Source organism: Variovorax sp. FW301-JW7 (assembly GCF_058788795.1).
This window is the reverse complement of the sequence record NZ_JBYTBC010000001.1, coordinates 1,021,976-1,078,220: the sequence shown is the minus strand read 5'-3', so window position 1 is coordinate 1,078,220 and position 56,245 is coordinate 1,021,976. Positions and strand designations below refer to the sequence as shown.

At 70.3% G+C, this 56,245-nt stretch carries 48 protein-coding genes (2 of these 48 cut by a window edge); 16 read left to right on the top strand and 32 right to left on the bottom strand.

What is annotated here, in order from left to right:
• The 8 genes in view from AC3WQM_RS04820 to AC3WQM_RS04785 are tightly spaced (at most 26 nt apart) and all read right to left on the bottom strand, a layout consistent with a single transcriptional unit that may run on beyond the window.
• On the bottom strand, positions 1–489 hold the beginning of the coding sequence (locus AC3WQM_RS04820; RefSeq protein WP_492677149.1) for an acyl-CoA dehydrogenase family protein. The gene continues 495 nt to the left of window position 1, outside the view; the window shows 489 of its 984 coding nt (coding positions 1–489); the start codon lies at positions 487–489; its stop codon lies beyond the left edge, outside the window.
• A 25-nt stretch (positions 490–514) separates the two neighbouring features.
• Positions 515–1,678, bottom strand: a complete 1,164-nt coding sequence (locus AC3WQM_RS04815) for an acyl-CoA dehydrogenase family protein (RefSeq protein ID WP_492677148.1) — start codon at positions 1,676–1,678, stop codon at positions 515–517.
• Between the two features lies 1 nt (position 1,679).
• The gene (locus AC3WQM_RS04810; RefSeq protein ID WP_492677147.1) at positions 1,680–2,618 is read right to left on the bottom strand and encodes an SDR family oxidoreductase; all 939 of its coding nucleotides are present in this window, start codon (positions 2,616–2,618) and stop codon (positions 1,680–1,682) included.
• Between the two features lie 13 nt (positions 2,619–2,631).
• A complete protein-coding gene (locus AC3WQM_RS04805; protein WP_492677146.1) occupies positions 2,632–3,618 on the bottom strand; it encodes a Bug family tripartite tricarboxylate transporter substrate binding protein in 987 nt (328 codons plus the stop codon).
• 26 nt (positions 3,619–3,644) lie between these two features.
• Entirely contained in the window at positions 3,645–4,769 is a 1,125-nt protein-coding gene (locus tag AC3WQM_RS04800; protein WP_492677145.1) for an acyl-CoA dehydrogenase family protein, read from the bottom strand.
• 6 nt (positions 4,770–4,775) lie between these two features.
• Positions 4,776–5,951, bottom strand: a complete 1,176-nt coding sequence (locus AC3WQM_RS04795) for an acyl-CoA dehydrogenase family protein (RefSeq protein ID WP_492677144.1) — start codon at positions 5,949–5,951, stop codon at positions 4,776–4,778.
• Between the two features lies 1 nt (position 5,952).
• Positions 5,953–7,140, bottom strand: coding sequence for a lipid-transfer protein (locus tag AC3WQM_RS04790; protein ID WP_492677143.1), 1,188 nt, complete (start codon positions 7,138–7,140; stop codon positions 5,953–5,955).
• Between the two features lie 26 nt (positions 7,141–7,166).
• The gene (locus AC3WQM_RS04785; RefSeq protein WP_492677142.1) at positions 7,167–8,306 is read right to left on the bottom strand and encodes an acyl-CoA dehydrogenase family protein; all 1,140 of its coding nucleotides are present in this window, start codon (positions 8,304–8,306) and stop codon (positions 7,167–7,169) included.
• A 97-nt stretch (positions 8,307–8,403) separates the two neighbouring features.
• Between AC3WQM_RS04785 and AC3WQM_RS04780 the strand changes: the two genes are divergently transcribed.
• Both AC3WQM_RS04780 and AC3WQM_RS04775 read left to right on the top strand, forming a co-directional pair.
• On the top strand, positions 8,404–11,205 hold the full coding sequence (locus tag AC3WQM_RS04780) for a winged helix-turn-helix domain-containing protein (RefSeq protein ID WP_492677141.1): 2,802 nt from the start codon (positions 8,404–8,406) through the stop codon (positions 11,203–11,205).
• A gap of 560 nt (positions 11,206–11,765) precedes the next feature.
• Complete coding sequence (locus AC3WQM_RS04775; RefSeq protein WP_492677140.1) at positions 11,766–13,343, top strand: AMP-binding protein; 1,578 nt, start codon at positions 11,766–11,768, stop codon at positions 13,341–13,343.
• A gap of 56 nt (positions 13,344–13,399) precedes the next feature.
• On the opposite strand, the gene AC3WQM_RS04770 is transcribed toward AC3WQM_RS04775, so the two are convergent.
• The 8 genes from AC3WQM_RS04770 to AC3WQM_RS04735 form a co-directional block, all read right to left on the bottom strand.
• A complete protein-coding gene (locus tag AC3WQM_RS04770) occupies positions 13,400–14,383 on the bottom strand; it encodes a Bug family tripartite tricarboxylate transporter substrate binding protein (RefSeq protein WP_492677139.1) in 984 nt (327 codons plus the stop codon).
• A gap of 41 nt (positions 14,384–14,424) precedes the next feature.
• Positions 14,425–16,311: a feruloyl-CoA synthase gene (locus tag AC3WQM_RS04765; RefSeq protein WP_492677138.1), complete on the bottom strand. Its 1,887-nt coding sequence runs from the start codon at positions 16,309–16,311 to the stop codon at positions 14,425–14,427.
• Between the two features lie 87 nt (positions 16,312–16,398).
• Entirely contained in the window at positions 16,399–17,223 is an 825-nt protein-coding gene (locus AC3WQM_RS04760) for an SDR family NAD(P)-dependent oxidoreductase (protein WP_492677137.1), read from the bottom strand.
• Positions 17,224–17,263: 40 nt separating this feature from the next.
• Positions 17,264–17,680, bottom strand: a complete 417-nt coding sequence (locus tag AC3WQM_RS04755; RefSeq protein WP_492677136.1) for a MaoC family dehydratase — start codon at positions 17,678–17,680, stop codon at positions 17,264–17,266.
• An 11-nt stretch (positions 17,681–17,691) separates the two neighbouring features.
• The gene (locus AC3WQM_RS04750; protein ID WP_492677135.1) at positions 17,692–18,132 is read right to left on the bottom strand and encodes a MaoC family dehydratase N-terminal domain-containing protein; all 441 of its coding nucleotides are present in this window, start codon (positions 18,130–18,132) and stop codon (positions 17,692–17,694) included.
• Between the two features lie 2 nt (positions 18,133–18,134).
• Positions 18,135–19,319, bottom strand: coding sequence for a lipid-transfer protein (locus tag AC3WQM_RS04745; RefSeq protein WP_492677134.1), 1,185 nt, complete (start codon positions 19,317–19,319; stop codon positions 18,135–18,137).
• Between the two features lie 22 nt (positions 19,320–19,341).
• Positions 19,342–20,481 (bottom strand): acyl-CoA dehydrogenase family protein, encoded by a 1,140-nt coding sequence (locus tag AC3WQM_RS04740; protein ID WP_492677133.1) that lies wholly within the window; start codon positions 20,479–20,481, stop codon positions 19,342–19,344.
• A gap of 108 nt (positions 20,482–20,589) precedes the next feature.
• Positions 20,590–23,388 carry a LuxR C-terminal-related transcriptional regulator gene (locus AC3WQM_RS04735; protein ID WP_492677132.1) on the bottom strand — a complete coding sequence of 933 codons (2,799 nt, stop codon included), beginning with the start codon at positions 23,386–23,388 and terminating at the stop codon, positions 20,590–20,592.
• Between the two features lie 83 nt (positions 23,389–23,471).
• On the opposite strand from AC3WQM_RS04735, the gene AC3WQM_RS04730 reads away from it, so the two are divergent.
• The 5 genes from AC3WQM_RS04730 to AC3WQM_RS04710 all read left to right on the top strand — a co-directional run bounded on the left by AC3WQM_RS04730 (position 23,472) and on the right by AC3WQM_RS04710 (position 31,837).
• Positions 23,472–26,252 (top strand): winged helix-turn-helix domain-containing protein, encoded by a 2,781-nt coding sequence (locus tag AC3WQM_RS04730; RefSeq protein ID WP_492677131.1) that lies wholly within the window; start codon positions 23,472–23,474, stop codon positions 26,250–26,252.
• A gap of 127 nt (positions 26,253–26,379) precedes the next feature.
• On the top strand, positions 26,380–27,375 hold the full coding sequence (locus tag AC3WQM_RS04725) for a Bug family tripartite tricarboxylate transporter substrate binding protein (RefSeq protein WP_492677130.1): 996 nt from the start codon (positions 26,380–26,382) through the stop codon (positions 27,373–27,375).
• 14 nt (positions 27,376–27,389) lie between these two features.
• Positions 27,390–28,244, top strand: coding sequence for an enoyl-CoA hydratase/isomerase family protein (locus tag AC3WQM_RS04720; protein WP_492677129.1), 855 nt, complete (start codon positions 27,390–27,392; stop codon positions 28,242–28,244).
• A gap of 21 nt (positions 28,245–28,265) precedes the next feature.
• Entirely contained in the window at positions 28,266–30,617 is a 2,352-nt protein-coding gene (locus AC3WQM_RS04715) for an acyl-CoA dehydrogenase family protein (RefSeq protein WP_492677128.1), read from the top strand.
• A complete protein-coding gene (locus AC3WQM_RS04710) occupies positions 30,614–31,837 on the top strand; it encodes a CaiB/BaiF CoA transferase family protein (protein WP_492677127.1) in 1,224 nt (407 codons plus the stop codon). Before AC3WQM_RS04715 ends, AC3WQM_RS04710 begins: the two co-directional genes overlap by 4 nt.
• Before the next feature lie 43 nt (positions 31,838–31,880).
• Here AC3WQM_RS04710 and AC3WQM_RS04705 read toward each other — a convergent pair whose 3' ends face one another.
• Positions 31,881–32,855 (bottom strand): NAD(P)H-dependent flavin oxidoreductase, encoded by a 975-nt coding sequence (locus AC3WQM_RS04705; RefSeq protein ID WP_492677126.1) that lies wholly within the window; start codon positions 32,853–32,855, stop codon positions 31,881–31,883.
• 164 nt (positions 32,856–33,019) lie between these two features.
• Here AC3WQM_RS04705 and AC3WQM_RS04700 point away from each other — a divergent pair, with 164 nt between their 5' ends.
• Complete coding sequence (locus tag AC3WQM_RS04700; RefSeq protein WP_492677125.1) at positions 33,020–34,069, top strand: CaiB/BaiF CoA transferase family protein; 1,050 nt, start codon at positions 33,020–33,022, stop codon at positions 34,067–34,069.
• 148 nt (positions 34,070–34,217) lie between these two features.
• Here the strand turns inward: AC3WQM_RS04700 and AC3WQM_RS04695 are convergent, their stop codons facing one another.
• The 6 genes from AC3WQM_RS04695 to mltG form a co-directional block, all read right to left on the bottom strand.
• A complete protein-coding gene (locus tag AC3WQM_RS04695; RefSeq protein WP_492677124.1) occupies positions 34,218–34,898 on the bottom strand; it encodes an ankyrin repeat domain-containing protein in 681 nt (226 codons plus the stop codon).
• A complete protein-coding gene (locus AC3WQM_RS04690) occupies positions 34,895–35,701 on the bottom strand; it encodes a TatD family hydrolase (RefSeq protein WP_492677123.1) in 807 nt (268 codons plus the stop codon). Before AC3WQM_RS04690 ends, AC3WQM_RS04695 begins: the two co-directional genes overlap by 4 nt.
• A gap of 85 nt (positions 35,702–35,786) precedes the next feature.
• Positions 35,787–36,170, bottom strand: a complete 384-nt coding sequence (locus AC3WQM_RS04685) for a PilZ domain-containing protein (RefSeq protein ID WP_062472893.1) — start codon at positions 36,168–36,170, stop codon at positions 35,787–35,789.
• Positions 36,167–37,189 (bottom strand): DNA polymerase III delta subunit-related protein, encoded by a 1,023-nt coding sequence (locus AC3WQM_RS04680; protein WP_307693644.1) that lies wholly within the window; start codon positions 37,187–37,189, stop codon positions 36,167–36,169. The genes AC3WQM_RS04685 and AC3WQM_RS04680 overlap by 4 nt, the downstream gene beginning before the upstream one ends.
• Positions 37,186–37,857 carry a dTMP kinase gene (tmk, locus tag AC3WQM_RS04675; RefSeq protein ID WP_492677194.1) on the bottom strand — a complete coding sequence of 224 codons (672 nt, stop codon included), beginning with the start codon at positions 37,855–37,857 and terminating at the stop codon, positions 37,186–37,188. The genes AC3WQM_RS04680 and tmk overlap by 4 nt, the downstream gene beginning before the upstream one ends.
• Before the next feature lie 5 nt (positions 37,858–37,862).
• Positions 37,863–38,888: an endolytic transglycosylase MltG gene (gene mltG, locus AC3WQM_RS04670; RefSeq protein ID WP_492677122.1), complete on the bottom strand. Its 1,026-nt coding sequence runs from the start codon at positions 38,886–38,888 to the stop codon at positions 37,863–37,865.
• A gap of 138 nt (positions 38,889–39,026) precedes the next feature.
• Between mltG and ygfZ the strand changes: the two genes are divergently transcribed.
• Both ygfZ and AC3WQM_RS04660 read left to right on the top strand, forming a co-directional pair.
• Positions 39,027–39,953 carry a CAF17-like 4Fe-4S cluster assembly/insertion protein YgfZ gene (gene ygfZ / locus AC3WQM_RS04665; protein WP_492677121.1) on the top strand — a complete coding sequence of 309 codons (927 nt, stop codon included), beginning with the start codon at positions 39,027–39,029 and terminating at the stop codon, positions 39,951–39,953.
• 147 nt (positions 39,954–40,100) lie between these two features.
• Entirely contained in the window at positions 40,101–41,012 is a 912-nt protein-coding gene (locus tag AC3WQM_RS04660; RefSeq protein WP_492677120.1) for a hypothetical protein, read from the top strand.
• A gap of 15 nt (positions 41,013–41,027) precedes the next feature.
• On the opposite strand, the gene AC3WQM_RS04655 is transcribed toward AC3WQM_RS04660, so the two are convergent.
• Genes AC3WQM_RS04655 through AC3WQM_RS04645 form a run of 3 tightly spaced genes read right to left on the bottom strand, consistent with a single transcriptional unit; the run spans position 41,028 to position 43,740 of the window.
• Complete coding sequence (locus tag AC3WQM_RS04655; protein WP_369647067.1) at positions 41,028–41,912, bottom strand: YbgC/FadM family acyl-CoA thioesterase; 885 nt, start codon at positions 41,910–41,912, stop codon at positions 41,028–41,030.
• A complete protein-coding gene (locus AC3WQM_RS04650; protein WP_492677193.1) occupies positions 41,909–42,823 on the bottom strand; it encodes an alpha/beta hydrolase in 915 nt (304 codons plus the stop codon). Before AC3WQM_RS04650 ends, AC3WQM_RS04655 begins: the two co-directional genes overlap by 4 nt.
• Before the next feature lie 47 nt (positions 42,824–42,870).
• A complete protein-coding gene (locus tag AC3WQM_RS04645) occupies positions 42,871–43,740 on the bottom strand; it encodes a 2-keto-4-pentenoate hydratase (RefSeq protein ID WP_492677119.1) in 870 nt (289 codons plus the stop codon).
• A gap of 63 nt (positions 43,741–43,803) precedes the next feature.
• Here AC3WQM_RS04645 and gbd point away from each other — a divergent pair, with 63 nt between their 5' ends.
• Positions 43,804–44,940, top strand: a complete 1,137-nt coding sequence (gbd, locus tag AC3WQM_RS04640; protein WP_492677118.1) for a 4-hydroxybutyrate dehydrogenase — start codon at positions 43,804–43,806, stop codon at positions 44,938–44,940.
• A gap of 46 nt (positions 44,941–44,986) precedes the next feature.
• Here the strand turns inward: gbd and AC3WQM_RS04635 are convergent, their stop codons facing one another.
• From AC3WQM_RS04635 to AC3WQM_RS04610, 6 genes are all read right to left on the bottom strand, one after another.
• The gene (locus AC3WQM_RS04635) at positions 44,987–46,411 is read right to left on the bottom strand and encodes a lysozyme inhibitor LprI family protein (RefSeq protein WP_492677117.1); all 1,425 of its coding nucleotides are present in this window, start codon (positions 46,409–46,411) and stop codon (positions 44,987–44,989) included.
• Positions 46,412–46,454: 43 nt separating this feature from the next.
• Positions 46,455–47,441, bottom strand: a complete 987-nt coding sequence (locus AC3WQM_RS04630) for a tripartite tricarboxylate transporter substrate binding protein (RefSeq protein ID WP_492677192.1) — start codon at positions 47,439–47,441, stop codon at positions 46,455–46,457.
• 104 nt (positions 47,442–47,545) lie between these two features.
• Positions 47,546–48,622 carry a phospholipase gene (locus tag AC3WQM_RS04625; protein WP_489056817.1) on the bottom strand — a complete coding sequence of 359 codons (1,077 nt, stop codon included), beginning with the start codon at positions 48,620–48,622 and terminating at the stop codon, positions 47,546–47,548.
• A 40-nt stretch (positions 48,623–48,662) separates the two neighbouring features.
• Entirely contained in the window at positions 48,663–51,038 is a 2,376-nt protein-coding gene (locus tag AC3WQM_RS04620; protein WP_492677116.1) for a Tex family protein, read from the bottom strand.
• Between the two features lie 79 nt (positions 51,039–51,117).
• Positions 51,118–52,032 carry a sensor histidine kinase gene (locus AC3WQM_RS04615; RefSeq protein WP_492677115.1) on the bottom strand — a complete coding sequence of 305 codons (915 nt, stop codon included), beginning with the start codon at positions 52,030–52,032 and terminating at the stop codon, positions 51,118–51,120.
• A 91-nt stretch (positions 52,033–52,123) separates the two neighbouring features.
• The gene (locus tag AC3WQM_RS04610; protein ID WP_489056814.1) at positions 52,124–52,918 is read right to left on the bottom strand and encodes a LuxR C-terminal-related transcriptional regulator; all 795 of its coding nucleotides are present in this window, start codon (positions 52,916–52,918) and stop codon (positions 52,124–52,126) included.
• A 380-nt stretch (positions 52,919–53,298) separates the two neighbouring features.
• Between AC3WQM_RS04610 and AC3WQM_RS04605 the strand changes: the two genes are divergently transcribed.
• From AC3WQM_RS04605 to AC3WQM_RS04585, 5 genes are all read left to right on the top strand, one after another.
• Positions 53,299–53,991, top strand: coding sequence for a hypothetical protein (locus AC3WQM_RS04605; protein WP_489056813.1), 693 nt, complete (start codon positions 53,299–53,301; stop codon positions 53,989–53,991).
• Positions 53,992–54,069: 78 nt separating this feature from the next.
• Complete coding sequence (locus AC3WQM_RS04600) at positions 54,070–55,116, top strand: hypothetical protein (protein WP_492677114.1); 1,047 nt, start codon at positions 54,070–54,072, stop codon at positions 55,114–55,116.
• Positions 55,117–55,135: 19 nt separating this feature from the next.
• Positions 55,136–55,474 carry a hypothetical protein gene (locus AC3WQM_RS04595; protein ID WP_492677113.1) on the top strand — a complete coding sequence of 113 codons (339 nt, stop codon included), beginning with the start codon at positions 55,136–55,138 and terminating at the stop codon, positions 55,472–55,474.
• Between the two features lie 85 nt (positions 55,475–55,559).
• Positions 55,560–56,069: a hypothetical protein gene (locus AC3WQM_RS04590; protein WP_492677112.1), complete on the top strand. Its 510-nt coding sequence runs from the start codon at positions 55,560–55,562 to the stop codon at positions 56,067–56,069.
• 56 nt (positions 56,070–56,125) lie between these two features.
• On the top strand, positions 56,126–56,245 hold the beginning of the coding sequence (locus tag AC3WQM_RS04585; protein ID WP_492677111.1) for a GIY-YIG nuclease family protein. The gene runs 243 nt beyond the window's last position; 120 of the gene's 363 nt are visible here — the first part of the coding sequence; it begins with the start codon at positions 56,126–56,128; the stop codon falls past the right edge of the window.

The window sequence follows — 56,245 nt, the reverse complement described above, 5'->3', positions numbered from 1 at the left end:
TGCACCGACAGCATCTGCGGTCCAGCGCAGCGATGCGCCGAGGCTGCCGCGAACGCCGGTGGTCGTGCGCTGCGCGCGGGCGGCGTCGAGCAGCACGAGCTGCCCGTCGACGTTGGCGAGCACGTGCTCGGCGATGGCGCCGAACGCGACGTGGGCCGCGCTCACCGACCCGTCGGCCGCGCGCCGCGCATGGCCCACGAGCGTGAGCAGGCCGGGCGGCGGTGCCACGTCGCCCAGCAAGGCGCGCGCTGCGATGCGCTGCGCCGCGGGCACCGGCACCGCGTGCCGGCCGAAAGCGACAAAGATCGGAAAGACCGCGTCCAGGTCGAGCCCGGCGCCGCCGGCGTCTTCGCTGGCCATCAGTTCGAGGAACCCGCTCTCGGCCAGCGCGCCCCACAGCGCTGCGGCCGATCCGCCGTTCTCGATCGCGCGGATGGCACCCGGCGTGCAGTGGTCGACGAGGATCGCCTCGATGGCTTCGGTGAACATGTGCATGTCTCCTTGAGGGGCGTGCTCAGCGCAGGCCCAGGCCGCGCGCGATCATGCCGCGCAGGATCTCGCGCGTGCCGCCGCGCAGCGAGAAGGTGGGCGAGATCTGGCTCAGGTAGGCGATCGTGCGGTGCAGGTCGGCATCGACCTCGGCGGCGCGCGCCGGGTCGGCCGCCACGGCCGCTTCGATGGCGGCGGGAATCGCCTGCTCGAACTCGGTGCCGATGTCCTTGACCAGCGCCGCCTCGACCACGGGGCTCTCGCCGCGCGCCAGCTTGGTGGTCACGGCGATCGACAGGCTGCGCAAGGTGGCGAGCTGGGTCGTGAAGCCGCCGAGCAGCACGGCGTCGGCCGGCGTGAAGCCGCTCGTGCGCAGGCTCCGCAGCCAGGTGTCGAGCAGCACCACGCTCGAATACAGCCGCTCGGGCCCGCTGCGCTCGAAGGCCAGCTCGGCGTTCACCTGCATCCAGCCGCTGCCTTCGTCGCCGATCAACGCGTCGTCCTTCAGGAACACGTCGTCGAAGGTGACTTCGGAGAAATGCGCGTCGCCCGTGAGGTCGACGATGGGCCGCACCTGGATGCCGGGCAGCGAGAGGTCGACGATCAGCTGCGACAGCCCGGCGTGCCGGTCTTCCGGCGCGCCCGAGGTGCGCACCAGCGCGATCATGTAGTGCGAGCGCTGCGCGTTGGTCGTCCAGATCTTGCGGCCCGTCAGGCGCCAGCCGCCGTCCACGCGGGTGGCGCGCGTGCGCACGCTGGCCAGGTCGGAGCCGGCATTGGGCTCGCTCATGCCGATGCAGAAGAAGGCCTCGCCGCGGCAGATGCGCGGCAGGTAGAAATCCTTCTGCGCCGCGGTGCCGAATTTGTTGATCAGCGGGCCGCTTTGCCGGTCGGCGATCCAGTGCGCGGCCACGGGCGCGCCGGCCGAGAGCAGTTCCTCGACCAGCACGAAGCGGCGAAAGGCATCCAGGCCCGCGCCGCCATACGCGGCGGGCAGGGTGATGCCGACCCAGCCGCGCTGCGCGAGCCGCCGGCTGAAGGCCGCGTCGAAGCCCATCCAGGTGCGCGCGCGCACGGCGGGCGCGGCCGGCGCCAGGTTCGTCGCGAGGAACTCGCGCACCTGCGCGCGGAAGGCCTCGGCCTCGGCGGGCAGTTGGGCGAGGCGGAAGGACTCGAGCAGTGGGCTCATGCTAGTGCTCCGTGGGAATCTCACCGGTGGTGAGCGCGTTGGGCGCGGCCTGCTTCACCAGCCCGGGGATCAGATCACCCAGTTCCTCGACCGTCCAGCGCCCTTGCTTCTCGATGCGCGGGCCGGCGTGCCAGCCCTCGGCCACCGTGATGCGTCCGCCGCGCGCGCCGAACACGCGCCCCGTGATGCCGCTCGATGCGCTGCTGCCCAGCCAGGCCACCAGCGGCGCCACGTTCGACGGGTCCAGCGGATCGAAGTCGGGCGTCTCGTTGCGGATCGCCTGCCACTTGGGGCTGGCGAAGATGTCCTCGGTCAGCCGGCTCATGGCGGTGGGGTAGATGGCGTTCACCGTCACGCCGTAGCGGTCGAGCTCGCGCGAGGCGATCACCGACAGGGCGGCGATGCCGGCCTTGGCCGCGCCGTAGTTCGATTGGCCGGCGTTGCAGTACAGGCCCGAGGACGAGCTGGTGTTGATGATGCGCGCGTCGCGCTGGCGGCCCGCCTTCGACTCGTTGCGCCAGTAGGCGGCGGCGTGGCGCGAGGGCGCGAAGGTGCCGCGCATGTGCACGCGGATCACGGCATCCCAGTCTTCCTCGTCCATGTTGACCAGCGTGCGGTCGCGCAGGATGCCGGCGTTGTTGACCAGCACGTCGAGGCCGCCGAAGGTGGTCACGGCCGCGTCGATCATGCGCTGGGCGCCGGCCCAGTCGGCCACGTCGTCGCCGTTGGCGATGGCCTGTCCGCCCATCGCTTCGATCTCGGCCACGACCTCCAGCGCCGGGCCGCTGGCCGCGCCGGGGCTGCCGTCGCCGCGCCCGCCCAGGTCGTTCACCACGACCCTGGCGCCCTGGCGTGCGAATTCGAGGGCGTACTCGCGGCCCAGGCCACGGCCCGCGCCGGTGATCACGACCACGCGGTCCTTGCAGAGTTGCTGATTCATGTCGATGCGCTCCTTACTTTTGCGAGAGGTCGACCTGCTTCGACAAGGCGCGGTAGCGCGCGCGTTCCGACGCGATCATCTCGCCCATCTCCTTGCTGCCGACGGTGAACACTTCGGCGCCCGCCGTCTCCGTCACGTAGGTGGCGAACTCCGGCTGCTTCATGGCCTTGAGCAGCGCCGCCTCCAGCGTCTTCACGGCGGGCTCGGGGGTCTTGGCGGCCACGCCCAGGCCGATCCATACGTACAGGTCGTAGGTCGGCTGGCCGCTCTCGCGCACCGTGGGCACGCTGGCCAGCTTGGGGTGGCGTTCCTTGCCGGTCACGGCCAGCGGTCGCACCTTGCCCGAGGCGATCAGCGGCAGCGCGCCGCCGACGTCCAGCAGCGCCAGGTCGACCTGGCCGCCCATCAGGTCCGTCTGCACCTGGCCGGGCGACTTGTAGGGGATGTAGTTGAACTCGACGCCCGCGCCCTGCTGCAGCATCAGCGCGCCGATGCGGTAGTGGTTGCTGTAGCTGGCCATGCTCACGGTCTTCGGGCTCTTCTTCGCCGCGGCCATCGCTTCGGCGTAGGTCTTGTAGGGCGAGTTGGCGCCGGTCACCAGCACCGCCGCACTGCGCAGCATGGTGGCGAGCGGGCGCAGGTCTTTCTGCGCGTCGTAGGGCAGGCTGTCGTTGATCAGCGGGTTGATCACCATCGACGAGGGCGAGAGCATGAGCACGCTGTAGCCGTCGGCCGGCGAGGCCAGCACGCTCTGCACCGCCAGCACGGCGTCGCCGCCCGGCTTGTTCTCGATGAAGGTCGACTGGCCGCCCAGCTCCGGCGTGACGAGCCGGGCCACCAGGCGCGTGACCGTGTCCGAGCCGCTGCCCGGCCCGAGCGGCACGATGAAGCGCACGGGGCGCGAGGGAAAAGCGTCGGCGGCCTGCGCGGGCGCCGTCGCGACGGCGCAGAGCGAGGCCAGTGCGGCGCCCAGCAGGCGAAAGGTGTGGCGGCGGTTCATGTCGTGTCTCCATTCGGTTTCTTGAATCAAAGGCGCGCGAGTCGCGCGGCCTGTGCGTCCACGTCGCCGAACAGCTGGTCGAGCACGTGGACGCGGCGCAGGCAGTGGCCCACGGCGTATTCCTCGGTCATGCCGATGCCGCCGTGCGACTGGATCGCCTGCTGGCACAGCGCCCGCGCATGGCGGCCGATGGCCAGCTTGGCGCGCGGCAGGTCGGTGGCGGCCTGGTCCGAGGCCGGGTCGTCGACGGCCACCGCGGCGGCGATCGCCATGCTGCGCGCCATCTCGAGCGCGACGGCCATCTCGGCCACGCGATGGCGCAGCGCCTGGTACTCGCCGATGAGGCGGCCGAACTGCTTGCGCGTGGTGACGTAGGCGGTGGTGAGCGCAAAGGCCGCCTCCATGGCGCCGACCATGTCGGCGCAGACGGCGGCGGTGCCGGCGGCCACGGTGGCGTGGAGGGCGGCCGTGGCCTGTGCGTGATCGGCCACGTCGCCCAAAGGCTCTGCGACCGTGCCTTCGAGCCGCAGTTCGCCGGCGGGTGTGTCGTCGATCAGGCGGAAGGGGCGCAGCTTGGCATCGGCGGCCTCCACGAGGAAGAGCGCCAGGCCGTCTTCGTCGCCGGGTTGGCCGCTCAGGCGCGCGCTCACCACGAAGCGATGGGCCGCGCCGGCATGCAGCACGAGCGACTTGGCGCCGTCGAGGTACCAGCGCTCGCCGTCGCGCCGCGCACGGGTCTCGACCCACAGCGGCGCGTGGCGCCCCGGCGCTTCGTCGTGCGCCCAGGCCATGCGCAGGCTGCCGTCGGCCAGGGCCGGCAGCAGGCGGTCTTTCTGCGCGTTGCTGCCCGCCGACAGCACGGCCGTCGTGGCGAGCACGCTGGAGGCCAGGTAGGGTTCGAGCAGCAGCGCGCGGCCGAAGGCCCGCATCACCGGCAGCCGGTCGCCCGCGCCGCCGCCCAGGCCGCCGAAGGCCTCGGGAATGCCCAGGGCCGTGACGCCCAGCGCGGCCAGCCGGTCCCAGGCCGCTTCGCTCCAGCCGGCCGGCGAACGGGCGATGGCGCGGCGCTGCTCGAAACCGCAGTGGTCGTCCAGCAGCCGCGACAGGCTGTGCGCCAGCGCCTGCTGGTCTTCGTTCAGGTCGAATTGCATGGCTTCTTATCCCAGGAGCGTCTTGGCCAGGATGTCCTTTTGGACCTCGCTGGAGCCGCCGTAGATGGTGGTCGCGCGGTAGAAGAAGTAGCGCGGGGCGGTGGCGGCCAGCGCAGGCAACTGTCCGGCATCGCCTTCGATGTCGTGGCGCTCCAGGCCGGCCGGGCCGGCCAGGCGCGCGACCAGCGTGGTCAACGCCTGCATCAGCTCCGAGCCCTTGAGCTTGAGCACCGAGGCGAAGCCGGGGTTCTTGCGCCCGATCTCGGGGTCGAGCAGGAAGCGCCAGTTGGTCAGCTCCAGCGCGCGGATCTCCGCGCCCAGCTCGGCCAGTTCGGCGCCCAGCTTCGGGTCGTCGAGCAGCCGCGTGCCGCCCTGGCGGATGCCGGCCGCGAGTTCGCGGGCGGCGTCCAGGCGCTCCCAACACAGGCCCACGTTGGCGATGTTGGTGCGCTCGCTGGCCAGCAGGTACTTGGCGCAGTCCCAGCCGCGGCCTTCCTCGCCGACGAGGTTGGCGACCGGCACGCGCGCCTTGTCGAAGAAGACCTCGTTGAGGTGGTGCTGCCCGTCGATGGAGACGATGGGGCGCACCGACACGCCCGGCGTCTTCATGTCGATCAGCAAAAAGGAGATGCCGTCCTGCTTGCGCGCCGTCTGTTCGGTGCGCACCAGCGCGAAGATCCAGTCGGCCTGGTGGGCCGAGGTGGTCCAGATCTTCTGGCCGTCGACGACGTAGTGGTCGCCGTCGCGCACGGCGCGCGTGCGCAGCGAGGCCAGGTCGGAGCCGGCATCGGGCTCCGAGAAGCCCTGGCAGAACCACAGGTCGAGCCGCGCGAGCTGGGGCAGGAAGAAGCGCTTCTGCGCCTCGGTGCCGAAGCGCAGCAGCACCGGGCCGAGCATCGCGATGTTGAAGGGCAGGGGCAGCGGCGCGCCGGCGCGCTGCAGTTCTTCGAACAGCACCAGCCGCTCGGTGGTGCCCAGGCCGGCGCCGCCGTATTCGGCGGGCCAGTGCGGCGCGGCCCAGCCGCGCTCGTGCAGGATGCGCTGCCAGGCCACGGTGTCCTGCTTGCGCGGCGCATGGCCGCGACGCAGGCGCGCGCGGATGTCGGCGGGCAGGCGCTCGGCGATGAAGGCGCGCACCTCGTCGCGGAAGGCGAGGGCGTCGGCGGGCAGCTGCAGGTCCATGTCAGTTCCTGCCGTAGAGGGTCACGACGCAGGCGCCGCCCAGGCCCACGTTGTGCTGCAGGCCCAGGCGCGCGCCCTCGACCTGGCGCTTGTCGGCGCTGCCGCGCAGCTGGTGCGTGAGCTCGTAGCACTGCGCCAGGCCGGTGGCGCCCAGCGGGTGGCCCTTGGACAGCAGGCCGCCCGAGGGGTTGATGACGACCTTGCCGCCGTAGGTGTTGTCGCCGTCGTTGACGAACTGCTCCGCGCCGCCCTCGGGGCAGAAGCCCAGCGTCTCGTAGCTGATGACCTCGTTCTGCGCAAAGCAGTCGTGCAGCTCGCACACGTCGATGTCCTCGGGGCCGACGCCGGCCGCCTCGTACACGCGGGTGACGGCGGTGTGCGTCATGTGCGTGCCGATCCAGCTGAGCATCGACGGCGGCTCGAAGGACTGCACCGGGTCGGTGGCCATGGCCTGCGCCAGGATCTGCACGTCGGTGCGCAGCCCGTGCTTCTTCGCGAAGCGCTCCGACACCAGCAGCGCCGCAGCGCCGCCGCAGGTGGGCGGGCAGGCCATCAGGCGGGTCATCACGCCGGGCAGCAGCACGGTGTCGTTCATGACCTCTTCGGTCGTCACGACCTTGCGGAACAGCGCCAGCGGGTTGTTGGCCGCATGGCGGCTGGCCTTGGCGCGCACGGCGGCGAAGGTTTCCATGCGGCAGCCGTAGCGCTCCATGTATTCACGGCCCGCGCCGCCGAAGGTGCGCAGGGCCTGCGGCATGCCGTCCATGTCGGCCGTGAGGCCGCGCAGCACCGGCAGGAAGCGCTCGCGCGTGGGTGGGCGGTCGTCCCAGTGCGACTTGAGGGCGCCGGCCTGCATCTGCTCGAAGCCCAGCGCCAGCACGCAATCGGCGTCGCCCGAGGCGATCGCCTTGCGCGCCAGGTACAGCGCGGTCGAGCCGGTGGAGCAGTTGTTGTTGACGTTGACCACGGGGATGCCCGTCATGCCGACTTCATACAGCGCCGTCTGGCCGCAGGTGGAGTCGCCGTACACGTAGCCCACGTAGGCTTCCTGCACCGCGTCGTAGCCGATGCCCGCATCGGCCAGCGCGCGGCGCACGGCCTCGGCTCCCATCTCGGTGTAGCTCAGGCTCTGGCCCGGCTTGGCGAAGGGGATCATGCCGACGCCGGCGACGATTACTTTTTCGGTCATGTGTGTGGTCCTGCGAGGAAGTGGAGTCAGAGTTTTCGAGAAATAAGGTCGCGCTGCGTTTCGTTGCTGCCGCCGAACACGCGCGTGATGCGGTAGTCGGTGAAGGCGCGCGCAATCGGGTACTCCAGCATGTAGCCGTAGCCGCCGTGCAGCTGCACCATGTCGTCGATGCACTTCCACAGCGTCTCGGTGGCGAAGAGCTTGGCGATGGCCGCCTCCTGCACGCTGATGCGCCGGCGCATGTGTTCGCCGATGTAGTAGTCGACCAGCGTGCGAGCTGCCACCGCCTGCGCCTTGATGTCGGCCAGCTTGAACTTGGTGTTCTGGAAGTCCCACACCGTGCCGTCGAAGGCCTTGCGTTCCTTCACGTACTCGAGCGTCTGCTCCAGCAAGCGCTCCAGCTTGGCGGCGCTGTACACCGCGATGATCAGGCGCTCCTGTGCCAGCTCCTGCATGAGGCAGACGAAGCCCTTGTTCTCTTCGCCCAGCAGGTTGTCGACCGGTACGCGCACGTTGTCGAAGAACAGCTCGGTGGTGTCGGCGGCCGGCTGGCCCACCTTGTTGAGCTTGCGCCCGCGCCGGAAGCCCGCGCGGTCGGCCTCGACCATGATCAGGCTCACGCCCTTGCTGCCCGCGCTCGGGTCGGTCTTACAGGCCACCAGCACCATGTCGCAGTTCAGGCCGTTGCTGATGAAGGTCTTGCTGCCGTTGATGACGTACTCGTCGCCGTCGCGCACCGCGCTCGTGCGGATCGACTTGAGGTCGGAGCCCGTGCCCGGCTCGGTCATGGCGATGGCCATGATGGTCTCGCCACGGCAGATCTTGGGCAGCCAGCGCTGCTTCTGCTCCTCGGTGCCGAAGCGCACGATGTACGGGGCGGTGATGTCCGAATGCACCGACAGGCTGAAGCCCGAGACACCCGAGCGGTGCAGCTCTTCGGCCAGCACGCACGAGTGGCCGAAATCGCCGCCGCCGCCGCCGTATTCGGCCGGCACGGTGACGCACAGCAGGCCCTCGCGGCCGGCCTTGAGCCAGGTCTCGCGGTCGGTGCGGCCGGCGGCGTCCCAGGCGGCCTGGCGCGGCAGGCATTCGCGCTCGAAAAATCGCCGTGCGGTGTCGCGCAGCATCTCATGGTCTTCGCGGTACACGGTGCGGTGGATGTTCATGCAGGTCTCCTTGTCTTGCAGCGATTCTGGGCGCCGCACCCCCTTAACCCCACTACCCCGATCGGGTGGCGGGCAGGCCACAATGCCGGCCAGAGACATGCAGAACAAGCCACTTTTCCCCTCGCGTTCGCCCGACGCCTCCGGGCTCAAGGCCCTGGTCGCCACCAAGATGGTTCCCCCCCGCAGCGCCGGGCGCGCCGTGGCCCGTGAGGCGTTGCTGGCGCGGCTGATGGAAGGGCGCCGCCGCCGCTGTGTCGTGCTGCAGGGCCCCGCCGGCTGCGGCAAGACCACCACCCTGGTCGCGTGGCGCCAGGCATTGCTGCCGCTGGGCTTCGACGTGGCCTGGCTCAGCCTCACCCCCGAGGACAACGAGCCCACGCGCCTGCTCGACTACCTGCTGGCCAGCGTGGCGCAGGTGGCGCCGGTCGCCACGCAGGAGGCCGCCGACTACGCCGGCCGCGGCGTCGACAGCGAAGCCGTGGAACGCGCCCTGATCGCGCTGGTGCGCGGCATTGCCGCCCATCCGCGCGAACTGGTGCTGGTGCTCGACGACCTGCAGCACCTCATGGATGCGCGCCTGCACGAGGCGCTGCAATGGCTGCTCGACTACGCGCCGGGCAACCTGCACCTGGCCATCGCCTCGCGCGGGGCGCTGCCGCTGTCGCTCGACCGCCTGCGCGCCGAGGGCCAGGTGCTGGAGATCGACGTGCGCGACCTGCGCTTTTCGCCGGCCGAGTCCGAGCGCTTCCTGCAGTCGCAACTGGGCAGCATCGCGCCGCGCGACGCGCTGGCGCTGCACGAACTGTGCGACGGCTGGGCGGCCGGGCTGCAGCTGCTGGCCATCAACTGGAAGAAGCGCCGCCAGGAGCTGGGCGTGGGCGCGGGCCAGGTGCCGGGCGACTTCGTGCGCGCCCACGTGCAAGACCCGCAGGCCTTTGCCGCGTACTTCGAGAAGGAGGTGCTGTCGCACCTGGCGCCGGCCGACCTCGACCTGCTGATCAGCGTGTCGGCCTGCAGCCGCTTCTGCGCGCCGCTGTGCGCGGCCTTGCTCGGCCGCCCTGCGGACGACCCCGCCACGGCGCCGCTGCTGGCGCGGCTGGAGGGCGAGAACCTGTTCATCGTGCCGATCGAGAGCAGCGCCGAGCGCGAGACCTGGTACCGCCTGCACCCGCTGCTGCGCGAGACGCTGCGCGGGCGCCTGCGCCAGCGCAGCGAGGCCGCGCAGCGCGCGGTGCACCGCATCGCGTGGCAGTGGTTCCGCGACCACGGCCTCATCGACGAGGCCGTGCGGCAGGCCGTGGCGGCGGGCGAGGGCGCCGCCGCTGCCGCGCTGGTCGAGAAGTCGGCCCACGGCCTGGCCGTGCGCGGCGAGCTGCGCAAGCTGATCGGCCTGGTGCGCCAGCTGCCGCCGGCCGAGGTGCAGGCACGCATCGGACTGCGGCTGTGGATGATCCGCATCGAGCTGTTCGCGCGCGAGCTGGACGCCTTTTCGGCCCACATCGCGCGCCTGCGGCCCGACATTCCGCCGGACGACGCCATCAGCCACTACTGGCTCACGTTGCTCGAGGCCTCGCTGGCCCTGCAGCGCGACGACACCGACGCCGCCCAGGCGCTGCTGCCGCGCCTGCAGGCCGCGCCCGAGGGTGCGGACGCGCTGGCCACGGGCGCGCGCGACAACATCCTGTCGTGGCTGTACATGCACCGCGGCGACTACGAGCGCGCGCGGCGCGTGCAGCAGGACAACCCGATCCGCCTGATCGACGGCGAGCCGCTGCGCGGCAGCTCGTCGGGCACGCTACAGGGCCGCAGCCTGGCCGGCCTGAGCTACGCCATGGAAGGGCGCATGACCCAGGCCGAGCGCGTCTACCGCGAGGTGCTGCGCGAGGCCAACGAGGGTGGCAGCGCCTGCGTCGACGCCACCTACCTGTCGACCGCGCTGCTGGGCGAGGTGCTGTACGAGCACGGCGAGATCGACGCGGCGCTGGCGCTGCTCGAAGACCGCGTGGACGCGCTGGAGCGCGTGTCCATTCCCGACTCGGTGCTGCGCGTGCACCGCTCGCTGGCTTCCGCGCACTGGGCGGCCGGGCGGCGGATGGAAGCCATGGCCTGCCTGGAGCGGCTGGAGGACTACAGCGCCGCGCTGGGCCTGGACCGGCTGCTGGTGCACAGCCTGACGATGCAGGTGCACTACCGCCTGCAGATGGGCGATGCGGCCGCCGCCGAAGCGGCGCTGTCGCGCGCCAACGAGATCGACGCGCGGCATGCCGACGCCGCGCACAGCGCACTCGGCGAGATCGCCGTGGTGGCCGAGCGCGCGCGCATCCGCTGGGCGCTGGCCCGCGGCGACACCGACGACGCCGCGCGCCGGATCGAAGCACTCATCGCGAACATCGAACTGCGCGGACGGCAGCGGCTGATCGCGCAGATGAAGCTGCTGCAGGCCCTGATCGAGCAGCGCAGGGGCAGGGCGCAGGCCTCGCGGGAATGCACGCTCGCGGCCTTGCGCAGCGGCCACCGGCTGGGCCTGGTGCGCAGCCTGCTCGACGCCGACCCGGCCGTGATGACGCTGGTGGCAGAAGTGGCCAAGGACGCATCGCTGGACCCGGTGCTCGGGTTCTATGCGGAGCGCCTGGGTCGCGTGGGACTCGTGCCTGTCGCTGCCGATGCGACGGTCTCCGTGGGTGTGGCCCCCGAGGCGGGCAGGCGCCCGGTCGAGCCGTTGAGCGAACGCGAGCGCGACGTGCTGGGCTTGCTCGCTCAGGCCATGCCCAACAAGAAGATCGCGTTGGCACTGGGCTTGTCCATCGACACCGTGAAGTGGCACCTGAAGAACATCTACGGGAAGCTGGGCGTGGCAGGGCGGGATGAAGCGGTGGCGTGGATGCAAGGGGGCGGATGAACGGAGGGCATATCCTCTCTCCACCGAAGGTGCGCGCAGCGAAACGACCCGAGAGCTACGCACTGTCTTCGGAGTCAATCTCGTCACATCTCTGGAATCATTTTCATGACGTCAACTGCAGCGGCCGTAGAAGAGATTTCCCGGGTAGTTTGCGAACAGCCACATCGGAAGGAACCTCATCCTGCCAACGACCAAGGCGCGGGGCGGCGCCTGTCGATTCTTTGGCGCATGCAATGCGCCTTTCGCTGAACAGAAATCGGACAGCTGCAAACAAGTTCCTTGGGAGTCGTTTTCGCCAGATGCCGACGCTGGTTGCTGGTATGCGACCGGCGTCGCTCATTCGCGAGCGCAAGCCGATTTGCCGTAAGAAGCCTGGGCGCCACCGTCGAAGCAAGGCGCTGGGGCCCGTGTGGAAGGCCGCAGCGACCGTTGGCGCACGACCGCTGGAGAACGGCGCCTGCCCCCCAACGCGGGTGGCCGCCCCGGCCGGTTCAGACGGCCTACTCAAGCCCACGGGTCGAAATCCGCCCGCAGCCCCGAGAAACGAAAGCCCGGCCGCCATGCACCCACTTCCCAGTCCAACCCTGCACCAAGGCGCCACCTTCGCCGAGCTCTACCGCGGCGCCTTCAAGGCCTTCGCCATGCGCGAAGCGCTCGTGGGCGATGGCGTGCGCATGAGTTACAGCGAACTCGAGCAAGGCTGCCATCGCATGGTGCGCTGCCTGCAGGCGATGGGCCTGCAGCGGCAGGACGGCATCGCCGTGCTGGCCGCCAACCGGCCCGAATCGGTGATGGTCATCATCGCGGCGCACCTCATGGGGCTGGTCTACACGCCGCTGCACCCGCTGGGGTCGGAAGAAGACCAGGCCTTCATCCTGAGCGACGTGAAGGCCAGGGCGCTGGTGATCGGCGTGCCGCACCATGCCGGGCGCGGGGCGGCGCTGGCGCAGCGGCAGCTGGTGCCGCATGTGCTGACGCTGGGGCCGGCCGCCTTCGGCATCGACCTGCTGGCGGCGTCGCGCGGCCTGGACGGCAGCGACACCACGCTCGACGCGCGGCCCGACGACATCCTCAAGATCGCCTACAGCGGCGGCACCACGGGCCGCTCCAAGGGCATCGTGCATCACCACCGCACGGTGGTGACGTCGGCGCTGCAGCAGCTCGCCGGCTGGGAGTGGCCGCAGGAGGTGCGTTTCCTGGCGGCCACGCCGGTGTCGCATGCAGCCGGTGCGATGCTTCTGACGACCTTCCTGCAGGGCGGCACGGTGCATCTGCTGGAGCGCTTCAGCGTCGATGGCTTTCTGCACACAGTCGCGACCGAGCGCATCACCACGACCTTCCTCGTGCCCACGCAGATCTACAGCCTGCTCGACGCTTCCGAGGCGCTGGACGCGCACGACGTGTCGAGTCTGCAACTCGTGCTGTACGGCGCCGCGCCGATGGCGCCGGCACGCCTGCGGCAGGCGCTGGGCCGCTTCGGCCCGGTGTTCGCGCAGGTTTACGGCCAGGCCGAGGCGCCCATGACCATCAGCTACCTGCGCCGCGACGAGCACGACCTCGATCGCCCCGAGCGGCTGGGCAGTTGCGGTCGCAGCCTGCCGGGCAACCAGGTGCGCCTGCTCGACGCCCACCACGCCGAAGTGCCGGTGGGCGAGATCGGCGAGCTGTGCGTGCGCGGCCCGCTGGTGATGTCGGGCTACCTCGACCGGCCCGAGGAAACCGCCAGGGCCTTCGCCGGCGACTGGCTGCACACGGGTGACATGGCACGCCGCGATGCCGACGGGTTCCTCTACTTGGTCGACCGCGCGAAGGACATGATCATCAGCGGCGGCTTCAACGTGTACTCCAGCGAAGTGGAGAGCTGCCTGGCGCAGCACCCGGGCGTGGCGCTGTCGGCGGTCATCGGCGTGCCGCACGCGAAGTGGGGCGAGGCGGTGATGGCGGTGGTGGTGCGCAAGGAGGGCGCGCGGGTGGAGGCCGACGAGCTGATCGCCTTCGTCACCGAGCGCAAGGGCGTGGTGCAGGCGCCCAAGGTGGTGAGCTTCGTCGACACGCTGCCGCTGACCGCGCTCGACAAGGTGGACAAGAAGGCGCTGCGCGCCAGGCACTGGGTGGGGCAGGACAGGCAGGTCGGATAGCCGTCATGCCAAACGGCCGCACGCGGCGGCCGTTTGGCAGTCGAGCCGGTGCCGTCTCAGTCCACCCTTGCGCCCGACACCTGCACCAGCTTCTGGATCACCGGCCCGCTGGCCTCGAAGTTCTTCCTGAACTCGGCCGAGCTGTTGCCCATGCCCACGAGGCCGAAGGCCTGGAAGCGTGCCTTCATGGCGGCGGTCTGCACGACGGCGCGGGCTTCCTTCTCCAGCCGCGCGAGGATCGGCGCGGGGGTCTTGGCGGGGGCGGTCAGCATCACGCCGCCGATCGGCTTGAACTCGTCGTCCGGAAAACCGGCCTCGACCATGGTGGGCACGTTCGGCAGCTCGGGCAGGCGCTTGTCGCCGACGATGGCCAGGGCCTTCAGGCGGCCGCTGGCGATGTGCGGGGCCATGGTGCCCAGGGTGCCGATGCCCATCGGGATCTGACCGCCGAGGATGTCCTGGATCATCGGCGCTTCGCCCTTGTAGGCGGCATGCGCCATGTCGAGGTGGCGCGATTCGCTCAGGTGCGCCATCAGCAGGTGGCTGGAAGAGCCGACGCCGAACGAGCCGTAGTTGACCTTGCCCTTGTTGGCGGTGGCCCAGCTCACCAGCTCCTTCATGTTCTGCACGGGCACGTCCTTGCCGACCGCGAACACCAGGCTGGCCGAGCAGATCTCGGTGATGAAGGCGAAGTCGCGCCGCACGTCGTAGGGCACCTTCGAGAACATGTAGGGCGCGTAGTAGATCGGCGTGGCATGCGAGAAGAACAGCGTGTAGCCGTCGGGCGCGGCGCGCGCCACCGCCGAAGCGCCGAGCAGGCCGGAGGCGCCGGGCTTGTTGTCCACGATGACGGTCTGGCCCAGGCGCTTGCCGAGTTCGTCGGCCATCACGCGCGCGAGCACGTCGGTGGCGCCGCCCGGTGGCGCCGGCAGCACGAGCGTGATGGTGCGCGTCGGGTAGTCCTGCGCGAAGGCGAGGGTGCCGCAGGCGAGGGCGGCGATGCCGATCCATCGCCTGGCGAAATGAGATGTGCTGTGCATGGTGTCTCCGTTTTTCTGTGAATGCGGGGCAGGGCGCGCGTTCAGGCGCGCGCCACCTGCGGGCCGGGCTGCGGCGCGAACAGCTGCGTCACCAGGCCGGCCCGGCGCGCGCGCGTGGCCGACTGGTTGACGTAGCCCTTGTCGGCGATTTCGTTGGCGTCCATCGAAGGCGGCTCGGCCATGAGCAGCAGGCGCTCGACGCGCAGGCTGGCGCTGCCGCCGTCCTTGCGCAGGCGCTCGCCCAGGGCCGCGACCAGCGCCGGATGCGCCACGAGCTCGGCGGCGTCCAGGCCCGCGAGTTCGGGCAGCAGGCGCTGGCAGGCGGCCACGTTGGGCCAGGCCAGTGCGGCGACGTAGGTCTGGTCGTGGCCGCAGATGACGGCGTCGGTGATCAGCGGCGCGCAGCGCTCGACCAGCCCCAGGCGGACGGCGCCGGTGCGCACCCACGTGCCGTTGACCAGCTTGAAGTCTTCCGCCACGCGGCCGTCGAAGCGCATGCCCCGGGTGGGGTCGTTCGCATCGACCAGCCGCACCGCGTCGCCGAGCTTGAAGAATCCCTCGTCGTCGAAGGCCGCCGCCGTGAGCGCGGGCTGCGCGACATAGCCGCTGAAGTTGTGGGCGCCGCGCACCCGGATCTCGTAGCGCTCGCCTTCCAGCGGCACCAGCTTGATCTCGGTGCCGGGCGCGGGCGCGCCGATGTTGGCGAGGTCGTCGCAAGCCCAGTTGCGGTAGGTGCCCACGCCGGTGGTTTCCGTCGAGGCCAGGCCGGTGCCGAACACGATGCGTTCGCCCACGGTGCGCTCGGCCACGCGCTGGATGCGCTCGTTGACGTCCTGGGGCAGGCTGGCGCCGCCGTAGCCGAAGTTGACGACGCGCGCGAACAGGCTGCGCGCCAGCTGCGGGTCGCGCTCGAGTTCGGTGGCGAGCAGGGTCCACGCCGAAGGCACGCTGGTCAGCACGGTGGGCGAGACCTCGCGCAGGTTGCGCACCGTGCGCTCGAACAGGCCCGGCAGCGGCTTGCCGTCGTCGATGTAGTGCGTGGCGCCGAGCAGCACCGCGCGCCCGAGGTTGAGCACGCCGCCCAGGGCGTGGTGCCAGGGCAGCCAGTCGAGGAACACGGGAGGCTCGTCCTGCTCGGCGAAGCTGGCGAACATGTCCGACTGGCTCGCCGCGGTGGCCTGCAGGTTGCGGTAGCTGATGGGCACGCCCTTGGGCACGCCGGTGGAGCCGGAGGTGAAGAGAATGCGCGCGATGTCGTCCGGGCGGATGGCCGCGTGCGCGGCGGCTACGCGGTCGCGGCACGCGGCCGTGAGTTCGCGCGCCGAAAGCGCCTGCCACGACATGGCCCCCGGCGCGGCGCCATGCACCGCGATCACCGGCACGTCGGGGCCGCCCACGGCCGCCGCCGCGCGTTCGAAGGTGGCGCCGTCCTGCACGAACAGCGCGGCCGGCGGCACGAGCTCGCACACGCCCTTGAGGCGCGCGAAGTCGCGGCTCAGCAGCGAGTAGGCGGGCGACACCGGCGCGACCGGCACGCCGACATATTCGGCGGCCAGCAGCAGCACCAGCTGCTCCAGCGAGTTGGGCGAGAGCACGATCAGCGGGCGGCCCTGGCCCAGGCCGAGTTCGAGCAGGCCCGCGCCCACGATCTGCACCTGCTGCCACAGGGCGCGCCAGCTGAGGCGCTTCCATTCGCCGCTGTGCGCGTCGCGTTCGCAGAAGGCCGGCAGGTCGCCGCGGCGTTCGGCCCAGTGGGGGATGTAGCCGGCGAAGCCCGTGCGGCCCGTGGCCTTGGGCGTGAGCGGGGAGCGCAGGATCAGCGTGCCGTCGGCGCGCCGTTCGCACAGGGTCTGGCGCACCGCATAGGGCACGGCGCGGTAGCGCACCGCGGCAGGGGCCCGGGTGGGTTCGTCGGCGAGGGTTGTCATGTGTGTCGTGTCTCCGGAATTTTTCTGGACCAACGCGAGGCCGCGGGCGTGCCAGGCCAACCGCGGCCTTCCCCGCCCGGCACGCGCTTACTGCGGCGAGCCGGCCACCGCCACGATCTGGCCGGTGATGTAGTTCGACTCGGGCAGGCAGAACAGGTACACCGCGCCGGCCGCTTCTTCCGGCGTGCCGCCCCGGCCCAGCGGGTTGCGCTGCGCGTGCGACTTGAGCAGCTCGGGGTTCAGGCCCACGCGGATGTCGCGGCCTTCGATGTTCACGGTGGCGCCGGCCTTGGCGTCGGCGTTGGTCATGCGGGTGTGGATCAGGCCGAAGGCCACCGCGTTGACGTTGACCTTGAAGCGGCCCCACTCGCGGCTCAGTGCGCGCGTCATGCCGATCACGCCGGCCTTGGCCGACGAATAGTTCATCTGGCCCGCATTGCCGTTCAGCGCCGAGGTCGACGAGACGTTGACCACCTTGCGGTACACCTCGATGCCCTTTTCCTGGTCGGCCTGCGCCTGCGCCTTGATCACGGGGTAGGCCGCGCGCAGGATGCGAAAGGGCGCCGTCATGTGGCAGTCGACGATGGCGTGCCACTGTTCGTCGGTCATGCGCTGGATCACGTCGTCCCAGGTGAAGCCGGCGTTGTTGACGATGATGTCGATGCCCTTGAAGTGGTCCATCGCCGTCTTGATGTAGCGCTCGGCGAAATCGGGCGCGCTGACGTTGCCCGCGCAGGCGACAGCCTCGGCGCCGTTCTTCTTCAGCAGCTCGACCGTTTCCTGCGCCGGGTCGGCGTCCAGGTCGTTGACCACGATGCGCGCGCCCTGGCTGGCCAGCTTCAGTGCGATGGCCTGGCCGATGCCGCGGCCCGAACCGGTGACCAGTGCCACCTTGCCGTCGAGAGTTCCCATGTGTCTGTCTCCAGAAATGAATGAAGGGGTTGATGGATGTTCAGAGCGCGACCACGGCGTCGCCCACGATGCGGACCTCGCCGTACTGGTTGCGCGTTTCGATCTCGAGCCGCACGCGCTGTTCGCCGTCCACCTCGAACTTCTCGACCACGCGGCCTGCGCAGGTGATCTGGTGGCCCAGGTGCGTGATGCCGGTGAAGCGCACGCCGAAGCTGCGCAGCCGGCGCTGGTCGACCCACTGCGTGAGCAGGCGTCCCAGGTAGGCCATCGACAACATGCCGTGCGCGAACACGTCGGGCATGCCGGCCTTGCGGGCGTAGTCGATGTCGATGTGGATCTGGTTGTGGTCGCCCGAGGCGCCGGCGAACAGGGCCAGCGTGGTGCGGGTGATGGGCGGCAGTGCCAGCGGGGGCAGGGCGTCGCCGACCTGGGTGGTTGCAAGGGAAGGGGTGTGCATGGTCGTTGCCTTCATGCGTTCTTGTGAACGAGGATGGAGCGCAGGTCGGCCACGTGCTCGCCGCGCTGGTTGGTGACGCGCGACTTGCGTTCCACGAAGCTCAGTGCGCCGCCTTTCTTGTCGTAGATGTCGGCGATGTGCGTCTCGAACTGCAGCGTGTCGCCGGCGTAGGCCATGCGGTGGTACGCGAAGCTCTCCTCGCCGTGCAGGATGCGCGAGGTCACGATGCCCAGCGTCTCGCGCCAGGCGTTCGAGGGAATCTGGAACTCCAGCGAGAACAGGAAGGTCGGCGGCAGCGGCAGGCCCGGGTGCCCGGCGTCGCGCGCGGCCGATTCGTCCAGGTACACCGGGTTGGTTTCGCCGATGGACTTGGCGAAGAAGCGCAGCTGCCCCGCCTCGGCCGTCGCCTGGTAGACCGGCAGCTTCATGCCGATGTGCTTCTTGTCGATCATGTTCAGGCCCTCTTGTAGATCGTCACGACGCCGGCGCCGCCCAGGCCCAGGTTGTGTTGCAGCGCCACCTTGGCGCCTTCGACCTGGCGCTTGTCTGCCGTGCCGCGCAGCTGGTGCGTGAGCTCGTAGCACTGGGCCAGGCCGGTGGCGCCCAGCGGGTGGCCCTTGGACAGCAGGCCGCCCGAGGGGTTGGTGACCCAGCGGCCGCCGTAGGTGTTGTCGCCGTCGTTCACCAGCTTCTCGCCTTCGCCTTCGCCGCACAGGCCCAGGCCTTCGTAGGTGAGCAGCTCGTTCTGCGCGAAGCAGTCGTGCAGCTCGATGACGTCGATGTCCTTCGGGCCCACGCCGGCCTGCTCGTAGGCCTGCTTCGCGGCCAGGGCCGTCATGTCGAAGCCGACGACGCGGATCATGTCCTTGGCGTCGTAGGTGCTGGGCAGGTCGGTGGCGAGCGACTGGCCGGCGATCAGCACGTCGGTGCGCAGGCCGCGCTTGCGGGCGAAGGCTTCCGACACCACGATCGCCGCGGCGCCGCCGCAGGTGGGCGGGCAGGCCATGAGGCGGGTGATGACGCCGTCCCACAGCATGGGCGCATTCATCACGTCCTCGGTCGACACCACGTTGCGGAACACGGCCAGCGGGTTGTTGGCGGCGTGGCGGCTGGCCTTGGCACGGATGGCGGCGAAGGTCTCCAGCCTGGTGCCGTACTTGCGCATGTGCGCGCGGCCCGCGCCGGCGAACTGGCGGATGGCCGAGGGGATCTCGGGGTGGCCGACCAGCTCGTCCACCACCTGGGCGGCGCGCTCCAGCGCCGGTGCGCGGTCGTCCCAGCGCGACTTGAGCGCGCCCGGGTTCATCTGCTCGAAACCGAAGGCCAGCGCGCAGTCGACCGCGCCGCTTTGCACCGCCTGGCGCGCCAGGTACAGGGCCGAGGAGCCGGTGGCGCAGTTGTTGTTCACGTTGAGCACCGGGATGCCGGTCATGCCCACGCGGTACACCGCCTTCTGGCCGCAGGTGGAGTCGCCGTAGACGTAGCCGGCATAGGCCTGCTGCACGTCGCTGAATTCGAGCCCGGCATCGGCCAGCGCGCTGCGGATGGCCTGCTCGCCCATCACGTCGTAGGGCTCGCTGGTGCCGGGTTTCTTGAAGGGGATCATGCCGACGCCGGCGACGAATACCTTGTGTGTCATGGGGTTCCTTGGGTGGTTCGAATCAGAGCTTTCGCGCGATCAGTTCGCGCATCACTTCGCTGGTGCCGCCGTAGATGCGCGTGACGCGCATGTCGACGAAGTCGCGCGCGATGGGGTACTCCAGCATGTAGCCGTAGCCGCCGTGCAGCTGCACCATCTCGTCGAGTGCCTTGCCCAGCGTCTCGGTGGCGAAGAGCTTGGCGATGGCCGCTTCTTCCAGCGTGAGGCGTCGGCGCATGTGCTCGCCGATGTAGTGGTCGATCAGCGTGCGCACGGCCACGGCCTGCGCCTTCACGTCGGCCAGCTTGAACTTGGTGTTCTGGAAGTCCCACACGGTCTGGTCGAAGGCGCGGCGCTCCTTGACGTAGGCCAGCGTGTTCTCCAGCGCGCGTTCCAGCCGCGCGGCGGCGCCCACGGCGATGGTGAAGCGCTCCTGCGGCAGCTCGCCCATCAGGTAGGCGAAGCCCTTGCCTTCCTCGCCCAGGCGGTTGGCCACGGGCACGCGCACGTTGTCGAAGAACAGCTCGGCCGTGTCCTGCGCGTACTGGCCCACCTTCTCGAGCTTGCGCCCGCGCCGGAAGCCCGCGCGCGTGGCCTCGACCGCGATCAGGCTGATGCCCTTGGCACCGGCGGCCGGGTCGGTCTTGCAGACCACGAGGACCAGGTCAGCCGTGAGGCCGTTGCTGATGAAGGTCTTGCTGCCGTTGATGACGTAGTGGTCGCCCTCGCGAACGGCGGTGGTGCGCACCGCCTTCAGGTCGCTGCCGGTGCCGGGCTCAGTCATGGCGATGGCCAGGATGACCTCGCCCGAGGCCGCGCCGGGCAGCCACTTGCGTTTCTGTTCCTCGGTGCCGGCGCGCAGGATGTAGGGCGCGATGATGTCCGAGTGCATGCCGAAGGCCGGGCCGCTCACGCCGGAGCGCGCCACCTCTTCGCTGAACACGGCGGCGTGGCCGAAGTCGCCGCCGCCACCGCCGTAGTCCTCGGGCAGCGAGGCGCACAGCAGGCCTTCGCGGCCGGCCTTCAGCCAGGTCTCGCGGTCGACCTGGCCGGCGCGGTCCCAGTCGGCCTGGCGCGGCTTGCATTCGCGTTCCAGGAAGCGGCGCACCGTCTCGCGGTACATCTCATGGTCGTCTCGAAAGACGTTGCGGGTCACGTTCACGGATTTGTCTCCTGAGGGGCTCGTGGCAAGACCCAAAGGTAAATCCGGGGGGGCGGGGGACCACCACTCCCGATGGGGGGCGGGTTGACCCGAAGGGGGAGGGCTGCGTCAGTCCGGCGCGGTGGTGGCGCCGGCGTCCCACCCGAGGTCGCGCACGCGCGCCACGGCTTCGTCGCGCCCGGACACGCTCAGCTTGCCGTAGATGCGGCTCAGGTACCACTTGACCGTCTCGGGCGACAGGCCGAGCGCGCGCGCGATCTTCTTGTTGGGCATGGCCTGGGCCAGCAGGCGCAGCATCTCGACCTCGCGCTCGCTGAAGGCCTCGAGGCCGGCCGGTGCCGCAGCGGCTGCACCGGCTGCGGCGGTGTTGCCGGTGCCGTCCGCGGGCGTCTCGGGGCGGGTGCGCACGGCCAGCAGGCGCTCGACGTAGAAGGCCAGCACCGGATCGAGCGATTCGGTGCGCGCGAGCTCGTCGAGCATGCGGCGCGCCATCGGGTCGGCATCGACGATGCTGCGCAGCAGGCCGAGCCGGTGCCCGCGCCGCAGTGCGTCGCGCAGCTTGCGCCGGGCGGATTCGCCGCCCCCGCGCTGGGCGTCGAGCGCCGCGCCGCGCACCAGCAGGTGCACCACGCTGCGCTGCCGCCCGCGCGCCTCGCACAGGGCGAGCAGGTCGGCCAGCTGCGCGGCGGCGCGTTCGAAGTCGCCCAGCGTCACCGCCAGCCGGATGCGCGCGCGCTGCGCCACTTCGCCGATCTCGCCGGTCGACCCCGCGGCCGGTGCCGCATGGCGCGCGTCGATCGCCTCCAGCCGGGCCAGCGCCGCCTGCGCGGCCGTCAGCTCGCCGCACAGCAGGCGGCAATGCACTTCGTCGGCAAACCGGTGGGCCAGCAGCCGATCGAGCCGGTGGCGCGTGGCGTAGGCCTCCAGCCGCTCGAGGTGGGCGAACGCAGCGGCCGTGTCGCTGGCCTGCCAGGCGGCCGCGGCCAGCACCCGGTACACGCGCAGCACGGCATCGGGCATGGCGATGCGCTCCAGCATGCCGACCTTGTCCTCGAGCAACGCGCGGGCCTGGCGCGAATCGTCGAGTTCGTAGAGCACGTCGGTGAGCAGGCTGAGCGCGAGAAAGCGCGCATCGGCGCCGGCCTTGCCGGCCTGTTCGGCTTCGGCCGCCACGGCGCGCAGCACGCGCTCGGCCTGCGTCATCTGGCCTTCCATCGCATAGCTCAGCCCGACCAGGCAGCGCCCCTGCAGGCTGCCGGCGGCGGTGGCCACGAGCGGTGCGCCGTCGACCATCAGCGGCGGCGCCTCGCGCTGCACGCGGCGCGCCTGCTCGTAGGCGCCTTGCTGGATGTGGAGCCACGACAGGATGTTGTGCCGCACGCCGACGGCCAGCGGATCGGCGTCGGGCGGCACCTGCAGCAAGGGAGGCAGCATCGCGAGCGCGGCCTCGGTGTCGTCGCGCTGCAGCGCCTGCGCGGCCTGCAGCGCCGCGACGTGGAAGCGGTGCGCGACCGCATCGGCTGGCAGGTCGCGCGTGAGTTCGTCGAGCGTGCGCGCGCAGGCGTCGAGGTCGCGCTCGAAGAACTGCGTGCGCACCAGCCACAGCCGCATGCTGAAGCTGCGCTGCAGCTGCTCGGCCGGCAACTGGCGCAGCAGCATCGCCAGTTCGCGGCGCTCGCCGCGCACGATGAGCGACTGCGCGCACTGGTCGACCAGCGCCGCGGCCTGCGCCGGATCGCCCGACTGCACGGCATGGCGCACCGCGTCCTGCAGCAGGCCCCGGTCGCGAAACCAGGTGAAGGCGCGCGCGTGCACGGCCTGCCGCGCGGGCTCGGCGAGGGCGGCGAAGCGGGTCAGCAGCGCGTCGCGCAGCAGCGGGTGCAGGCGCAACCAGGTCTCGCCCGGCGGGTGCTCGAGGCGGTCGACGAACAGGTCTTCGCTCTCCAGCCGCAGCAGCAGCGTGGCCACGTCGGCGACGGTGTCGGGCGCGTCGGCGAGCGCGGCGCACAGCGGTGCGCACAGGCGATGGCAGGGCGCCGCGCGCACGAGCAGCGCGACTTCGCCGGGCGACAGGTGGGCGTACACCTCCTGCTCGAAATACCGGGTCAGGGCCGTTGCATCGCGGGCCGGCAGGCCGGCGAAGGGCTGGCCTGTCGAGGTGCTGGCGGGGGAGCGCCGCTTCCTTTTCCAGTCCAGTGCAAAAAGGCGCAACCCGGCCACCCAGCCTTCGCTGAGTTCGTGCAGGCTGCGCGCGGTGCGGGCATCGACGTCGTCCAGGTGCGACTTGAGGAACTGCGCGCTCTCCGCCGCCGTGAAGCGCAGGTCATGCCGGTCGAGTTCCAGCGTCTGGGCCTGGCTGCGCAGCCGCTCGAGCGACAGCCGCAGGCGTCCGCGCGAGACGAGCACCAGGTGCAGGCGGGGCGGGGCGTAGTCGAGCAGCCACTGCAGCGCCTCGAGGACCGCAGGGTGGCGCAGCCGGTGCAGGTCGTCGAGCACCAGCACCAACTCGCGCGGGGAGGCCGCGATGGCGCGCACCAGCGTGATGACCTGCCGCTCGATCGCATCGGGGTCGGCACCGAGGTCGGGGGCGGCAGGCCACGCCGCCGTTTCGCGCACCAGCACCGGATCGACCTGCGCCACGGCGGCCAGCAGGCCCGCGAGGAAGCGCGCGGGGGCGTCGTCGGCGGCGGTCGGCGCGAACCAGGCGACGTCGACATCCATCGGGACCAGCGCCCGCCGCCAGGCCGCGATGAGCGTGGACTTGCCGGCGCCCGCCGGCCCGGTGACGGCGACGCAGCGCAGCTGCCGCGCCGCGTCCAGCCGCGCCAGCAGGCGCTCGCGCCCGACCGCGACGGCACCCGGGCGCCGCGCGGCCTCGGGCAAGGCGGGAGGGGGTGGGACCGGCATCGCGGTCGATTGTGCAGCAGCGTGGCGGGGCGACCCCACCCCCTGCGGGTGGGCCGGGGCACGGTGCGCGAGAATCCACGCCGATGCCGACCCTGCCCGCCGAGCGCCCGAAACACAACGATGCGCAGCCCGTGTCCGGATCGCTTCCGCGATCCGCCGGACTGTTGCTGTCGCGCGAAACCTTGCTCGCGCGTTTGTCCTTGTCTGCGTCGGCGCCGCACCGGCTCGTCGTCGTTCAAGCGCCCGCGGGCTGCGGCAAGACCTCGCTGCTGCAGCTGTGGCGTCGCGAACTGGTGGCGACGGGTTCGGAGGTCGCCTGGGTCGCGCTGGGCAGCGACGACAACGACATCCCGCGGCTGGTCGACGACCTGTTCGCGGCGCTGGAGGCGATCGACCCCGCCATCACGCGCGAGGCGCGGCTGCTGGCCGGGCGCGGCAGCGATGCCGAGGCGGTCGAGCGCATGGTCATCGCGCTGGTGCAGGGCATCGCGGCCAGCGGGCGCGACATCGTGCTGGTGCTCGACGACGCGCACCATCTGCACGGCGGCGAGGCGGTGCACGCGATCCAGTTGCTGGTCGAGTACGCGCCCGCCAACCTTCGCTGCGCGCTGGCCACGCGCACCGCGCTGCCGCTGTTCCTCGCGCGGGCGCGCGCCGCCGACCAGGTGCTGCAGCTGGGCCCCGACGACCTGCGCTTTTCGCGCGACGAATCGGCCGAGTTCCTGCGCGGGCGGCTGTCGGGCGCCGACGACCGCATCGCCGAGCGCCTGCATGCGCTGACCGACGGCTGGCCGGCCGGGCTGCAGCTGCTGAGCGTGGCGCTGCGCCGCCGGCCGGGCGCGCTGCCGGCGCAGCTCGAGCGTGTCTGCGATCCCAAGACTTTTTCCGCCTACCTCGAGCACGAGGTGCTGTCCCGCCTGGCGCCGGACGAGCTGCGCCTGATGGTGTGCTGCGCGGTGTCGTCGCGCTTCAATGCGTCGCTGGGCGCCGCGCTGCTCGGCGAAGCACAGGCCGCGGCGCGCTGCGCGGCGTTGCTGGGCCGGCTCGCAGGCGAGGGGCTGTTCATGACCCGCGCCGCCGGCGCGGACGACCCGGCCGCGTGGTGGCGCATTCATCCGCTGCTGCGCGACGTGCTGCGCGCCCGCTTCGAGACCTGGCCGGCGCCCGAGCGCCGCCGCGTCCATGTCGCGGCCTGGCACTGGTTCGCGGCCGAGGGCCTGCACCACGATGCCGTGCGCCATGCGATGCAGGCCGGCGAGGCCGACGCCGCCGTCGAGCTGGTCGAGGGCTGCGCGAGCGACCTGTTCGTGCGCGGCGAGCTGCGCCAGCTGGTGAGCCTGGTGCGGCTGCTGCCGCCCGCGCTGCTGCGTGAGCGCGCCGGGCTGCGCCTGTGGATGGCCTGGGTCGAGGTGTACGAGCGCCGGCTGGCCGACTGCGCGCGCACCGTCGCCCAGCTGCGCATCGACCTGGCCGACGCCCCGCCCGCCATGCGCTACCGGCTCACGCTACTGCGTGGCCTGCTGGCGGTGCAAAGCGACGACACGCTCGGCGCCATGGCGATCCTGCAGGAGCTGCAGCACGCGCCCGAAGGGGCCGACGGCATCGCGCGCGCAGGGCGGCGCAACATCCTGAGCTGGCTGTACATCTACCGGGGCGAGTACGAGCGCGCGCGCCGCATCCAGCTCGACGAGGAGCCGCCGCTGGTCGAAGGCCAGGTGCTGCATGGCACGCCGTTCGGCGCTCTGGTGGGCCGTTGCCTGGTCGGGCTCGCGCACGGGGTCGAAGGCCAGATGATCCAGGCCGAGCGCATCTACCGCGACGTGCTGTTCGAGGCCGACCAGCGCGGCGGCAGCTGCGTCGACGCCGCCTGCATGGCGGCCGGCCTGCTGGCCGAGGTGCTGTACGAACTGAACGACCCGGTCGCCGCGGCGCACCTGATCGAGCAGCGGTTGGACGTGATGGAGCGGGTGTCCATTCCCGACACGGTGGTGCGCGTGATGCTGGTGCTGACGCGCGCCCACGGCATGGCCGGCCGCCCGCTCGACGCCTTCGCCCACCTGGAGCAGGTCGAGGACTACGCACAGCGGCTCGGCCTGGACCGTGTGCTGGCCTACTGCCTGCTGGAGCAGTTCAAGCTGCACGCGCAGCGCGGCGAATCCGAGGCGGCGCGCCAGTGCATGGCACGGCTGGACGCGCTCGATGCGCGGCACGCGGGTGTCGAGTCCGAAACCCTGAGCGAGATCATGGTGGTCGCCGAGCGCGCGCGCATCCGCCTGGCGATCTGGGACGGCGATCTGCACGGCGCGCTGCGGCGCATCGACGCGCTGTGGGTCCTGTGCGAGCGGCGCGGGCGCATCCGCCGCCTGGCCTACCTGCACCTGCAGGCGGCCGTGCTCGAGCGTCGGCTGGGCCGCGACGACGTGGCGCGCGAGCGCACCCGCGAAGCCCTGCGCATCGGCCACCGGCTGGGCCTGGTGCGCTCGCTGCTCGACGCCGACCCCGACGCGCTGGCGCTGATCGAGGCCGTGGGCAACGAGCCCGGCACGGACCCGCTGCTGGCCTTCTACGCCCGGCGCGTCCAGGCCTCGGCCCGCCTGCCGCAGGCGAACGCAGGGGGCGGGCAGGGCGCAGGCAGTGACGCGGCCCGTACCGCCTCGTTCGAATTGCTGAGCCCGCGCGAGACCGAGATCGTGCAGCTGCTGCAGCAGTCGATGCCGAACAAGAAGATCGCGCGCGCCCTCGGGGTGTCGCTCGACACCGTGAAGTGGCACCTGAAGAACGTCTACGGCAAGCTCGGCGCGACCGGGCGGGACGACGTGGTGCAGCGGCTGCGCGCCGCTGCGATGAAGACCGGCGCCCCGTAGCCCACCCCACCCGGGTTTTCCCGAGCCGCCCCACAGGGGTGGGGTGTTCGCCGCACCGAACCGGATGATGACCTCCAGCGCGTCGCGTCGTTCCTGAGCGCGACAGCGACTTCCAGGAGACGCATCCATGTCCATTCGATATCTTCCCTTTGCCGGTGCGGTCCGCGCGCTGCTTGTCGGCGCCGCGTTCGCGGTGTGCGCCCAGGCGCAGGCCGCCGGCTACCCCGAGCGCCCCGTGCGCATCCTCGTGGGCGTGCAGGCCGGCGCCAGCACCGACACGCTCGCGCGGCTGGTCGCGCAGAAGCTCGGCGACCGGCTGGGTCAGCCCTTCATCGTCGAGAACCGCACCGGCGCGGCCACCCGCATCGGCATGGAGACCATGGCGCGCGCACCGGCGGACGGCTACACGCTGGGCCTGGCGAACGCGGTCTCGACCAGCTTTCCGCTGATGTTCGACAACTTCCCCTTCGTGCCGGGAAAGGACTTCGTGCCGGTGTCGATGGTCGGGCGCGCGCCGTCGTTCCTGGCCGTGCGCAGCACGCTGCCCGTGCGCAACGTGGCTGAGTTCATCGCCTACGCGAAAGCCAACAGCGGCAAGCTGAGCTTCGGCTACGGCGGCGCGGGCAGCAACCCGCACGTGGCCGCGCTCACGCTGGTGCGCTCGCTCGGCGTGAAGGCCATCGGCGCGCCCTACAAGGGCAATGCGCCCACGGCGCTGGCCGTGGCGGCGGGCGAGGTCGACTTCGCGATGCTCGAGTACGCCGCCGTGCGCCCGATGGTGGAGCGCGGCAACATCCGCCTGCTGGCGGTGACCGAGCCCAAGCGCTTCGCGCTCACGCCCGACGTGCCCACCGGCGCCGAGCAGGGCCTCACGCGCGAGATCGAGGGCATGACGCCCTGGTTCATGTGGCTGGCGCCGGCGGGCACGCCCAAGCCGGTGGTCGAGCTGCTCAACCGCCACGTCAACGAGATCCTCAGGCTCCCCGAGGTGCAGCAGCCGCTGCGCGCAGCCGGCATCGAGCCCGAGGGCAGCACGGCCGCCGCGGCCACCGACTACTTCCTGGGCGAGCGCGCACGCATCACGCGGCTGTCGCAGGAGCTCGGCGTGTCGTTCAAGGAATGAAACGAAAGAACCCCATGGCATCCGACACCGAGATCCTTTCCCTGCGCGAATCGCGGCTCGTCATCGACGGCCCGGTCGCCGAGTTCTCCCACCAGCGGCCCGGCGCGCGCAACGCGCTGTCGATGGAACTGCGCGCCGACTACGCCGAGATGCTGGCGCGCGTGCGCGAGAACCGCGCGCTGCGCGTGCTGGTGCTCACCGGCTCGGGCGGCAGCTTTTGCGCGGGCGGCGACGTCAAGGGCATGAACGAGCGGCTGCAGGACCCCGACCCCGAACGCAATTCGCCCGACGCCACGCGCCGCCGCCTCATGGACTCGCAGCTGTGGCTGACCCAGCTGCGCGAGCTCGACCTGCCGGTGATCGCGGCGGTGGACGGTGCGGCCTACGGCGCCGGCTTCGGCCTGGCGCTGCAGGCCGACTTCATCCTGGCGTCGACGCGCGCGGCCTTCTGCATGTCGTTCGCGCGCATGGGCGCGGTGCCCGACTACGGCGCGCTGTACACGCTGCCGCGCATCGTGGGGCTGGCGCGCGCCAAGGAGGTGATGCTCACCGCGCGCCGCATCGGCGCGCAGGAAGCGATGGCCATGGGCTTCGTCCATGCGGTGCACGAACCCGAGGCACTGCCGCAGGCCGCGCGCGACTTCGCGCACCGGCTGTCGGCCGGCCCGCGCGAGGCGGCCGCCATGACGCGCAGCCTGCTCAACAAGAGCTTCGAGACCGACTACGCCACGCTGGCCACGCTGGAGGCCTGCGCGCAGGGCGTGGCCATGGCCTCGGCCTACCACGCCGAGGCGGCGGCGCGCTTCGCACGCGGCGAGCCCGGCCTGTTCGACTGGGACCGCGACAGCGCCGCGCCGCAGCAGAAATAGAACGAGAAAGAGCACCCCATCATGTCCCCTCATGCATCCACCGCCGACCTCGAGGCTTTCCGCGCCGAGGTGCGGCAGTTTCTGGACGAAGCCATTCCCGCCGACATCCGCGCCTCGGTGCGCGCGCACTGCCTGGTCACGCGCGACCAGGCCAGCCGCTGGCAGCGCATCCTGCATGCGCGCGGCTGGGGCGCGCCCGGGTGGCCGCGCGAACACGGCGGCCCCGGCTGGTCGCTCGTGCAGCAGGCCGTGTTCCGCGAAGAACTCGCCGCCAGCGACGCCCCGCGCTACGAGAACCTGGGCATCGACACCATCGGCCCGACGCTGATGCGCCACGGCACGCCCGCGCAGCAGGCCCGCTTCCTGCCGCGCATGCTGTCCTTCGACGACTACTGGGCACAGGGCTACTCCGAGCCCGACGCCGGCTCCGACCTGGCTTCGCTGCGCACGGCCGCGCGGCGCGAGGGCGGCCACTACGTCGTCAGCGGCACCAAGATCTGGCAGAGCTACGGCCACTGGGCCAACTGGGCGCTGGTGCTGGTGCGCAGCGACGCCGGCGCGGCGCGCAAGCAGGACGGCATCTCGGTGCTGCTGATCGACCTCGAATCGCCCGGCGTCACCGTGCGCCCGATCCGCTTCATGAACGGCGCGCAGTTCCACGTCCAGCTGTTCTTCGACGACGTGCGCGTGCCGGTCGAGAACCTCGTCGGCGTCGAGCATGCCGGCTGGAGCGTGGCCAAGGGGCTGCTGGTGATCGAGCGCCTGTTCGTCGCGCGCGTGGCCGAGTGCAAGGCCGACCTGGTCGAGACCGGGCGCATGGCGGCCGGGCGCGGACCCGGCGGCGCCTCGCTGCTCGAACAGGACGTGTATGCGCGCCGCTTCGCCGAGCTCGACGTGCGCGCCCGTGCGCTCGACGCCGCCTGGTGGCCCGCCGTGCGCACGGTGGAGGCGGGCGGCGACGCGGGCCTGGAGGCCTCGCTGCTCAAGCTGCAGGGCAACACGCTGCTGCAGGACCTGCAGCAGCTGCAGCTCGAATTCGCCGGCCTCGAGGCGCTGCCTTGCGATGCCGGCGCGATCGAGGGCGTGCCCAACCCCGCGCCGTTGTCGCCCACCCATGCGGAAAACCTGGCGCTGCATGTCTGGCGCTACCGGGGCATCACGCTGGGCGGCGGCACGTCGGAGGTGCAGCGCGGCATCGTCGCCAAGGCCATCTTCGGCGGACAGAGCGCGCTCGACGGCGATGCCGGCGAGCCGCTGAACGACGAGCAGGCGATGCTCGACGCGGCGCTGCGCCGCCTGCTGGCGCAGCGCTACGCCTTCGAGCACCGCCAGCGCGTGCTGGCGGACCACGGCGGCTTCGACGCGTCGTTCTGGCAGGCATTGCATGAACTCGGCATCGGCAGCCTGTGCGTGCCCGAACGCGACGGCGGCTTCGGCGGTGGCGCGGTCGAACGGTGCGCCGTCATGGAAGCGACCGGCGAGGCGCTGCTGCTCGAGCCCTTGCTCTGGAGCACGGTGCTGGGCGCGCAGCTGGTGAGCGACACGCCGCCTTCGCAGCTGCGCAGCCGCCTGCTCGACGGCCTGGCCGAGGGCACGATGCGCCTGGCGTTCGCGCACGGCGAAGGCAACGGCGTGGCCAATGTCGCACGCGTCGACACCCTGGCGCGGCGCCACCGCGACGGCTGGCGCCTGAGCGGCCACAAGCGCTTCGTGCTGGGCGGCGACGGCGCGCAGACGCTGCTCGTGAGCGCGCGGCTCGAAGACGGCGGCCTCGGCCTGTTCGCCTGCGATACGGCAGCAGCGGGCGTGGCTCGGCGCAGCTACCGCCTGCACGACGGGCGCGGCGCCTGCGATGCCGTGTTCGACGACGTGGCGTTGCCCCTCGACGCGCTCATGGCCGGGCCCGAGCGCGCCGGCGAGATCATCGAAGAGGCCGTGGCCTTCGCCACCCTCGCGCTGGCCGCCGAGAGCGTCGGCGCGATGCGGCGCGCGCTGGCGCTCACGGTCGACTACCTGCGCACGCGCAAGCAGTTCGGCCGTGCGCTGGCCGACTACCAGGCGCTGCAGCACCGCGTGGTCGAGCACTACCGGCTGTGGGGGCAGGCGCGCACGCTGGTGCGCGAGGCCGCGCAGGGCTGGCCCTCGGTGTCGCCGCAGGAACGCGTGCGGCGCGTGAGCGCGGCCAAGTACGCCGCCGGCCTGGCGGGCCGCGCCATCGCGCTCGACAGCCTGCAGCTGCACGGCGCTATCGGCCTGCAGGACGAGACCGCCATCAGCCACTACGCCAAGCGCCTCACGGCCAACGACGTGCTGCTCGGCGATGCCACCTTCCATCTCGGCCGCTTTGCCGCCGCAGGAGCCGCGACCCCATGACCTCCCGCCAAGAACCCGCCCGGGGCCAGGGCCCGCTGGCCGGCCTGCGCGTGCTCGACATCGCCACCGTGGTGGCGGCGCCCTCGGCCGCCGCGCTGCTGGCCGACTACGGCGCCGAGGTGCTCAAGATCGAGCTGCCCGGCGTGGGCGACGGCTGCCGCGCCTTCCCGCCCTTCAAGGACGGCAAGGCGCTGTGGTGGAAGGTGACCAACCGCAACAAGAAGCTGATCTCGCTGGACCTGCGCAAGCCGCGCGGCCTGGCGCTGTTCAAGCGCCTGCTGCCGCGCTTCGACGTGCTGATCGAGAACTTCCGACCCGGCACGCTCGACCGCTGGGGCCTGGACCGCGACACGCTGTGGGCGCTGAAGCCGGGCCTCGTCATCCTGCGCGCCACCGCCTTCGGCCAGACCGGCCCGTACCGCGACCGGCCGGGCTTTGCGCGCATCTTCGAGGCCATGGGCGGGCTGACCTACATCTCGGGCGAGGCCGACGGCCAGCCCATGCATGCGGGCTACCCCATCGGCGATTCGATCGGCGGCCTGTTCGGCGCGCTCGGCGTGATGACCGCCCTGTGGAAGCGCGCGGCCCACCCCGAGGCGCCGGGCGAGGAGATCGACCTGTCGCTCACCGAGGCCATGCTCAAGCTGATCGAGTTCCTGCCGATCAAGTACGACCTGCTCGGCGAAAGCCACGAGCGCTCGGGCAACACCAGCCAGTACGCGGCCCCCACCGGCGTGTACCGCACGCGCGACGGGCAGTGGGTGTCGCTGTCGGGCAGCACCAACGCGCTGTTCGCGGCCAACTGCCGCGCCATCGGGCGCGAGGACCTCTTGGCCGACCCGCGCTTCGCCAGCAACCCGGCGCGCTGCGCGCACACGGCGGAACTCAATGCGCTGTTCGCCGACTGGTTCCTGGCGCACGATCTGGACGAGGTGCTGGCCTCCTTCGAGCGCCACCAGGGCACGCTGGCGCCCATCTACTCGGCGCGCCAGATCGTGGAAGACCCGCAGGTGAAGGCGCGCGGGTTCCTGTGCAGCGTGCCCGACCGCGACTTCGGCGAGGTGCGCATCCAGGGCGTGGTGCCGCGCTTCCTGCGCGACCCCGGCGCCATCCACACGCCCGGCGGCGCGATCGGCGAGGACAACGCCGAGGTGTTCGGCGAATGGCTCGCGCTCGATGCGGACGAGCAGGCGCGGCTGCGGGAAGAGGGCGTGATCTGAGGAGGGGCGCCACGCGCCCCATGCCTTGCACTGGGCGCGTGTCTCAGGCGGCCACGCCGAACCCCAGCCGCGCCCGCGCGTCGTCGTATTCGCGCCGCAGCCGGGCACCGATCTCGGCCGCGGGCCGGACCTCGCCGATGCAGCCCACGCCTTGCCCGGCCGACCAGATGTCGCGCCACACCTTCGCCCTGGCCATGCTTTCCGAACCGAAGTCTTCTTCGACGGCGCCGCGCGCGGGCAGGGCGTCGGGGTCGTAGCCCGCCGCCGCCACGCTGCTGCGCAGGTAGTTGGCATGCACGCCGGAGAACAGGTCGGTGTAGACGATGCCTTCGGCCGGCGCGTCGAGCACGGCCTGCCGGTAGGCCGGCACGATGCTCGCCTCGCTCGCTGCCAGGAAGCGCGTGCCCATGTAGGCGAGGTCGGCGCCCATGGCCTGCGCGGCCAGGATGTCGTCGCCCCGCGTGATCGCGCCGCCGAGCAGCACCAGGCCGTCGAACCACTGCTTCACCTCGCCCACCAGCGCGAAGGGCGACAGGCGCCCGGCGTGTCCGCCGGCGCCCGCGCACACGAGGATCAGGCCGTCCACGCCGGCCTGCGCCGCCTTGTGTGCGTGCCGCTGGTTGACCACGTCGTGGAACACCAGGCCGCCGTAGGCGTGCACGGCTTCCACCACTGGTGCCGGGTTGCCCACCGAGGTGATGACGATCGGCACGCGGCGGCGCACGCAGGTTGCGAGGTCGGCGGCGAGGCGGTCGTTGGTCTTGTGCAGGATCAGGTTCACTGCGTAGGGCGCTGCGGGCGCGTGCGGGTGCGCCGCGTCGTGCGCGGCAAGCTGCTGCGCGATGGCATCGATCCACGCATCGAGTTCGGCGGCGGGGCGTGCGTTCAGCGCGGGAAACGAACCGACGATGCCGGCTTTGCACTGCGCCACCACGAGCGCGACGCCGCTGGCGATGAACATGGGGGAGGCGACGGCCGGCAGGCGCAGCCGCTGGAGCAGGGGGTGAGGGGAGGTCATGGCGCAAGTAGATGCCGCCGCGCACGCCAAGGCCCCACTCTTCAGGAGTGGGTGAGAAGGCCGTGGCCGCGCGGATCATCGGATGCGGGGTGCCGCCACCGGTCGACCCCGAGCAACAGCGAACACGCGAGGCCCGGAAGGCCGCGCAAGAAAGGCAACTCCTGATGAACGAACACGCCTCCGCCGCCCCGGCGCTCTCCCAGCCCTTGCAGGGCATCCGCATCGTCGAGTTCGAGGGCATCGGCCCGGGCCCGGTGGCCGGGCGCATCCTGGCGGCGCTGGGCGCCGAGGTCACCGTCATCGCACGCCCGCACAGCGGCGCCGTGCAGCGCCTGGGCAGCACCACCGACAACCCGCTGCGCGCGCGCAAGCAGGTCGTCACGCTCGACCTGAAGACGCCCGAGGGCGTGGCGCAGGCGTTGGACCTCGTGGCCACGGCCGATGCGCTCATCGAAGGCAACCGCCCGGGCGTCATGGAGCGCCTTGGGCTCGGCCCGTCGGTGTGTGCGGCGCGCAACCCGCGCCTCGTCTATGGCCGCATGACCGGCTGGGGCCAGGACGGCCCGCTGGCGCAGGCCGCGGGGCACGATCTCAACTACGTGGCGCTGACCGGCCTGCTGTCGCTGTCGGCACAACCCGGCGCAACCCCGATGGTGCCGCCGACCCTGGGCGACGCCAGCGGTGCGCTCGGCCTGGCCTTCGGCATGGTCAGCGCACTGCTGGGAGCGCGCAGCACGGGGCAGGGCCGCGTGGTCGACGCGGCGATCCTCGACGTGGTCGCGATGCTGGGGACGCTGGTGCACTGGCTGCATGCCAACGGCAGCATCGGCGGCACGCAGCCCAGCGTGTTCCACGACTCGCCGTTCTACGACGTGTACGCCTGCAAGGGCGGCGGCTTCGTCACCGTCGGCGCCATCGAGCCGCAGTTCTACGCCTTGCTGCTCGACAAGCTCGGCATGGCCGACGTGGACCCGCGCGAGCAGATGCAGCGCGAGAAATGGCTGGCGCTGAAGCAGCGCTTTGCCGTCTGCTTCCTGGGGCGCACGCGCGACGAATGGTGTGCGCTGCTCGAGGGCAGCGACGTGTGCTTCGCGCCGGTGCTGACGATTTCGGAGGCCGCCGTGCATCCGCACAACATGGCGCGCCGTCTGTTTCCTCAGACGCCCTCGGGGGCGATCGATACGCAAGTGGTGCCGCGCTTCGCGGCGTTGTGAAAGGAGGGGGCGCCTATGCGCGCCTCAAGCTTCCAAAAGAGATTGCTGTTGGAAGTCGACCGCGAGCACCGTGCATTTGATTTTACATAATGCACATTGTGTTTATTTCAGATGAGCCATCCCGGCCGCATTCAACCCGTCCGGCCACTCACCACTTCCCATCCTTCGGCACCGCCTTTACCGCATTCGCCTTGGCGTCCCCAGCCGCCTTGATCAACTCTGCGGACTCCGTCCGATTGGCTTTCACCGCAAAGTCGACGGCAGTCATGCCGAGCTGGTTCTTCATCGCCGTGTCCGCACCTTCGGCCAGCAGCAGCTTCACGGCATCGTTCGATCCGTACATCGCGGCCATCATCAGCGGCGTGGTGCCGTTGGGCGACTGGGCGTCGATGAAGGCGTGGTTCTCGAGCAGCAGCTTCATGATCGACAGTTGCCCGCTGCTGGCCGCGTAATGCAGCGGCGTCCAGCCGGTCTTGTTGACGGCGGCGTCGCGCTTGAGCAGTTGCACCACCAGGTCCTGCTGGCCCTTGATCGACGCCAGCATGAGCGGCGTCTCGTCCTTGGCGTTGGCCAGGTCGACGTTGAGTTGCGGCGATGCCATCAACACCTCGATGACCTTCGGCGACGGCTCGCGCAGCGCGAGCATCAAGCCGGTCTGGCCGTGTTCGTCGCGCGTATTCGGGTCGAAACCGCGGTTCAGCAGGGTGCGCACACCGCTGGCGTTGTCGCCGCGCACGGCGCGGAAAAAGTCCTCAAAGGAACCGGCATGCGCTGCAAAAGATGCAGCCATAACAACAAGATATATCGACTTCTTAAAGTAATTTTTCACGATTTGACTTCCCTGAACAATGTTTCGAAGTTGTCGCTTGTCGCCTTCGCGATGTCCTCTACGGGCATTTGTCGCAGTTCGGCGATCTGTTGTGCCACGAAGGGCACGTACGACGGGTTGTTGGTCTTGCCTCGGTACGGCACGGGCGCCAGGTAGGGGCTGTCGGTCTCGATCAGCATGCGGTCCAGCGGCACGAAGGCCGCCACGTCGCGCAGGTCCTGGGCTTTCTTGAAGGTCAGGATGCCCGAAAAGGAAATATAGAAACCCAGGTCGAGTGCGGCGCGCGCCACCTCGGCGGTTTCGGTGAAGCAATGGAACACGCCGCCGGCCGCCCTGCCCGTGCCGTCTTCGCCCTCCTCCTTGAGGATGGCCAGCGTGTCGGCCGAGGCGTCACGCGTGTGGATGATCAGCGGCTTGCGGGTCTGCTGCGCGGCGCGGATGTGCACGCGGAAGCGGTCGCGTTGCCACTCCATGTCGGCGATGCTGCGACCGCCCTTGCGTTCTTCCATCTGGTAGTAGTCGAGGCCGGTTTCGCCGATGGCCACGACACGCGGGCGTGCCGACAGGCGCACCAGGTCTTCCACGGTGGGCTCGGCGATGTCCTCGTTGTCGGGGTGCACGCCCACGCTGGCCCAGAAGTTGTCGTAGCTGGCGGCCAGGGCCTGTACGTCGTCGAATTCCTCGAGCTTGGTGCAGATGCACAGCGCCCGGTCGACCTTGGCGGCGGCCATGGCGGCGCGGATCTGGGGCATCTGGTCCGCGAATTCGGGAAAGGTCAGGTGGCAGTGGGAGTCGGTGAACATCGGAAAGGATGAAGTGCGGCGCGCCTGTGGGAGATCGCGCCGTGTCCGGAGTTCCGCGTCACGGGGACGGCGGCGGAGAAAGAACTCAGATGGTCTGGGTCGGGCGGTCGGAGGCCATGGAGCCGCCGAGCGCGGCTTCGATGCGCGCCTTCAGCTGGCGCGACTTCTCGTCCGAGGGAAAGCGCACGCCGACGCCCGGCGCCCGGTTGCCGGCGGCACGGGCCGGCGTGATCCAGGCGACCTTGCCGGCCACCGGATAGCGCTGCGGGTCTTCGGGCAGCGTGAGCAGCACGTAGACGTCGTCGCCCAGCCGGTATTCGCGCGTGGTCGGAATGAAGATGCCGCCCTCGGCAAACAGCGGGATGTAGGCCGCGTAGAGCGCGCCCTTTTCCTTGATGGCGAGCTGGATGACGCTCGGCCGGGCGGGCGTGGCAGACGAAGCGGCGGCGGGAGCGACAGGTTGGTTCATGGGCGGCGAGCGGCAGAGTTTAGGGTGCTTCGCGCCTCGCTCACAAGCGCTTCGAGCATGAGGCCGGCGTTGAACGGGTGCTCGGCGGTCCGCGCGGCGGCGGCGAGCGACTTCGACCAGCGTGCCAGCGCCAGCTTGTGCGGGGCCGGCGGCAGGTCGGCCGCATCGAAGAAACGGGGTTCGGCGCCGTGGCCCATGGCCATGAGGTCGTGGCAGAGCTTTTGCAGCGAGACGACGGCCTGGGCCGGCGCCTGGTCGGCCAGCGCGCCCACGTCGCCGCGCGACACGGCCTTGGGCAGCAACGACCACGCCTTGGGCGACTGGCCCGAGCGCGCCAGCCGCAGCGCATCGCTGGGCCGTCCGCCCGCGGCACGCAGCAGCTGCGCGGCATCGGCGGCCGGCACATCTTGTGCCACCAGCCAGGCCTCGGCCTCGGCGGTTTCGGGCCACGGCAGCGTGAAGCCCAGGCAGCGGCTGCGGATGGTCGGCAGCAACTGCCACGCGGCCTCGCTGGCGAGCACGAAGCGCACGTCGCCGACGGGTTCCTCGAGCGTCTTGAGCAGCGCGTTGGCGGTGATGGTGTTCATGCGCTCGGCCGGGTACACGAGCACGACCTTGCCGCGACCGCGCGCGCTGGTGCGCTGGGCAAAGCCGACCGCGTCGCGCATGGCTTCGACGCGGATCTCGCGGCTGGCCTTGCGCTTCTTGTCATCGATGTCGGACTGCGCCTTTTCGTCGAGCGGCCAGCCCAGTTCCTGCATCGCGACCTCGGGCATCAGCACGCACAGGTCGGCGTGGGTGCGGACCTCGATGGCGTGGCAGCTCGCGCAGTGGCCGCAGGCGGCACCGCCCTCCTCCACCGGTTGTTCGCACAGCCAGGCGGCGGCGAGCGCCAACGCGAGTTCGTACTGGCCGATGCCCGACGGGCCTTGCAGCAGCCAGGCATGGCCGCGCTGGCGCAGCAGTTCGGCCAGGGGCTGGCGCAGCCACGGGGTCAGCGTATTCACCGGCTCGCTCATCGTGAGGCTCCCTGCGCCGGCGTCAGCACGCCGCGCGCCACCAGCGCGGTGTCGATCTGCTGCCAGACCTGGTCGCGGGCCTGGCTCGCATCGATGCGCACGAAGCGCGACGCATCGGCGGCGGCGCGGTCCGCATAGCCCTGCGCCACGCGGCGGAAGAACTCGACGGGCTGGGCCTCGAACTTGTCGGGTACCCGCGCGCCGGCCAGGCGCTGGGCGGCGATTTCAGGGGCGAGGTCGAACCACACGGTCACTTGGGGCTGCAGCAGCTGCGACGCCGGCAGACCGGCCCGGCCCGCCTGCACCCACTGTTCGAGGGTGGCCAGCACGGCGGTGTCGAAGCCGCGCCCCGCGCCCTGGTAGGCAAAGGTGGCATCGGTGAAACGGTCGCAAAGCACGACCTCGCCGCGCGCCAGTGCCGGCTCGATGACCTGCGCGATGTGGTCGCAGCGCGCCGCGAACACCAGCAGCGATTCGGTCAGCGGGTTCATCGGCTGTTCGAGCACCAGCCCGCGCAGCGTCTCCGCCAGCGGCGTGCCGCCGGGTTCGCGCGTGCGCACCACGGTGCGGCCCTGTGCCTTGAAGCGGGCTTCCAGCGCGTCGAGGTGGCTCGACTTGCCCGCGCCGTCGATGCCTTCCAGCGTCAGAAACAGACCGCCATTGCTGATCGAACTCATTGGGTCGCCTTGGGTTGGGAGCTGCTGCCACCACCTCGCTGGTAGCGGTTGACCGCGCGGTTGTGGTCGTCGAGCGAGCTGCTGAACTGGCTCGTGCCGTCGCCGCGCGAGACGAAGTACAGCGACTTGCTCTGCGCCGGCTGCACGGCCGCCAGGAGCGCAGCCTTGCCGGGCATGGCGATCGGCGTGGGCGGCAGGCCGCCGCGGGTGTAGGTGTTCCAGGGCGTGTCGGCCTGCAGGTCGCGCTTGCGCAGGTTGCCGTCGAAGGCGGTGCCCATGCCGTAGATCACGGTCGGGTCGGTCTGCAGCGGCATGCCGATGCGCAGCCGGTTGGTGAAGACAGCGGCAATCTCCGCGCGGTCGTTGGCCTTGCCTGTCTCCTTTTCGACAATGCTGGCCAAAATAAGCGCCTCATCGGCCGATTTGAGCGGCAAATTGGCCGCGCGCGCCGCCCAGGCGGCCTCGAGCTTCTTGTCCATGGCCCGCATGGCGCGCTGCAGCAGCGCGATGTCGGTCGAGCCCTTCGAGTAGGTGTAGGTGTCCGGGAAGAAGCGGCCTTCGGGGTGCAGGCCCGGCTTGCCCAGCGCGGCCATCAGCGCGTCTTCGCTCATGCCCACGCTTTCGGGCTTGAGCTGCTCGGCCTTGGCGAGCGCGGCGCGCACCTGGCGGATGTTCCAGCCTTCGACCAGCACCACGCTGCGCGTGGCTTCCTCGCCGCGAACCAGGATGTTGAGCAGCAGCTTGGGCGTGACCCCGCGTTCCAGTTCGTAACTGCCGGCGCGCATCTGGCGGTCCTGGCCCGAGACGCGGAACCACAGGTACAGCAGCTGCGGCTGCACGTCGACACCGGTGTCGGCCACCGCCTGCGCAATGCCGCGCGGCGTGGTGCCGGGCTCCACCGACAGGTCGACGCTGGGCGTCGGCAACTTGAGCGGCTGGTGCACCCACCAGAGACCGGCGCCACCGAGCGCCAGAACGGCCAGGGCCACGAGCAGGAAGAGCGTGAGGAAGAAGCTGCGCACGAATCCGAGGAAAAGACGGAGGAAGAAAAAGGGCCTGCCAGACGATGGACACAGACCCGCGGGAAAGACTGGCCCCGTCGCTGCGACGGGGAATCCCTGCCGCCCCGAAGGAACAGGCACGGCCATGATAATTCAGCGATGACCACAGTCGTTCTCAACGGGGTGAGCACCCTGCCCCACCTCGGCGTGATCCGCGCCGAAGGCCCCGATGCCGCCAGCTTCCTGCATGGCCAGCTCACACAGGATTTCTCGCTGCTCGGCGCCACCGAGGCCCGCCTGGCGGCGCTCTGCACGGCCAAGGGCCGCGTGATCGCCAGCTTCATCGGCATCCGGCCGCAACCCGAACTCATCCTGCTGGTGTGCAGCCGCGACATCCTGGCGGCCACGCTCAAGCGCCTGTCAATGTACGTGCTGCGCGCCAAGGTCAAGCTGACCGACGCCACCGAGCAGTTCGCGCTGCACGGCGTGGCCGGCACCGCCCTGACCGCCAACGGCCTCGACGCGGCCCTGCCGCCCGGTCGCCGCACGGCCATCGGCGAAGACATCAGCGTGGTGTCGCTGTACCCGGCCGACGGCGTCCCGCGCGCGCTGTGGATCGCGCCGGCCGACCAGAAGGCGCCCGTGGGCCCCACGCTCGACGCCGCGCTGTGGCCCTGGAGCGAGGTGCGCAGCGGCATCGTCACGCTGACCACCCCGGTGATCGAGGCCTTCGTGCCGCAGATGATCAACTACGAGTCGGTGGGTGGCGTGAACTTCAAGAAGGGCTGCTACCCCGGCCAGGAAATCGTGGCGCGCAGCCAGTTCCGCGGCACGCTCAAGCGCCGCACCTACCTCGCGCAGACCGACGCCCCGCTGGCCGCGGGCCAGGAGGTGTTCGCCGCCAACGACGCCGAACAGCCCGTGGGCACCGTGGCGCAGGCCGCGCTCGCGCCCGATGGTGGCTGGTCGGCGCTCATTTCCATCCAGATCGCCGCGCTCGAGGCCGGCGGCCTGCACGCGGGGGCGCCCGGCGGGCCGGCGCTGTCGGTCGAGCCGCTGCCCTACCCGCTGCTCGAAGACATCTGATTTCCCCTGCGTCCCTGCCTTCTTTCCGGGGGCGCTTGGCGCTGTCTCACCGACAGCGCCATTTTTTTTGCGCGACGCTTAACCCCGTTCGCGAGGCCCCGCCGTAGAAGCCTGCATCGATCCACTCCTGGCAAGGAAGCCACCATGATGCAGCGCAGACTTCTCCTCACCACCGTCCTGGCCCTGACCGCGCTGTCGGCGGGGGCGGAAAGCCCGATGCGGCCGTACCCCTCCGGTGCCAGCCGCATCGGCGGCCTGATGAACATCAGCATCGTCGACCGCACGAACGGCGCCGAGCTGCCGATCTACCGCCACCGCGGCGAGTACTGGGTGGCCGGCCGGCCCGGCGCGCGCTATGCGATCCGGGCGCGCAACGCGATGGGCGAACGCATCATGGCCGTGATGTCGGTGGACGGCGTCAACGTCGTCACCGGCAAAACCGCCGGCGTCGGCCAGAACGGCTACGTGTTCGGCCCGCGCGAGCGCAGCGACATCGCGGGCTGGCGCAAGAGCGATTCGCAGATCGCGGCCTTCGAGTTCGCCGCCGCCGGCAATTCCTACGCAAGCCGCACGGGCCGCCCCGACGACGTGGGCGTGATCGGCGTCGCGATGTTCCGCGAGCGCCGGCCGGAACCGCCGCCGCCGGTCGTGACGCCCTATCCGTCGCGTGACGAGTACAGCGGCGGCAACAGCAACCGCGAGCGCCGCAGCGAGGCGCCGTCCTCGATGGCTGATGCGCGCGCCAAGGCGGCCCCGCCCGCCGGCAATGCCGACATGGCCGCCGAGTCGTCCGCCAGCGCCATGGCCCGCCAGTCGGCGCCCAGCCCGAGCCTGGGCACGGCCCACGGACGGCGCGAGACCTCGTACGTCGGCAAGACGACCTTCGAGCGCGCCAGCTCGCAGCCCGACGAGGTGATCCGCATCCGCTACGACAGCCGAGAGAACCTGGTCGCCGCGGGCGTCATCCCCGAGCCGCAGCGCTGGCCGCGTCCGTCGGGCCCGTCGCCCTTCCCCGGCTCGGACCCCGGCTACGTGCCGGACCCGCCGGCCCGCTACTGATCGAAAGCGCTGCGCTCAGCGCAGCGCGCGCCGCATCTCGATGTGCGCAATGCCGGCTTCCTCGAACGGCTGGCCGTGCACCGCGTAGCCCAGCCGCGCGTAGAAACGCTCGGCGCTGCGCTGCGCATTGAGCGCCACCTCGCGGTCGCCGCGCGCGCGGGCCGCGTCTTCGAGCGCCTGCACCACGGCCGCGCCGTGGCCGCCGCTGCGCAAGGTGCGGTGCACCGCCATGCGGCCGATGTGCGAGACGCCGTCCTCGGCGGGCAGCAGCCGGCCGGTGCCGATGACCTGGCCGAGCCGGTTGCGCGCCACCGCATGCAACACGACCGCGTCGTGCGCGTCCCACTCCAGCTCCTTGGGAATGTTCTGTTCCTCGATGAACACGGCGCGGCGCAGCGCGCTCGCGCCTTCACCGAGCGTGGCCCAGTCGCCGGTCTCGACGGTGCGCATCGGCTCGCCGGCCTCGAAGGCCGTCAGCGTCTCGCGCAGGGCCGCCGGCACGGGCTTCGAGGTCTGCGTGGCCGGGTCGGCGAACACATAGACGAGCTCGCAGCCGACCAGGAACTCGTCCTGGCGGAACAGGCCGCCCTGGAAAATGATCGACGAGTTGCCGATGCGCGCGCACTTCATGCCCACGTCGATCACGTCGTCCATGCGGGCCGAGGCGCGGAAGTCGATGGTCGCCTTGCGCACGTACAGGTCGCCGCCCAGCGAGTGCATCGCCTCTTCGTACGGCAGCGCCATCGCGCGCCAGTAGTCGGCGATGGCGGTGTCGAAGTACATCAGGTAGTGCGCGTTGAAGACGATCTTCTGCATGTCCACCTCGGCCCAGCGCACGCGCAGGCGGTGGAAGTAGTGGAAGTCCTCGCGGCGGACCGGGGTGTTGTTGTTGTCGCTCATGGGTTCAATGCCTCTTTCAGTGCGCGGGCCGCGTCGTTCTGCGCCTGCAGCGCTTCGGGAATCGCGCGGCCCATCTTGATGAATTCGTGGATCACGCCACGGTAGATTTCCAGGTCGACCGCCACGCCCGCGGCGCGCAGCTTGTCGGCGTAGGCGATGCCTTCGTCCACCACCGGGTCGGCCTCGGCCAGCCCGATCCAGGCCGGCGCCACATCGTCGACGTCGTCGGCCAGCAGGGGCGCGAAACGCCAGTCGTCGCGGTCGGCGGGCGTGTTCACGTACTGGGCGAAGAAGAAGTCGATCATGGCCTTGGTCAGCAGCGGGCCGCCGACATGGCGTCGGTGCGACTCGGTGTCCTGGTGCGCGGCCATGCCGGGGTAGATGAGCAGCTGCAGCGCCACCGGCAGGCCGGCATCGCGCGCCAGGATGGCGCACACGGCCGCCAGCGTGCCGCCCGCGCTGTCGCCGCCCACCGCCAGGCGCGTGCCGTCGAGGCCCAGGCTCGCGCCCTGCGTGGCGATGAACTGGAAGGCGTCCCAGGCATCGTTCGACGCGGTCGGAAACTTGTGCGCGGGCGCGAGCCGGTAGTCGACCGACACCACCGCGCAGCCGCTCTTGAGGCTGAGCACGCGGCACAGCGTGTCGTGCGTGCGGATGTTGCCGACCGTGAAGCCGCCGCCGTGGAAATACACGAGCACGGGCAGCACCTCGGCCGACGGCGCATACAGCCGCGCGGGCATGGCGTGGCCGTCGCGCGCGGCGATGTGGAAGTCTTCGATGCGCGCCAGTTCGGGCTTGGGCACCTCGAGCACGCCCGCGCCCTTTTCGTACGAGGCCTTGGCTTCGTCGGGCGTGAGTTGGTCGAGCGGCGGATGGCCCGCGCGCGCCATGCGCTCGACCACGCCGGCCATCTTCGGGGTGAGTGCGGGTTGCGCGAGGCGGTTCGCTGTCGTCGTATTCACTTGAAAGACACCACCACCGGCTGCATGCGCGACAGCCCTTCGTAGCTCACCACCACCGTCTGCCCGGCCTTGGGCGGCAGCAGCGGCGAGAACGAGCCCAGGCTGATCAGGTCGCCCGGCTTGAGCGCGATGCCTTCCTTGGCGAGCGCACCGGCCAGCCACACCACGGCATTGAGCGGGTGCTCGAGGATGTCCGAGCCCTTGCCGGTGGCCAGCTCCTTGCCCTGCCCGTCCTTCATGACCACGCGCATGTCGCGCAGGCTCTCGAGCATCCAGGCCTGACCGTCGGTGGTCGTCGGCACATCGACCGGCAGGCCGCGCACACCGAGCCGCGCGCCGACGTTGATCGCCGCCACGCCCGGGCCGTTGAGCTTCGACGGCGTCTGCACCGCGAGGTCGGGCAGCTCGATGAAGGGAATCAGCTGGTCGATGTTGGCCAGCACCTCGGCCGGCGTCTTCGCCTTGTGGATGTCGGCGCTCTTCACGCGCACCAGCATGTCGGCTTCGAACAGCGGCCGCGCGCCGAAGGCCGCGTCGACCACTGCGCCGGTGTCGAGCAGCATGCGCTGGTAGAGCACGCCCCACACCGGCTGGTCGTAGCTGAAGCGCTTCTGCACCGCAGGGTTGGTGAGGCCCGCCTTGTAGCCGACCACGTCACCGAGGTTGCGCGCATGCAGCACGTTGAGCTTGGCACGGGTGCAGGCGGCGTCGGCCTCGTCGAGGTTCTCGATGTCGGCGGCGGGCGTGCGCGCCGCCTGCGCGGCGGCGAAGTCGGCCATCTGGGAGTCACTGAGGCAAGCGGCCTGGGCCGAGACGGCCAGCAGTGAGCCGAGCGCGACACACGCAAGGGTTTTGTTGATGGGCAAGAATGTCCCCTCTTGTTAGATTCGAACGGTCAGCAATCGTACTGCCCTCGGGCGTTCCCCCTCATGGCCCTCATCCAATACCTCACCCAGATCCAGTTCGAATTCGGCGCCATCCAGCTCCTGTCGAGCGAGTGCGCGCGCATCGGCATCAACCGCCCCCTGATCGTCACCGACGCCGGCGTGCGTGCGGCCGGCGTGCTGCAGAAGGCGCTCGACGCCATCGCCGATCTCGAGGTCTCGGTGTTCGATCAGACGCCGTCCAACCCGACCGAGGCTGCCGTGCGCGCCGCCGTCGAGCTCTATCGCAGCGGCCGCTGCGACGGCCTCATCGCCGTGGGCGGCGGCTCGGCCATCGACTGCGCCAAGGGCGTGGCCATCGCGGCCACGCACGACGGCCCGCTCAAGACCTACGCCACCATCGAAGGCGGCTCGCCCAAGATCACCGAGCGCGCGGTGCCGCTCATTGCCGTGCCCACCACCAGCGGCACCGGCAGCGAGGTGGCGCGCGGCGCCATCGTCATCGTCGACGACCACCGCAAGCTGGGCTTCCACAGCTGGTTCCTGATGCCCAAGGCCGCCATCTGCGACCCCGAACTCACGCTCGGCCTGCCGCCCCGGCTCACGGCCGCCACCGGCATGGACGCCATCGCGCACTGCATGGAAACCTTCATGTCGGCCGCCTTCAACCCGCCGGCCGACGGCATCGGCCTCGACGGCCTGGAGCGCGCCTGGGGCCACATCGAACGCGCCACCAAGGACGGCAGCGACCGCGAGGCGCGCCTGAACCTCATGAGCGCGTCGATGCAGGGTGCCATGGCCTTCCAGAAAGGCCTGGGCTGCGTGCACTCGCTGAGCCACAGCCTGGGCGGCGTCGATCCGCGCCTGCACCACGGCACGCTCAACGCCCTCTTCCTGCCGGCGGTGATCCACTTCAATTCGGGCGCCGAGTCGGTGCAGAAAGAACAGCGCCTGCAGCGCATGGCGCAGGCCATGCACCTGGATTCGGCCGGTGATCTCGGCGATGCGATCCGCGACATGAACGCGCGCCTGGGCCTGCCCAAGGGCCTGGCCGAAGTGGGTGTGACGCCTGCGATGTTCGAACAGATCATCGACGGCGCCATGGCCGACCATTGCCACAAGACCAACCCGCGGCTGGCGACGCGCGACGACTACAGGGCGATGCTCGAAGCGTCGATGTAGGGCCAGCGCCGTCGCAGGCTCTGTGCGTCATGCGCGACGGCTTCGATCAATTGCCGATCTCGAATTTCGAGATCGATGCAGCAGTTCCGACAACGGATCGCACGCCCTGAACGGTGTAGGTCTGCTCACCTTCGGAACCGAAATCGGCGGGCTTGCGCATCGAGAACGACGCGAACAGCTTGTTTTTTTCTGAATAGCCGCCGAACCAGTCCACCAGCCGTCCGATGTAGCACTGCTGCCCGACGCGGACGGGAACGTCTCCCACGATCTCGTAGCTGTAGTGGCCGGGGCCGTAGCTGGTGTAGTTGCTGCGGTCGTCGTCGCTGGTACCTTCGGGGACCGGGCACAGAGGCTTGTCCGCAGTGCCCGCATCGCGAGCCTCACGGGTGTCGATCAGGCCGAGCGCACGGGTCAGCGCCGCGTGCAGAGTACTGTCGAGCGTTGTCGCGGTCCCCTTCTCCTCGTTTTTCTGGACCTTGGGGATCGAAAGCCGATAACGGTAGCGCACCGTCAGCGTCGGGACGTCGCCGACGATCATCAGAGGCCTCAGCAGATAGACGTTGTCCATGCCGTACTGGCTGTTCCGGTACGCCGCATAGACGCGCCCGCGCAGGCGAATCCATTCGCCTGCCTGGTTGCCGCCGCGGCCGTTGGTCGTGTAGAGGCTCGACGGGCCGCTGTCATCGGCCTGGCCCGCCCGGGTCGGCGCACCGATGCCCCCGAACTTCGCGCCCTTGCGACGAAGCACGCTGATTTCATTGAAGAGCCCGGTGCCACCTACGTAGGAGTCGATCACCAGGTCGCGCTGACCGTCCCCATCAATGTCCATCAAGGTATAGGACCCGGCGCCGTTCTCGCCGCCGCCTTCGATCCCCGACGCGCGAAGTGCGCGCCATTCGTCGGCTGTCACGCCCTTGGGCTGAATGGTGGGGAAATGCGCATCCTCGCGGGATCGGTTGCCATCGTGTGTGTTGAAGAACGAGGTCGTTCCTGTCTTGATGCTCAACGCATCGATGACCCTCTCGAGCGGAAACTCCGCATCGGTCTTGCGCATCGCTTCCACGGCCTGGTGCAACTCTTCAAGAGCCTCGCGGTCCACGCCGTCGGGCTTGTAGGCATTGAGGTCACGCAGTTGAATTCGAAGCACCCCCAGCCGTTCTTCATACCGCATGGCGATGCAGCCCGCGTCGGTGCCGCATCGGTCGCGGGTCTTGAGCCAATCCGACTGGGCGCGCCGCAGCGTGCTTCGTTGCTGCGACTGGGCAGCGACCAGCCGGCCGTAAGCGGACGACAACTGCAAGTCCAGCTTGCGCAGGTTCTCGCTGGTACAGATCGCCGTCTCGACGGCGGTGGCGGCGCGGGCGCAATCGAGACCGGCCGCGAAGGCCGGTGCGGTGCAGGCACCCAGGGCGGCGATGGCAACGAAGGACAGGCCGGGCCGCATGTTGTGTTCGAAGGCAGTGTTCTTCATCAGGGCAATGTAGGGTGTTTTGCCCGCACTTCAGGAGGCGCCGCTATTCCGCCTTCACACCCGCCGTGCGGATGACCTTGCCCCACTTGGCGGTCTCGGCGGTGATGAACGCGTCGAACTCCTCGGGCGTGCTGCCCGCCGGGAAGGTGCCCATGGCGTCGAGCTTGGCGCGCGTCTCGTCGCTCTTGATGATGCGCGCCACCTCTTCCGACATGCGCTTGACGATCTCGCGCGGCGTGCCCGCCGGCGCCAGCATGCCGGCCCAGGTGCTGCCGGTGAAGCCCGCGAAGCCCTGTTCGATGAAGGTGGGCACGTCGGGCACGGCTGGCAGGCGCTTGTCGCCGGCGACGCCGATCAGCCTCACCTTGCCGGCCTTGCCCTGGTTGATGAGGCCCGTGGGCGCGTCGAAGAACAGCTGGATCTGCCCGCCCATCAGGTCGGTCAGCGCAGGCACCGCGCCGCGGTACGGGATGTGGATCATGTAGGTCTGCGTGAGCGACTTCCACAGCTCGCTCGTGAGGTGCGCGGCCGAGCCGTTGCCCGAGGAACCGAAGCTGATCTTGCCGGGATGCGCGCGTGCGTAATCAATGAGCTCGCGCGCGGTCTTGAACGGCGCGTCGTTGTTGACCGCCGCCAGCAGCGGCGACACGCCCATGAGCGACACGCCCACGAGGTCCTTGCGCGGGTCGTAGGGCAGCTTGGGGTACAGCGTGGTGTTGGCCGTGTAGGCCGCAATGACGACGCCGAAGGTGCTGCCGTCGGGCGCGGCCTTGGCGACCGCATCGACGCCGATCAGGCTGTTGGCGCCGGGCTTGTTGTCGATCACCACCGGCTGGCCAAGCCGCGTCTGCAGGCCCACCTGCACCAGCCGCGCCATCTGGTCGGTGAAGCCGCCCGGTGTGTAAGGCACGACGATGCGGATCGGCTTGTTCGGCCATGCGCTTTGCGCGAAAGAAGGTGCGGCGAGGCTCGCAGCGGCGGCGGCCGTGGCAAGGGAGAAGCGGCGGCGGGAGAGCGTGGCGTGCGGCATGGTCGGGAACCCTTCGGATGGCATGGATCGGACCATTCTCGAAGCGCCTTCCTGCGCGGGCGCTCAGGGTTTGTCCCCGACGGGACAACGGTACTTTGGCGTGCTCAGAGCGGCAGGATGTCGCGCGAACGCCCGTCGTCACCGAGCCAGGCCTCGAACTCGTCCGACATCCGCGTCGCCTCGCGCGTGGCCTGGCCCCAGGCTGTGATGCGCGCCTGCGCGTCGTTCGCGAAGCGGATGAAATCCTTGCGGTCCGGCAGCTTGCCGTGCGGCAGCGTCTTCACCCATTCAGGGTTGGGCGCCAGCACCACCATGCGGTCGAGAAAGCGCGTCGACTTGTGGCGCCAGCGCAGCCCCTTGTCGAGCCAGCCCGGCACCACGGCCTGCTGGAAGTGCGGGTACAGCACGATGCCCTCGTCGGCGGGCTGGTAGTCCAGGTGCAGGTGGTAGTCGGTGATGCCGCCGTCCCAGTAGGCGCCGCGCGGCGCACCCGGGATGTCGTGCACCGCGGCCAGCAGGAACGGAATGGAGCACGAGGCCTGCAGCACGCGGTTGAAGTTGGCCTCGCTCAGCGCGTGCTGGCGCGTGCGGAAGTCGGTCGTGCCGAAAGGCAAGGCCGCGCCGGGCGTGGAAAACACGCAGCGCTCCAGCCACGCGCCCAGGCTCTTGCGGTGCAGGCTGTTGCTCGCGAAGGCGCCCAGGTAGCCCACCGGCGTGCGCGCCCTGCCCTCGCGCCCCAGGATGTGGCGCCCGCGCGAGGTCACCACATGCAGCCGGTAGCGCGCATGGCCCAGCACCTCGCCGATGCGCCCGCCGTAGAAGGTGTCGAGGCTTTCCGCGAAGCGTTCGCTGAGCTGGTGCGGGCTGAGCCGCTTCTGGCCCGGCGGCACTTCGAACTGCTGGCGCACGTAGTCGTGCTCGAAGCGCCCGAAGGCCGCCTCCGGGTCCGACAGGCAGGCCGTCGCCAGCCGCCACGCGCCGATCGACGCGCCCACCAGGTCCACCGGCTGGCTCGACTGCGTGAGCCAGCGCCCGAAGATGAAGCGATCGAGCGGCCCGAGGATCAGCCCCTTGGGCCCGCCCGCCGCACCGGGGATGGTGCGCACGTCCTGCGGGCGCAGGCCGTGCTGCTCGATGTGCTGGCGGGCCGCGGGGCCGGCGTAGATGCGCAGGGCTTTCATGCCGGCGATGTTTGCAAGAAACGTGCGGTCCGCGGGTGGGTTACTTGCGCAACCCCTGCAACTTGGCAAACGCACTCGCCATCTGCCCCGCCGGCTGCGGCGAGTTGTCGCGCCGGCCTTGCTGCTGCTGGCCGCGCCCTGCCCCTTCGAAGCGGTTGTCGCGCGGGCCGTCGCGGCGTGCGGGCGCGGCGTCGAGCTTCATCGACAGGCCGATGCGCTTGCGCGCCACGTCGACTTCCATCACCTTGACCTTGACGATGTCGCCGGTCTTGACGACTTCGCGGGCGTCGTTGACGAACTTGTGACTCAGCTGGCTCACGTGGACCAGGCCGTCCTGGTGCACGCCCAGGTCGACAAAGGCGCCGAACTGGGCCACGTTGCTCACGGTGCCCTCGAGGATCATGCCCTCGGTGAGGTCGGAGATGTCGTCCACGCCGTCGTTGAAGCGCGCCACCTTGAAGTCGGGACGCGGGTCGCGGCCCGGCTTCTCGAGTTCGCCCAGGATGTCCTTGACCGTGATGACGCCGAACTTCTCGTTGGCGAACAGCTCGGGCTTGAGGGTCTTGAGCATGTCGGCGCGGCCCATCAGCTCGGCGATCGGCTTGCCGGTCTTGACGATGATCTGCTCGACCAGCGGGTAGGTTTCCGGGTGCACGCCGGTGATGTCCAGCGGGTCGGCGCCGTCGCGGATGCGCAGGAAGCCGGCGCTCTGCTCGAAGGCCTTGGGGCCGAAGCCGGTCACGTCGAGCAGCTGCTTGCGGGTGGAGAACGCACCGTTGGCTTCGCGCCAGCGCACCACGGCCTTGGCCACGCTGGCCGACAGGCCGGACACGCGGCTGAGCAGCGGCACGCTCGCAGTGTTCAGGTCGACGCCCACCGAGTTCACGCAGTCTTCGACCACGGTCTGCAGGGTGCGCGCGAGTTCGCTCTGGTTCACGTCGTGCTGGTACTGGCCCACGCCGATGCTCTTGGGGTCGATCTTCACGAGCTCGGCCAGCGGGTCCTGCAGGCGGCGTGCGATGGAGGCGGCACCGCGCAGGCTCACGTCGACATCGGGCATTTCCTGCGAGGCGAATTCGCTGGCGGAGTACACCGAGGCACCGGCTTCGCTGACGACGACCTTGTCGACTGTCATTTCGGGCGCACCGGCCTGCGCGGCCATCTTGGCCAGCAGCTTGATGAGGTCGCCGGCCAGCTTGTCGGTCTCGCGGCTGGCGGTGCCGTTGCCGATGGCGATGAGGTTCACGCCGTGCTTGGCGCAGAGCTTGCCGAGGGTGTGCAGCGAGCCTTCCCAGTCCTTGCGTGGCTCGTGCGGGAACACGGTGGCGGTTTCGACCAGCTTGCCGGTCGAATCGACCACGGCCACCTTCACGCCGGTGCGGATGCCCGGGTCCAGGCCCATCACGACACGGCGGCCGGCGGGTGCGGCCAGCAGCAGGTCGCGCAGGTTGTCGGCGAACACCTTGATGGCGACTTTTTCGGCGTCTTCGCGCAGGCGGGTGAACAGGTCGCGCTCGGTCGACAGGGCCAGCTTCACGCGCCAGGTCCAGGCCACGCACTTGCGCAGCAGGTCGTCGGCCGGGCGGGCCGCGTGGCTCCAGCCCAGGTGCAGCGCGATCTTGCCTTCGGCGATGCTGGGCTTGCCCGGCTCGGGCTCGACGGGCAGCACGAGCTTGGCGTCGAGCACTTCGAGCGCACGACCGCGGAACACGGCCAGGGCGCGGTGCGAGGGCACGCGGCCGATGGGCTCGTCGTAGTCGAAATAGTCGCGGAACTTGGCGATGTCGGCGTTGTTTTCGTCCTTGCCGCTCATCAGGCTGGACTTGAGCAGGCCTTCGTTCCAGAGCCATTCGCGCAGGCCCTGCACCAGCACGGCGTCTTCGGCCCAGCGCTCGGACAGGATGTCGCGCACGCCGTCGAGCACGAGCGGCACGGTCGAGAAATCGGGGCCCGGCTTGCCGTCGTCCAGCGTGGTGGCGGGCTGCAGGAAGGCCTGGGCTTCGGCGGCGGGGTCGAGCGTGGGGTCGGCCAGCAGCTTGTCGGCCAGCGGCTCGATGCCGAATTCGCGGGCGATCTGGCCCTTGGTGCGGCGCTTCTGCTTGAACGGCAGGTACAGGTCTTCGAGTTCCTGCTTGGTGGGCGCGAATTCGATCGCGGCGCGCAGCTCGGGGGTCAGCTTGCCCTGCTCGTCGATGGCTTTGAGCACCGCCACGCGGCGGTCTTCAAGTTCGCGCAGGTAAGACAGGCGGGCTTCCAGTTCGCGCAGCTGGATGTCGTCGAGGCCGCCCGTGACTTCCTTGCGATAGCGGGCAATGAATGGAACCGTGGCGCCTTCGTCGAGCAGTTCGACGGCGGCCTTCACCTGGTGCTCGCCGACCTTGATTTCAACGGCGAGCTGGCGAATGATTTTCTGCATGTCTTGAGCGCGTCCCTGGCAAAGCGCGGAAGTTTGCCATAGGCGAAGAGGCGTCCCGCCGGGCACCCCCACGGCATGGTTACAACGTGCTCTCGGCCTCTGCGGCGACCGCCGTCGGCGGCAGCACTTCACCGGGCATCACGAGCCGGATGCGCAGCCCGTGCGGCGCCACGTCCATGACGGCCAGCTCGCCGTGCAGGGCATCGGCGCGCTCGCGCATGCTGCGCAGTCCCTTGCCCCCGGGCTCGCCGGCCGCCCCATCCAGGCCGCGCCCGTCGTCCAGCACTTCGAGCACCAGCCCGTGTGAACGTTCGCGCGGGCCGAAGCGCACTTCCACGCGGGTGGCCTGCGAATGGCGCAGCACGTTCGACAAGGCCTCCTGAGCGATGCGACACAGCTGCATCGCGGCCTCGGACGAGAGCGGCGGTGCCAGCACCACATCCTGCACATTCCAGACGAGCGCGATGCCCAGGCGGTCGAACGCCGGTTGCAGCCTGTAACGCAAATGGCCCAGACGCTCGCCGATGCTGGTGTCGGCCTGGTCGTCGAGGGAGTCGACCGTCATCTGCAGCTCCAGCAGGCAGGCCTGCAGGGCCATCGACAGCTCGCGAGCGTCGGCGGAGCGCGGGTCGTAGCTGGCCATGAGCGCCACCAGCCGCGAGCCGACGCCGTCATGCAGGTCGCTGGCGATGCGGCGGCGCTCGGCAAGCACGGCCTGCGTCTGGCGGTACCGCACGAGGCGGCGCCGCGTGAGATACCACGTGCCGACGATCATGCAGAGCACGGCGATGTTGACCCCCTGCAGGGCCCAGAAGGCGCCCGGCACCTCGGTACCCAGTGTGGTGATCGCCGACGTGGCCCGGATCAGCTGTCCCACCACCGGCGTCAGGTGCAGCGCGCAGGCCAGTCCGACCCACAGCAGCAGCCGCCGGCGCGAGGCACGGGGCCACAGCCAGATCAGGAGCACGCACCACGCAGCGATGGAAAGCCACACGAACTGGTCCTCCAGGAAATACGGCGGGAGCGGGGACGCCGGCGCGGGCATGGGTGGCTCCGCTGCGAACGCGGCGCGCCCGAAGCGCGCCCTAGAGCAGCCCCCGGTGCGAGGCGAAGCTCACGGCCTGCGCGCGGGTGTGGGCGTGCAGCTTGCGGTAGATGTTCTTGACGTGTGCGTTAACCGTCTGGGCACTGATGGTGAGCTGCAGAGCGATCTCTTCCGTCACATATCCCGTGGCTACAAGTCGCAACACTTCGCGCTCCCGTGCCGACAGGGTGGCCTTGCTGTCCGGCGGGCGCACCGGGCTCGCATTGGAGCGTTGGTGGTCCAGGTGCACGAGCAGCCGGCGTGCCAGTCGGGGGGTGATGGCGGCACCGCCGTTGACCACCTGCAGCACGGCCTGGGCGTAGCTCTGGAACCAGGCGTTCTTCACCAGGTAACCCGAGGCCCCGAGCTCGAAGGCATGCAGCACCTGAGGCTCGTCTTCCAGCGCGGAAATGACGATGATCTCGGCGGCGCTGCGGTGCTTCTTGGCCTCTTCGATGAGCTCGAATCCGCTGCCGTCTCCGAGGCGGATGTCGACCATGAGCACATCGAATTCATGCTGCATCAGGAGGCGCCGGCCCTCGCGCAGGGAGCCGGCCTGGCCTTCGAGCTGGATGCGCAGATCGCCCAGCAGTTCCTGGGCAATGACACGGCGGACAAAGGGGTCGTCGTCGACGAGCAAGACACGAACGGGCTTGGTTTCCTGGCCCGTGAGGTAGTCCGGCCACGGCAGGGTATCCGCCGAGGGCGCCAGGAGCCCACCAAACTGGCCAGGATTGGAGAACTTCCTAGCACCGCCACCGACATCGGTCAATGAAATGTCAAGCTCGTTTTCCATTTACGTCCCCTTGTCACAGAAATAAGTCGCGACTTCGTGAACAAAAGTTAATCGATTTCTACTCTTTTTTTGGTTCGCGGCTTTTTTGATTACCTTGGTTTCGTCTGGTTGCAATATTGCCAGATTGTGAACGAAAGTGATAGTGGCTCCGAGGGGAACCCTGCGGAAAACCGGCTCCCTGCCGGTACCGGAAATGGCTGCGGACATTGCTTTCGCCATAGCCTTGCACTACCCAGCCTGAGGCATTTTTCGATCCCTTCCCCCCGCTGAAACTGCATCCCGGTCGCAACGGAATCCATTCAATCCGTGCTCGCTGACCGTTAGCTGATGGCCGGATTCCCCGGCGATCGGGTTCGTTTCAACACTATCGAGGAAGCATCATGAAGAAGACTCTTATCGCCATGGCAGTGGTTCTCGTGGCTGGCATCGGGACTGCAACCGGTAGCAGCGTGGCGCTCGCCGTCACCAACACCACGACCGGCTCCTCCAGTTCGGCTGGCTCGGTCGCCGCCAGCTCCGGAACGGGCAGCGCACTGAGCTACAACGCAGCCAACTCCAGCTCGTCGGCCACGGCCAACGCAGCGGGCGGCGCAGCGGGCAATGCCTTCCTGCGTGTGGGCGGCGCCACGGCAGGCGGCACGGCAACGACCCAAGGCAGCGTGACCAGCGTGGCAGCAACGACCGGCAACGGCGTGGCCGCAGGCGGTGCGAACGCACAGGCCAATGCAACGTCGGCTGCCAATGCCAACTACGCTGGCGGCGGTGCGAATCCGGTGAGCGGTTCCGCAGGCGGCGCAGCGGGCTCGACCACCAACAACACGGCGGCAACGGCTGCAGGTCCTGGCGGCGGTCTGGCTGTGGTGACACGCACCTCGGGCACGACGGCTGGCTACAACGCCACTTCCGGTGCTGTGAACGGCGTGGTCAACGGCACGACCACCTCGGCCACGGCAGGTTCGACCGGCGGTTCGACCGGCGTCGTCAACTTCCACCTCGGCAACGCAGCGACCTTCAGCAACGGTGGCGGCACCGCTGGCGGCGCGATCGCTGGCGCAACCGCCAACGCTCCCTGAGCGATCCGGTAGATCGGTTGTTGGACCAGAAACGGGGAGGGGCACGCCCCTCCCCTGCTTCCCAAAGGAGTCGAAAAAATGAAAACATTGATCGCCCTGGCCTTGCTGGGCTTGTCTGTCGGCGCTTCGGCGCAAACGGCGGGCGGCGCCAACAACCAGTCAAGCAGTTCGGCCACCACCAACGCCCAGGGCAACACCCAGGCGGTGAACTTCAACAGCTCCGCCCCCTCGGATGTCACTTCCCGGGCCACGGTGGACAGCAACAGCACACAGAACATCAACAACACGGGTGCGACGACCAGCGTCGTCGACTACCGTGGCAGCTACACCGTCAAGAACGTGCCGTCCGTGAGCGGCCCGAACCTGACGACCAGCAACGACACCTGCATGGGCAGCACCAGCGCCAGCGCCAACGGCCCGGGGGTCGGCCTGAGCTTCGGCACCACCTGGACGGACGAACACTGCAAGCGCCTGAAGATGAGCCGCGAGCTCTGGAACAAGGGCATGAAGGCAGCGTCGCTGGCCATGGACTGCATGGACCCGGCGGCCCAGGCCGCGCTGGAGATGACCGGCTCGAAGTGCCCGCAGTCGATGACCGCCGAGGAACGCGTGAGCGCATTCGGCCCGCAGGCCTCGTCGGCCGGCGCGCCGGTGGCGGCCCGCCCGGCGGTGGCTGCGCCCGTGGCCGCTGCACCGGCACCTGTGCCCGCGCCTGCACCGGCGGCGCCTGTCGCTGTCGTGGCACCCGCCCCCGCGCCGGCGCCCGTTCCAGCTCCGGTGGCCGTCGTGCCGCAGCCGGCCGCCCCAACGCCGGCAGCGCCCGTGGCGGCGGTGCCGGTGGTCGCGCCCGCGCAGGAACAGCCGGCCGTGCCCTCGCCGGTGACGGCGGCGCCGGCCCTGGAAGCCGCACCGCTGCCCGCGCCGATGGAGCCGGCACCGGCCCCGATCGCGGCCGTGCCGGAAGAAGGCGCCATGGCCACGGCCGAACCCGCCCCGGTCGCCAGCGTCACCGCGGCACCGGTCGAGGCCGCCCCGCAGCCGGACATCCTGGAAGCGCGCATCACGCGCCGCCTGCCGGCCGACGCGACCGACGAGGTGGCTGCCGCCCCGGCCGACGCGCAATGAGGTCCGCCTGGAATCCATCATGAACACCAGGACCCTCTTCCTCTGGGTCGCCGCCTCCTGCGTGGCCACGGCCTCGGTGGCCGCCACGCCGGTCATCCGCATCGAGCGGATGCCCATGGGCAGCGGCCTGCAGAACGCCAGCGGCACGGAGAACGCCGAGCCGGTGGGCGACTACGGCGTCTGGCACGTGCCGCAGTACATGCCGGGGTTTCCGACCTCGGCCACCATCTGGCCGCGCGTCGTGATCATCCAGTGCAACGTCACGCGATGCGGCGGCTACGAGGTCACGCCCGAACTGGGCCGGGGCGAGTACCTGTTCTTCCGGCCGTCGGAAGACAGCAGCGTCGGCGGCAAGTAGAGGCAGACGCCACTTTTTCGAACGCTGCGCCGCCGGGCCCGCAAGGTCCCGGCGGCGCTCGGCCGTGTGCGTATACCCTTCGCACATGCAACACCCCCTCGTGCGCGCCTTGCGCGCCCTGCTCCGCGCCGCCGCCACGGCGGTGCTCGTTCCCGTGCTGTTGTTCGAGGAATGGGGCTGGGCCCCGCTGGCGGCGCTGGTCGCGCGGCTGTCGCGCCTGCCCTTCTGGGCGCGGCTGGAGAACCTGCTGCGCGCGCTGCCGCCCTGGGGCGCCCTGCTGGCGTTCTTCGTGCCGGTGCTGCTGCTCTTTCCGGTGAAGCTCCTGGCGCTGTTTCTCTTCGGGCGCGGCCACGCGATCAGCGGCATGGCCGTGCTGCTGCTGACCAAGCTCGCGGGCACGGCCGTGGTCGCGCGGATCTTCCAGCTGGTCGAAGGCTCGCTGATGCAGCTGGCCTGGTTCGCCCGCTGGTACCCGCGCTGGAAAACCTGGAAAGACGGCGTGCTGACACGGGTGCGCGAAAGCCGCCCCTGGCGCATCGTGCGGGCGGTGCACCGGCGCGTCCTTCGGGGATGGCACCGGCTGCGCGCCGAGTGAATCTATTTTTACCCGGGTGTATTGTGTTTTATATTTTGCCCGGGTAATATTTGGAGATGAATCCATCTCCCTCCACCCGACGTACCCTCGTCAAGCAATACAAGGACAGCGTGCGTCCCGCCGGCGTCTTCGTCATCCGCAACCTGAAGGACGGCCGCGTCTACGTGGCCGGCAGC

Bases quoted from the DNA above. Each gene is read 5' to 3' on its own strand.
- AC3WQM_RS04815 (WP_492677148.1), bottom strand. From the start codon at position 1,678: ATGAGCCCACTGCTCGAGTCCTTCCGCCTCGCCCAACTGCCCGCCGAG.
- AC3WQM_RS04810 (WP_492677147.1), bottom strand. From the start codon at position 2,618: ATGAATCAGCAACTCTGCAAGGACCGCGTGGTCGTGATCACCGGCGCG.
- AC3WQM_RS04805 (WP_492677146.1), bottom strand. From the start codon at position 3,618: ATGAACCGCCGCCACACCTTTCGCCTGCTGGGCGCCGCACTGGCCTCG.
- AC3WQM_RS04800 (WP_492677145.1), bottom strand. From the start codon at position 4,769: ATGCAATTCGACCTGAACGAAGACCAGCAGGCGCTGGCGCACAGCCTG.
- AC3WQM_RS04795 (WP_492677144.1), bottom strand. From the start codon at position 5,951: ATGGACCTGCAGCTGCCCGCCGACGCCCTCGCCTTCCGCGACGAGGTG.
- AC3WQM_RS04790 (WP_492677143.1), bottom strand. From the start codon at position 7,140: ATGACCGAAAAAGTAATCGTCGCCGGCGTCGGCATGATCCCCTTCGCC.
- AC3WQM_RS04785 (WP_492677142.1), bottom strand. From the start codon at position 8,306: ATGAACATCCACCGCACCGTGTACCGCGAAGACCATGAGATGCTGCGC.
- AC3WQM_RS04780 (WP_492677141.1), top strand. From the start codon at position 8,404: ATGCAGAACAAGCCACTTTTCCCCTCGCGTTCGCCCGACGCCTCCGGG.
- AC3WQM_RS04775 (WP_492677140.1), top strand. From the start codon at position 11,766: ATGCACCCACTTCCCAGTCCAACCCTGCACCAAGGCGCCACCTTCGCC.
- AC3WQM_RS04770 (WP_492677139.1), bottom strand. From the start codon at position 14,383: ATGCACAGCACATCTCATTTCGCCAGGCGATGGATCGGCATCGCCGCC.
- AC3WQM_RS04765 (WP_492677138.1), bottom strand. From the start codon at position 16,311: ATGACAACCCTCGCCGACGAACCCACCCGGGCCCCTGCCGCGGTGCGC.
- AC3WQM_RS04760 (WP_492677137.1), bottom strand. From the start codon at position 17,223: ATGGGAACTCTCGACGGCAAGGTGGCACTGGTCACCGGTTCGGGCCGC.
- AC3WQM_RS04755 (WP_492677136.1), bottom strand. From the start codon at position 17,680: ATGCACACCCCTTCCCTTGCAACCACCCAGGTCGGCGACGCCCTGCCC.
- AC3WQM_RS04750 (WP_492677135.1), bottom strand. From the start codon at position 18,132: ATGATCGACAAGAAGCACATCGGCATGAAGCTGCCGGTCTACCAGGCG.
- AC3WQM_RS04745 (WP_492677134.1), bottom strand. From the start codon at position 19,319: ATGACACACAAGGTATTCGTCGCCGGCGTCGGCATGATCCCCTTCAAG.
- AC3WQM_RS04735 (WP_492677132.1), bottom strand. From the start codon at position 23,388: ATGCCGGTCCCACCCCCTCCCGCCTTGCCCGAGGCCGCGCGGCGCCCG.
- AC3WQM_RS04730 (WP_492677131.1), top strand. From the start codon at position 23,472: ATGCCGACCCTGCCCGCCGAGCGCCCGAAACACAACGATGCGCAGCCC.
- AC3WQM_RS04725 (WP_492677130.1), top strand. From the start codon at position 26,380: ATGTCCATTCGATATCTTCCCTTTGCCGGTGCGGTCCGCGCGCTGCTT.
- AC3WQM_RS04720 (WP_492677129.1), top strand. From the start codon at position 27,390: ATGGCATCCGACACCGAGATCCTTTCCCTGCGCGAATCGCGGCTCGTC.
- AC3WQM_RS04715 (WP_492677128.1), top strand. From the start codon at position 28,266: ATGTCCCCTCATGCATCCACCGCCGACCTCGAGGCTTTCCGCGCCGAG.
- AC3WQM_RS04710 (WP_492677127.1), top strand. From the start codon at position 30,614: ATGACCTCCCGCCAAGAACCCGCCCGGGGCCAGGGCCCGCTGGCCGGC.
- AC3WQM_RS04705 (WP_492677126.1), bottom strand. From the start codon at position 32,855: ATGACCTCCCCTCACCCCCTGCTCCAGCGGCTGCGCCTGCCGGCCGTC.
- AC3WQM_RS04700 (WP_492677125.1), top strand. From the start codon at position 33,020: ATGAACGAACACGCCTCCGCCGCCCCGGCGCTCTCCCAGCCCTTGCAG.
- AC3WQM_RS04690 (WP_492677123.1), bottom strand. From the start codon at position 35,701: ATGTTCACCGACTCCCACTGCCACCTGACCTTTCCCGAATTCGCGGAC.
- AC3WQM_RS04685 (WP_062472893.1), bottom strand. From the start codon at position 36,170: ATGAACCAACCTGTCGCTCCCGCCGCCGCTTCGTCTGCCACGCCCGCC.
- AC3WQM_RS04680 (WP_307693644.1), bottom strand. From the start codon at position 37,189: ATGAGCGAGCCGGTGAATACGCTGACCCCGTGGCTGCGCCAGCCCCTG.
- ygfZ (WP_492677121.1), top strand. From the start codon at position 39,027: ATGACCACAGTCGTTCTCAACGGGGTGAGCACCCTGCCCCACCTCGGC.
- AC3WQM_RS04660 (WP_492677120.1), top strand. From the start codon at position 40,101: ATGCAGCGCAGACTTCTCCTCACCACCGTCCTGGCCCTGACCGCGCTG.
- AC3WQM_RS04655 (WP_369647067.1), bottom strand. From the start codon at position 41,912: ATGAGCGACAACAACAACACCCCGGTCCGCCGCGAGGACTTCCACTAC.
- AC3WQM_RS04650 (WP_492677193.1), bottom strand. From the start codon at position 42,823: ATGGCCGGCGTGGTCGAGCGCATGGCGCGCGCGGGCCATCCGCCGCTC.
- gbd (WP_492677118.1), top strand. From the start codon at position 43,804: ATGGCCCTCATCCAATACCTCACCCAGATCCAGTTCGAATTCGGCGCC.
- AC3WQM_RS04635 (WP_492677117.1), bottom strand. From the start codon at position 46,411: ATGAAGAACACTGCCTTCGAACACAACATGCGGCCCGGCCTGTCCTTC.
- AC3WQM_RS04630 (WP_492677192.1), bottom strand. From the start codon at position 47,441: ATGCCGCACGCCACGCTCTCCCGCCGCCGCTTCTCCCTTGCCACGGCC.
- AC3WQM_RS04625 (WP_489056817.1), bottom strand. From the start codon at position 48,622: ATGAAAGCCCTGCGCATCTACGCCGGCCCCGCGGCCCGCCAGCACATC.
- AC3WQM_RS04620 (WP_492677116.1), bottom strand. From the start codon at position 51,038: ATGCAGAAAATCATTCGCCAGCTCGCCGTTGAAATCAAGGTCGGCGAG.
- AC3WQM_RS04610 (WP_489056814.1), bottom strand. From the start codon at position 52,918: ATGGAAAACGAGCTTGACATTTCATTGACCGATGTCGGTGGCGGTGCT.
- AC3WQM_RS04605 (WP_489056813.1), top strand. From the start codon at position 53,299: ATGAAGAAGACTCTTATCGCCATGGCAGTGGTTCTCGTGGCTGGCATC.
- AC3WQM_RS04600 (WP_492677114.1), top strand. From the start codon at position 54,070: ATGAAAACATTGATCGCCCTGGCCTTGCTGGGCTTGTCTGTCGGCGCT.
- AC3WQM_RS04595 (WP_492677113.1), top strand. From the start codon at position 55,136: ATGAACACCAGGACCCTCTTCCTCTGGGTCGCCGCCTCCTGCGTGGCC.
- AC3WQM_RS04590 (WP_492677112.1), top strand. From the start codon at position 55,560: ATGCAACACCCCCTCGTGCGCGCCTTGCGCGCCCTGCTCCGCGCCGCC.